This is a genomic window from Arthrobacter sp. SIMBA_036, assembly GCF_046535135.1.
Taxonomy (GTDB): Bacteria; Actinomycetota; Actinomycetes; order Actinomycetales; family Micrococcaceae; genus Arthrobacter.
The window spans coordinates 1-56010 of the sequence record NZ_JAWRXG010000001.1; the positions used below are offsets into that span (position 1 = coordinate 1).

A 56010-nucleotide genomic window follows, 5' to 3' on the forward strand; every position below is an offset into this window, starting at 1 on the left:
GCCAACCAACCCCAACCGGACCTTTTCCGATGAGGCAACGTACCCGGCTCCGCGGACCTTTTCCATGAGTCAACGCGAGGTCTAGCTTTCTTTAGGGAAGTCAGCTAGTTTGTGCTCATGCCTTTGCGATCCGACTGGTCTGCCCGGTCCTGCAGCCTTGCCCGGGGCCTCGACGTCCTGGGAGATCCATGGGGGAGTTTGGTCCTCCGGGAAATCTTCTTCGGTAATGGCCGCTTCGATGCCATCAAGGAACGCCTTGAGGTGGCGGACAATGTGCTGAGCAAGCGTTTGGGCTGGCTGCTCGACGCCGGACTCCTCGCCCAGCGTCCCTACCAGGACGGAGCCCGTACCCGGCAGGAATACGTCCTCACGCCCAAGGGACAGGATGCACTTCCTGTTCTGAACGCCATTATCATCTGGGCCGAGAAACACCTGGATGCTCCCAACGAGGTATCCCACATGAAGGTGATCCACACCGATTGCGGGCGGCCAACAACCTCGGCCGATACCTGTTCCCACTGCGGCACGCACCTGACTGCAGCAAACACGAGCTGGCACAGCTTCAAACGCAGTGACCAGCCCGTTCCCCTCGCCATCGCACCGCCCGAAACCCGCAGGGAAACAGCCCTCGGAACGGAGATCCCCGCATGAGTGCTCCCCTGGAAACAGTCAAACGCTCCCGCCGTCGGCTCCACCCGGCCTGGATGGTGGCTGTGGTTGCCTTCCTCGCCTTGGTGGGCGCCGCCGGCTTCCGTGCAGCGCCCGGTGTGCTCATGGTCCCGCTGCAGCAGGAATTTGGTTGGTCCACCACGGTGTTGTCCCTCGCCGTCAGTATCAACCTTGTCCTCTTTGGGCTGACCGCACCCTTCGCCGCGGCGCTGATGGAACGCTTCGGCATCCGCAAAGTCACCTCCTTGGCCCTCTGCCTGATCGGGCTTGGCTCGGCGCTCACAGTATTCGTCAACCAGTCCTGGCAGATCCTGCTCACGTGGGGCGTGCTGATCGGCCTCGGCACAGGATCCATGGCCTTGGTTTTCGCGGCCACGATCGCCAACACCTGGTTCGCGAAGAGCCGTGGGCTGGTGATCGGGATCCTGACGGCAGGCAGCGCCGCTGGCCAACTGGTGTTCCTGCCCTTCATCGCCGCACTGGCACAGAATCCCGGCTGGCGCGGCGCCTCGCTGCTCATCGCCGCCGGCGCCCTCGCCGTGGTGCCCTTGGTCTTGCGGTGGCTGAGGAACTCACCGGCCGACGTCGGCGTCTTGCCTTACGGTGCGGAAGAACCCACCGCAACGATCCTGCCGGTAGGGGAATCCGCGGGGGCGGAGCCGGCAACCCTCCAAGCCCCGGCTCAACAAGATTCGCCCAACGTGGCTGTCCGTGCCCTTCAGGTCTTGAAAAGGGCCAGCAAAGTCAGGACTTTCTGGGGGCTGGTTGCGGGCTTTGCCATTTGTGGGGCCACCACCAACGGACTCATCGGCACGCACTTCATTCCATCGGCCCATGATCACGGCATGCCCGAAACCACCGCGGCGGGCTTGCTCGCCGTCGTCGGAGTGTTCGACATTGTGGGAACCATCGCATCGGGTTGGCTGACCGATCGCTTCAACCCGAAAATCCTGTTGGCCGTCTACTACCAGTTCCGAGGCATTGGCCTGCTGGTGCTGCCCCTGCTGCTCAGTTCATCGGTGCAGCCAAGCATGATCATCTTCGTGGTGGTCTATGGACTGGACTGGGTGGCTACGGTGCCGCCCACAGCCGCGATTTGCCGATCCGTGTTCGGTGCTGATGGATCCGTGGTGTTTGGCTGGGTCTTCGCAGCCCACCAGCTCGGCGCGGCGGTGGCAGCACTGGCCGCAGGCTACGTCCGCGATGCCACCGGCCAGTACAACTACGCGTGGGTCGGCGCGGCGGCCATGTGCACAGTTGCCGCGGTCATCAGCGCCACCATCCGGAAGGACGCTGTGAAAAGGACCCCGGTTCCCGTCGCATGACTGCCGTTGTGAGGCCCGCTCTGCGTACAAAACCCGCGCGTTTCCCTGCAGAGCGGGCCTCACAACGTTAACGGAACGCGTTGATGCCGGTGAGGTGCTGCCCGAGGATCAGAGTGTGGACCTCGTCGGTGCCTTCGTACGTCCGCACCGATTCGAGGTTGTTTGCATGCCGCAGGGGCGAGTAGTCCAAGGTGACCCCATTGCCCCCGAGGATGGTCCGGGCTTCCCTCGCGATCTTGATGGCTTCGCGCACGTTGTTTAGTTTGCCCAGCGAGATCTGTTGCGGTTCGAGGCGTCCGGAATCCTTGAGCCGTCCCAGGTGAAGGGCCACCATGGTGCCTTTCTGGATCTCCAAGAGCATGTTCACCAGCTTCTCCTGCGTTAGCTGGTACCCGGCCAGTGGCCGGCCGAACTGAAGCCTGGATCCGGCGTACTCGAGTGCTGCCTCGTACGAGTCGCGCGCAGCACCCATGGCTCCCCACGCGATACCGTAACGCGCCTCGTTGAGGCACGAAAATGGCGCCCGAAGTCCCGCCGCATCCGGAAGGATTGCCTCCGGACCCAGCTGCACGGCGTCGAACGTCACATCGCACTGGATGGAAGCGCGCATGGAAAGCTTCGGCTCGATGGGGGTGGCCGTGACGCCGGGGGTCCCGGCCGGAACGAGGAACCCTCGGATGCCCGGGTTATCCCCGGTGGTCCTCGCCCAGACCACCATGACCTCGGCTATCGACGCCAAGCCGATCCAGCGCTTGGCCCCGTCCAAGACCCAGCCGCCGTCGTCGGTTTCACGGGCGCACGTGACCATCGACGACGGATCGGAACCCGCCGTCGGCTCCGTCAACGCAAAGCAGCCGATCAACTCACCGGCAGCCATCCGCGGGAGGTACTGCTGCTTTTGGGCCTCTGAGCCCCACTTGTGGATGGCGGTCATGGCAAGGGAACCCTGCACCGAAACAAACGTGCGGATCCCCGAATCACCGGCCTCCAGTTCCATGGCCGCGAGGCCATATTCGACGGCGGTGCGCCCAGGACAGCCATAGCCCTCCAAGTGCATGCCAAGGACTCCGAGCTCACCCAACTCCGGGGCGATCTCCCGGGGGAAGACTGCGTCCTCGTACCAGCGTGCGATGTTCGGCCGGATCCGCTGGGCGGTGTAGTCCCGGATCTTGTCCCTGAGGGCCAGCTCGTCCGGTGTCAGCAAGGAATCGAGGGCAAGGACGTCGGAGGTGTTCGTCGTTGAATCGCTCATTCCAGCATCCTAGGCGTTGGCCCTGCACTCTTCCCCCGCCGGAATGACGGCGGGAGCAGGAGGAAAGCGGAAGGGCGGTTAGCTGAAGCGCACCGCTTCCCACTCGAGAATTCGCGGAACGGCCAGTCCCTCGGTGACGAACGGATCGCCGGCCAGGAACTTTTCCGCATCCTCCCGGTAACTGAAAATCCCCATCGAGCTCCCGGCAGGGTCGGCAGTAAGGAACGGCCCGAGGGCCAGGAGCCCGCCTCCAAGATGGCGAGCCAAGGAACAAGCGAGTCAAGGAACAGGCGAGCCAAGCAAGAACGACGAACCATGTAAGGATGTAGCCATGGCGGGACCCCAGGTAAACGGCGACGACCTCGACGGCGGATTGTTGCCTCCGCCGGTTCGGGGCATGGGGCGTGCCCGCGTCATTGGAGGCCTTTGCCTGGCGGTGTCCCTGCCGCCCGCCGTCGAGCTGGTGGTTGCGGTGATGTCCTTCCGCAACTTCGCCATGATCATGCTGCTGCAGTTGGCGGTTGCGGTCACGGTCGCTGCCATAGGCGGCCTGTGGCCCGCGGTGGTGGCGGCAGTATTGGGCAGCTTTCTCCTTAATTACTACTCAGCGGACCCCGTGGGTTCGCTCTCCGTTGCGGACCCGACGACGCTTTTCACGTTGGTCGTGTTTCTCGCTTTGGCCTGCGGCGTCGCGCTCGCCGTAGGGTTGGCCGGCCGCCGGGCCCAGGACGCGGCACGTTCCGGGGCGGAAGCGAAAGCCCTGAGCGCGCTGGCCCTGCGTATCCTGAGCTCGGATGGAACCCTGGAATCGTTCCTTGAGAAGATTCGCGGCACGCTGGGGATGGATGCAGTGACGTTGCTAGGAGCGTCAGCGCAGGCATCGGACAGCGGTTCGGGGCCGCCGGCTTGGCAAGTCCTGGCCAGTGCCGGCCCCAATCCGCCGGTGACCCACGCGGCCGCCGATCATACCGCCGTCGTAGATCCCCATTACACCTTGCTGTTGCGCGGCGGACCCCTCTCACCGCAAGGGCAGCGGTTGCTGGCGGCCTTCGGAGCGTTCGTGGTGGCGGTGCGGGAACGGCAGCAGTTGGTCAAGAGCCGGCGGGACAATCTCCGGCTGTCCGAGGGGAACAAGATGCGTACCTCGATCCTGCGTGCCGTCTCGCATGATCTGAGAACTCCACTGGCCGGGATCAAGCTGGCAGTCAGTAGTTTGCGGCAGGAAGACGTGACCTTTCCACCCGATGTTGAGCAGGAACTACTGGAAACGATCGAGGACTATGCGGATCGCTTGGACCATTTGGTGAACAACCTCCTGGACATGTCAAGGATCACCGCCGATGCCGTTAGTCCGTTGCTGGATGGCATCACGTGGGCTGAGATCCTTCCGGAGGCACTTCGGGGCGTCCCGGCTGGAAGGCTGCGCAACGAATTGCCCCCGAACCTCCCCCCTGTGCAGGCGGACGCCGGCATGCTGGAGCGGGTGATAGCCAACATTGTGGAAAACGCCGTGAAGTACGCGCCCGATTCCGATGTTGTCCTCAACGCCCGGGCGGGGGCGGGAATAACGCTCGGTGACCTGCCAGCGAGCGAGCTGCGCGTGACGGACCACGGCAGGGGAGTGGCGCACCAAGAGGTGCTCACGATGTTCCAGCCGTTCCAGCGGCTCGATGATTCCTCGGCCAGCGTGCTGTCCGGCGGCGGAGTTGGTTTGGGGCTTGCGGTGGCGAAGGGATTCACGGAGGCGATGGGCGGCACCCTCGGTGCGGAGCCGACGCCGGGCGGTGGACTGACCATGGTGGTCACCCTGCCGTTGTGGACCGGTCACGGTGGTGAGCTTCCATGACGTTGGTGCTGATCGTCGAAGACGAGGCGCGGATTGCCCGGGCCATGCAGGTTACCCTCCAGGCCCACGGGTATCGCGCGTTGACGGTGGGGACAGGTTTTGACGCCTTGAACCTGGCATCCACGCAGCCGGTGAAGATCGTTGTCCTGGATCTCGGGCTGCCGGACATGGACGGCGTGGACGTCATCCGCCGCCTGCGTGCTTGGAGCAGCATGCCCATTATCGTGTTGTCGGCCCGGCACGCTTCCGAGGACAAAGTTGAAGCGCTCGACGCCGGTGCGGACGACTACGTGACCAAGCCGTTCGGTTTGGATGAGCTGCTTGCCCGGCTCCGGGTCGCCTCCCGGCGCTTGGTCACCGAGCATGAAGAACCAACATTGGCAATGGCTGATTTCAGCGTGGATCTTGCCGGCAAGAGAATCCTCAAGGACGGTTCGGAAGTCCGGTTGACTCCGACCGAGTGGAACATCTTGGAACTGCTGGTCCGCAACAAGGGAAAGCTGGTAAGCCAGCAACAGATCCTGACCCAGGTGTGGGGGCAAGCCTATGCCAAGGAAACCCAGTACCTACGGGTTTATATCGCACAGCTGCGCCGCAAATTGGAGCGCGATCCTGCGGCGCCGCGACACCTGCACACGGAGGCAGGGATGGGCTACAGATTTGATCCTTAGACTGGTCACATGAGCGCTGCATCACTTCTTGCCGTTTGCCGAGTCCACCAGTTGCTTCCTGACCCCGAAGGGAGTGTCGGTGTCACTGCCATCGACAAGCGTCCCATCGAAGGGCCGGTGAAGGTCCACAAACTGGGGGTCCACGGGGATGTGCAAGCCAGCCGGGTCCACCACGGCGGGGAAGACCAGGCGTTGTACGCCTATTCACAGGTTGATGCGGATTATTGGTCCGCTGAACTCGGGCGGGAACTCCTGCCCGGCGCCTTCGGCGAGAACCTCAGGGTGGCCGGAATCGACGCCTCGGGCGCGGTGATCGGCGAGCGCTGGAAGATTGGCTTGGATGTGGAGGTGGAAGTCACCTCGCCAAGGACGCCGTGCGCCACGTTCCAAAGGGTGTTTGGGGAGCCGCAGTGGGTCAAGCGCTTCTCGGAGGCGGGCAGGGTGGGGACATACCTGCGCGTCATCAGGACGGGCACCATCTCGGCAGGGGACCACATTCACCGCACGTTCGTCCCACGCCACGGCATTACGGTGGGCCAGTGGTTTACCGAGCCCACCGTCGAATTGGCCCAAGCCTTGTTGGATGCCGAGGCGGATGGGGAAATCCGGCTCCAAGAGGACTATCACCAGGAGATCGCGAAAGTCATGCGGCGCAGCGGCCTTTAGGCCCTGCCGTGCGAATACCGCGGTGGGGGATACGGCTGTCGGGAATACCGCTGTGGGGAATGTCACCGGGCGCTTCCGGTGGTTAACTCGCGGTCGTGCCCCTGCGTGCCCTACACTTGAAATATCCCCCACTCCGGAAATCCCTTTATCCTGCCCAATTCTTGAGGCAGGACTGGTAAGTGTTGGGGCCCGCTACTGTGTGCGGGCATTTTGCATAGGGAGAGCCGGCTAAAGAAAACGCTGTACAGACTGCTGGGATAGCAGCCAAGAGATGCAGCGGGAAGTCCTGCCATGGGATTGCGATAGCGCCGGACTTCTTGCGAGAGCAGGGCACCTTGCCCCGTTCAAGCGATGAGTACTGCGGCCAAGCCCAACCGGGCCGCGCCGATGCCCTATGGATGAGGAAATTTCCCCCTATGACCGAAAATCTCAACGAAAACTTCGAGGCCACGAACGAAGAATCTGCTGACGTAGCAGATACCGTCACCGAAGCGCCCGAAACTGCAGCTCCCGCCGTCGAATTCACCGAGGCCGCTGCCCCCGTCGAGACTCCTGCAGCCCAAGCTGCAGACACCACCGAAGCTCCCGCCAAGAAGACGGAAGACTCGGAAGAAGAAGGCGTTCTCTTTTCCCAGCTCGGCATTGATGGCCGTGTCCTGGCCGCGTTGCAGGATGTCGGTTACGAGAAGCCGTCGCCCATTCAGGCTGCCACCATTCCGCTGCTCCTTGAGGGCCGCGACGTCGTAGGCCTGGCCCAGACCGGTACCGGTAAGACCGCGGCTTTCGCTGTTCCTGCCCTGTCCCGCCTGGCTGAACTGCACGACCTCAACGGCCCCTCCCGCAAGACCCAGGCATTGGTCCTGGCTCCGACGCGTGAACTGGCCCTCCAGGTTGCCGAGGCTTTCACCTCCTACGCCAAGCACATTGATGACTTCACCGTCCTGCCCGTGTACGGTGGCTCGGCCTACGGCCCGCAGCTCGCCGGCCTTCGCCGTGGCGCACAGGTTGTTGTCGGTACCCCTGGCCGCGTCATCGACCACATCGCCAAGGGCTCCTTGGATCTGTCCGAACTTCAGTACTTGGTGCTGGACGAAGCTGACGAGATGCTGCGCATGGGCTTTGCCGATGACGTTGAGCAGATCTTCCAGCAGACCCCGGAGGATCGCCAGGTTGCACTGTTCTCCGCGACCATGCCAGGCCAGATCCGCCGCATGTCCAAGCAGTACCTGAACAACCCGGCGGAAATCTCGGTCAAGTCCAAGACCACCACCGGTGCGAACACCCGCCAGCGCTACCTGCAGGTCATGGGCCCGCACAAGCTGGACGCACTGACCCGCATCCTCGAGGTTGAAGAATTCGACGGCGTTATCGCCTTCGTGCGCACCAAGATGGCTACCGAGGACCTGGCTGACAAGCTCAAGGCCCGTGGCTTCCAGGCTGCCGCCATCAACGGCGACATCCCGCAGCAGCAGCGTGAACGCACTGTTGACGCGCTCAAGGAAGGCCGCATCGACATCTTGGTTGCGACCGACGTCGCGGCCCGTGGCCTTGACGTTGAGCGCATCAGCCACGTCATCAACTACGACATCCCGCACGACACTGAGTCCTACGTGCACCGTATCGGCCGCACGGGCCGTGCAGGCCGCAGCGGTGACGCCATCCTGTTCATGACCCCGCGTGAGAAGTACTTGCTGCGTTCCATTGAGAAAGCTACGCGCCAGCCGGTAGAGCAGATGCACCTTCCCACCGCTGAGACCGTGAACACGCTGCGTTTGGGCAAGTTCGCAGAACGCATCACCGAGACCTTGGCGTCCGAGGATGTGTCGGCTTTCCGCGATCTCATTGCTTCCTACGAAGAAGAGCACAAGGTTCCGGCTGCCGAGATCGCCGCTGCCTTGGCAGTCATGGCGCAGGGCGGACAGCCCCTTTTGGTCAAGGAATTGCCTGCGGCTCCTGAGTACCAGAAGCGTGAGCGCTCCAAGGACGGCTTCGGTTCACGTGGGCCGACCCGTGCACTTACCGAAGGAAACGCAACCTACCGGATCGCCGTCGGACGCCGTCAGCGCGTCATGCCGGGTTCCATCGTTGGCGCCATTGCCAACGAAGGTGGCATCTCCTCCGCACAAATCGGTGGCATCGACATCCGCTCGGATCACTCCTTGGTGGAACTCCCGGCAGATCTCAGCCCTGAGCAGTTGCGTGCACTGTCCCGCACTCGGATCGGCGGCGAACTGATCAACCTCGAGCTCGATAACGGCCGCCGCCCCGGTGGCGACCGTGGTGGCTATGGTGATCGTGAGAACCGTGGTGGCGGGAACTTCAAGGGCGCCGGTGGCTTCAAGAAGGACTTCCGCAAGTCCGACGGCGAGCGGGGCTCCGCTGACCGTGGCGGACGCTCCTACAGTGACCGCTCAGAGCGCTCTGCAGGCAGCTACGGCGATCGTGATCGTGGCCAGGCCAGTGGATCGCGCTTCGGTGGTCACGGCGACGGTGCTCGCAAGCCCCGCAGTGGCGGCGAAGGCGGCCACCGCGATTTCAACCGCAAGGGCAAGTGGTAAACACTGCAAGTGGTAAACACCGCAAGTGGTAAACACTGCAAGTGGTGAACACCGCTAAGCGGTAAAGACTTAGTGGTTCCCGTCAGGGGGTCGGCTTCCGGGCCGGCCCCCTGACGGCGTTTAAGGTTCCATCCCGCGGGAGCACCGCCGTAGGATCGAAGGAGGCCGGAACGGTGCACGCTGCAATCTAAAGCAGGAGGACTCCATGGGACTACTGGACAACGTGAAGAGGAACCTCGGGCTGACCGGTAAGGGGCACGCAGGCGGGGCGCGGCAGGCTGCCGAAGATACTGCCGCCGTCGAGGTTTCCAAGGAGGACCGGTCCGCAACGGAGGCTGCAGCCGCCGAGGCTGCTTCTCAACAGGAAGCTGCGGACGTCGCGGGGATGCAGGCGGCCCGCCAGACGGAGGCGGACATCGATGGTTCCGAAGAGGCCCAAGAAGCCCAAGAGGTGGAGCAAGCCCACGAGGCATTCCCAAACGGCTCCGGTGCTGCCGAGGACGGCCCGGATGCAAAGCGGGTTACCGAGGTTGTGGTGGAGCCTGGCGATACCATGGGCGGGATCGCAGCCCAGTTCGGAGTGGACCTCACAGCGTTGATCGCAACCAACGCGGACACCGTTCCGAATCCGGACCACATCTACCCGGGCCAAGTGCTGCGGCTGCCCTGATTTCTTCCTTTTAGCCATCGGAAAATCCCGTCCTGTCAAATTGTGTCGGGGGCGATTTTCCCTGCTTTTTAGCCGATTTGTAGCATCCGAAAACGTCCGGTAGAGTATTTACTCGTTGCCCCCCTAGCTCAGTGGTAGAGCGCGTTCTTGGTAAGAACGAGGTCACCGGATCGATTCCGGTGGGGGGCTCTGAATGGGAGCCTGTGTCAGGGCGGTTTTGACCGGCTTGACACAGGTTTTTCTCATTCGTGGCGGTGTAGCTCAGTTGGTTAGAGCGCACGACTCATAATCGTGAGGTCGGGAGATCGAGCCTCCCCACCGCTACAGAGAAAAAACCCCGCAGGAATCCCTGCGGGGTTTTTTGTTTCTTGGGACAGAATGGGTCCATGAGCCGAATTGCAATCATAGGCGGCCACGGCAAAGTGGCCCTGCACCTGTCCCGCATCCTCAGTGACGAAGGTCATGACGTGACCTCTTTCGTGCGAAATCCGGATCATGTGCCGGACGTCACGGAGACCGGTGCGTCTGCCCAGGTGCTCGACGTGGAAAATTCGACGACGGCGGAACTCGCCCAAGGGATGAAGGACCACGACGCCGTGGTCTGGTCGGCCGGGGCCGGTGGGGGCAACCCGGACAGGACGTATGCCGTGGACCGGGACGCCGCGATCCGTTCCATGGATGCAGCAGCTGAGGCAGGTGTGGCCCGCTATGTGATGGTGTCGTACATCGGTTCGGCCAAGGATCATGGAGTTCCTCCGAGCCACCCGTTCTTTGCCTATGCCGAAGCCAAGGCCGCGGCGGACGACTACCTGCGCGGCACGGGGCTCGATTGGACTGTTCTTGGGCCAGGGAGCTTGACGGATGAGCCGGCGACGGGGTTGATCGAACGGAACCCTGACAATTCGGGCGAGGGCACTCATACTTCGCGCGCAAACGTTGCTTTGGTGGTGGCCGCGGTGTTGGAGCTGCGGGAGACCATCCATCAAACCATCACCTTCACGGACGGATCGGACGACGTAGTGGATGCCCTCACCGCGGGGTAACGGGCCGGCTCCTGCGGCACTCTCGGCTCCCTGCGGCACTCATGGGCTGGTGCCGCCGCGATAAGTTGTAGGTAGCTTGCGCTCAGCGCCTCATGCCGGGCGCAGCAACTTTCGGCCGTTCGGGGAAGCAGGACTATGGATCAGTTGGCGCTCATTGTCGGGTTGCTTCTGGCAACAGTGGTGGCAGTCGGTTTGGGAGACAGGCTCCGGCTCCCATACCCGGTGTTGATGCTCCTGCTGGCTGTGGCGCTCACTTTCATCCCCGGCTTCCCCGAGTTCGAAATAGCGCCCGAGCTGATCCTTCCGATCTTCCTTCCACCCTTGCTGTTCGCGACCGCCCAGAAGAGTTCGTGGGCAGTGTTCCGCGTGCGGTGGCGCACGCTTCTCCTTCTAGCCGTGGCCCTGGTGGTCATTTCCACCGCAGTTGTTGCCGGCGCTGCGTGGCTCATGATTCCAGGCATCGGCATCCCCGCAGCAATCGCCCTGGGAGCGATGGTGGCTCCGCCTGATCCCGTTGCGGTCGAGTCGGTGGCTGGTCGGGTGCATATGCCTCGGCGGTTGACCACTGTCCTTCAGAGTGAGGGTCTTTTCAACGACGCTGCGGCCATTGTCATCTTCCAGGCCGCGGTGGCTGCCACAGTCTCGGGCAACAACGTTGGGCCCGGCATCATCTGGCAGTTCGTGGTCGGAGCCGCGGTGGCGGTGCTGATCGGTATCGCCATGGGTTTCCTGACCAAGGTCATCACCAAGCTCGTTACATCAATGGTTGCCCGGAGCGCCGTGACATTGGTGGTTCCCTTCGCTGCGTACATCCTTGCCGAAGAGCTCCACGCCTCCGGCGTCGTGGCAGTGGTAGTGACAGCTTTGGAGCTGCAGCGCCACGCGCGTCCGCAGGATGCCGCCGAACGTCTGACCAGGACTGCTTTCTGGGACGTGGTGGAACTGTTGGTCACAGGACTGGCGTTCGGATTGGTCGGATTGGAAATCCGCCATGTGATCCATGACGAAGGGACGGCCATTTTCGGCATGGTCGGAATGGCCGTCACCACCTGTGTCCTGGTGTTTGTGGTGCGCTATCTGTGGTTGGGTTTGCTTGCGTTGACGGCACGCAGACGCCGGAACCTCCTGCAGCCAACATCGCCCAAGGAAGTGCTCATCCTGACATGGTGTGGCATGCGGGGGCTGGCCACCTTGGCACTGGCCTTGGCCCTTCCACTGACGCTGCCTGACGGCAGCGACTTCCCGGCCCGCCACGAGATCCTCGTCATTGCTTGTGCAGTGCTCCTGGCCACCCTGGTGCTGCCGGGCCTGACATTGCCCTGGCTGATGAGGGTACTCAATGCAAGGGAGGACGGTTCCTACGAACACGACGCTGCCCGGCTCTTGGCCAGGCGTGCCCAGTCCGCGGCAGTGGCCGCGTTGAAGGAGCACGATCTGATGAAGGAACTTCCTGCAGAGAAAGTGGCGTCGGTCAAGGAACGGATGCGTCGCTTGCAGGCGGAGTTGCTGGGCGACGATCTTCAGAACAAGCCTGTGGTGGAGAAGCTCAAAAAGGGACGGGAACTATCGGTGGCCGTGCAGACCATCGCGTTGGATGCGGCACGCCAGGAAGTGGTGGCGGCCAGGGGCGAGCCCGGCACCGACCCGGAAATTGCCGACCGTGTCCTCCGGCAGTTGGACCTGCGCACCATGACGATGCCGGACTAGTCACTAGCTTCGAACCAGTTTCCCTAGCTTCGAACGAGTTTAAGGTCCAGGGAATGCGCCTCCACATAGTCGAGGGCGCATCGCACGGCGCCTACGGTCACGGCGGTGTCGCCGAGGGTGGAGGCCGCGAGCCGCGGGGGAGTGGCTGTGTATGCCGGGATCTTCGCGGCGACGGCGTCGAGCATACCCGCCACTGACTCAGCCACCGCGCCACCCACCACCACAAGGTCGGGGTTATAGATGGTGGCAACCGTGGCAACGATCCGGGACAGGCGTTCGGCCAGGCGCTCGATAAGTCCGACGGCGACCACATCGCCAGCCGCCGCGGCAGCAAACACATCCTCGGCCGTCACCGTGTGCCCGGGGGGCAACGAGCGGAGCGAGGTCGCGGCCCCAAGGCCCAGTTGCTCGGTGGCCCAGATCCTTGCGAGCGCAGCTATACCGTGGGTGTCGCCCACTCCTTCAACGAGGTTCAGGTAGGCCATTTCACCCGCCGCCCCGTGGCTGCCGTGCAGAAGCCGTCCGTTTTCGACCAAGCCCGCGCCCAGGCGCTCGCTGGCCAGCAGCACCACGACGTCGTCCACGCCCACTGCCGAGCCCCGCCACCGTTCTCCGAGCGCGGCCAGGTTGGCGTCATTTTCAAGCAGTACCTCCCACCCGTGGAGGTCGTGCAGTGCGGTGCGGAGTCCGACGTCGAACTGCCGCCAAAACTGTTGGCTCGCCAGGACTTTGCCGGTGCGGTCAACCGGCGCCGCAATCCCGACGCTGGCGGCGAGGACCCGCGACGGGCAGGCCCCGGCGTCGTCCAAAGCCTGCAACGCGGTGCGGTTGATCGTGTCGATGCGTTCTTGGGATGAAATCCGCATGTGGGCGAAGGGTTCGCTGGCGCGGCTGATGGTGTCGCCCCTCAGATCCGCCACAACCACGGTCACTTTGAGCGCGCCGACGTCCACGCCCACCACGAAGCCTGCGGTCTCATCGAGCGCGAACCTGCGCGCCGGCCGGCCCTTTTGGTAGGTGGCGGGCTCCCGCGGCACCATCACTTCCCGTATCCACCCACGTTTCATCAGGTCTTCGCACACGGCCAGTGCCGAGGCGCGGGTGAGGCCGGTGGCTTCCATGAGCTCAGTCACGGTAACGACGCCGGAGCTCCGCACGACGCCGAGCACAGCGGCTGCGTTGACCCTGCGCAGGAGCTGCGGAGTCGCTGCGGAAACTTCTGCCATGGAGTGTTGACCTCTCTCTGCCCGCGCCAGATAATACTTAAGGAGCTTTATTTAGAATCTAAATCAAATCTACGAGAAAACAAAGACACACGAAAAGGAATCACCTTGTCCACCACACCCTTGGCAACACTCACCGACGCACAGCGATCCGCGCGAATGGCCGATCCGAAATGGTGGCGCCAGGCAGCGGTTTACCAGATCTACCCGCGCAGCTTCTATGACGCCAATGGCGACGGTCTCGGTGACCTCAAAGGCATCACTGCGAAGGTCCCGTACCTCCAGGAGCTTGGGATCGACGCCGTCTGGCTCAGCCCGTTCTACCCCTCGGCACTGGCCGACGGCGGTTACGATGTCGATGATTACCGCAACGTGGACCCCAAGCTGGGCACCCTTGAAGATTTCGATGAGATGGCCGCAACGCTGCACGCGGCGGGTATCAAACTCGTGGTGGACATCGTCCCCAACCACTCCTCGGACCGGCACGAATGGTTCAAGGAAGCCCTCGCATCTCCCAAAGGCTCCGCTGCCCGGGACCGCTACATCTTCCGCGATGGCCGCGGCGAGAACGGTGAGCTGCCGCCGTCGGACTGGGACTCCGTATTCGGTGGACCCATCTGGGAGCGCATCACGGAACCGGACGGCACCCCGGGCCAGTGGTACATGCACATCTTTGCCAAGGAACAGCCGGACTTCAATTGGGAAAACCCGGAAATCCGCGAGGACTTCCTGAAGACCCTGCGGTTCTGGTCCGACCGTGGCGTGGACGGATTCCGCATCGACGTCGCCCACGGCATGGCAAAAGACCTCTCGGAGCCAATGCCCATGAAGGCGGACCTCGAAGCAAGGGCCCACGGCACCGATGGCTTCACCGATGGATCGCACCCGTTCTGGGACCGGGACGAGGTCCACGAGGTCTACGCCGAGTGGCGCAAGCTCTTCAACGAGTACAACCCGCCCCGGACCGCCGTGGCCGAAGCATGGGTCCACGAGTCCCGCCGCGCGCGCTATGCCAGCCCTGAGGGCCTCGGGCAGGCTTTCAACTTCGACCTGCTGCAGTCCGACTTCGACGCCTCATCGTTCCGGAAAATCATCACCGACAACCTGGTGGCCGCCAAGGAATCCGGCGCATCGTCCACCTGGGTGTTCTCCAACCACGACGTCGTCCGCCACGCCACACGCTACGGACTGCCGAAGGGCGGTTCCACCGCCCAGGGAACCAACGCAGCGCAGGATGTTACGGGCGGTGAGCCCAAGGGGCAGGACGGCAAGGGGTGGCTACTCGCCGGTGCGCCCGCTGAAGAGCTCGACGTCGAACTTGGCTTGCGTCGGGCCCGCGCTGCCACGCTGTTGCTGCTCGCGCTGCCAGGCTCCGCGTACCTTTACCAAGGCGAGGAGCTCGGCTTGCGTGAAGTGGCGGAAATTCCTGACTCAGAGCGCCAGGACCCGTCCTTCTTCAGGAACAAGGGCGTGGAAATCGGCCGTGACGGGTGCCGTGTTCCGCTGCCTTGGACACCGGATGGTTCGTCCTTCGGATTCGGTGCGGGCTCCGCTCACCTGCCCCAGCCTGCATGGTTCGCCGATTACGCTGTTTCCACGCAGGAAGGCGTGGAGGGCTCCACGCTGGAGCTGTACCGTAAGGCCCTGCGCCTGCGCAGCGAGCTCCAGACGGATGAAGAACTGGAATGGGTGGAAACCGGCAACCATGACGTACTGCACTTCAGCCGTCCAGGAGGCTGGCACACGGTTACGAACTTCGGCTCGGATCCCGTTGACCTCCCGGAAGGCGAGGTAGTTGTCAGCAGCGGTCCGCTCTCGGACGGAAAGCTGCCCGCCGACACCACTGCCTGGATCGTCAGCAAGGCCTAGGGAACGCGGAGAATACTGACGCAATGACAACTGCGAACGGGCGGGGACGCCTCATCTATGGCTGCATGGGGCTCGGCGGACCGTGGGACGGCACATCCTACGGTGTTGCGGAGATCGACCAGGCGGCTGCGGCGATTGAAGCCGCACGGGGCATCGGCATCGAGCTTTTCGACCATGCGGACATTTATCGCAGCGGAAAGTCCGAGGCCGTGTTCGGGGAAGTCCTCTCCCGTTCGCAAGGTTTGCGCCAGGAAATCCAGCTGCAAACCAAGTGTGGGATCAGGTTGGGGGAGCGTGGGCTGGACACCCACTACGACCTCAGCCGGGAAGCCATCCTTGAACGCGTCAACGATAGCCTGACACGGCTTCACACCGACTACGTCGACGTACTGCTCCTGCACCGGCCCGATCCACTGATGGACCCCCATGAGGTGGCGGGCGCCGTCGGGCAATTGATGGCTGAAGGCAAGGTGCGGCAGCTGGGTGTGTCCAACATGTCCGGCGCGCAGATCGCCTTCCTCCAAGACCAGCTCGAGGTACCCATCGTGGTGAACCAGCTGGAGATGAGCCTGCTGCGCAGGGACTGGCTGGAAGGCACTGTGCTGGTCAACCACGTGGAAGGGCAGGAATACAGCTTCCCGCACGGGACCATGGAACACTGCATGGCCCGGGGAATTGAGCTTCAGGCGTACGGTTCCTTGGCGCAGGGGCGTTACACGGGAGCGGGGTCCTCAGGGATGTCACCCGCTGAATCGGCTACGGCTGGGATGCTTGAACGGTTGGCCGAAGAAAAGGGCACCACGCCCGAGTCCGTGCTGCTGGGCTGGCTGATGAAGCACCCGGCCGGGATTTCACCGGTAGTGGGCACCACCAACCCGGATCGGATAAAGGCTTGCGCGGACGCCGCCTCGGTGGCCCGCGCCATGTCACGCGCCGAGTGGTACGGCCTGTGGGTTACAGCTCGCGGCAGCAACATCCCCTAACCACTGACCCGCACCAGACGGGTCAGCGGTCAGGGGATTCGCGCCTAGGGCAACACACTCGTGCTACTTCGGCTCTACAGGGCAGCCGGCGCAGCGACCGAATCCACAGGGGCCACCACCGAGTATGTGCTCGAATCGCCTTGGAGGGCCTGGCTCGGTTTGCCATGGATACTGACCGGGATGTCACCGGCGATGGTCACGCGGTTCAGCTTGCGGGGCTGTCCGTCGTAGTTGTCCGGAGCATAGTGCTGCGTGATGCGGTTATCGAAGAGAACCACTTGGTTCGGCTCCCAGTTCACGCGGACCACATTCTCCGGACGGGTCACGTACGCCTGGAGCAGCCGGATGATGTCCTTCGACTCCGTGTTGGACAAGCCCACGATCCTGAGCCGCTGCGCGAAGCCCCCAATGAACAACCCGCGCTCGCCGGTCAAGGGGTGGACGCGCACCACGGGGTGGGCGGTTTCGAACTTCAGGCGGGTGAACTCCTTGCGCCGCTCCTCGGCATTGGCATGCTCCAGGTTCTTGGGAACCGAGTAGTCGTAGTCGTTGGTATGGATGGCCCACAAAGTGTCCGCGAAATTGCGAAGCTCCTCGGGGAGGTCCCGATAGGCGCCGGCTGATGACGCAATCAGTGTCTCGCCACCATAGGCGGGCAGGTCGATGCTCCGCAGGGTTGAAGCCTGCGGTGGGTTGACCACGAAGGTGACGTCCGTGTGCCAGTTGTTGGCCGAGCCGTTTTCGCTGTCCACGGGCAGGACATTCTCCTCGCCGTCGACTGATGCGACAGTCGGGTGGGCCTTGGTCAACGGGCCGAAATGCGAAGCGAACTTCACCTGTGCCTCATCCGTGAGGATGTTTGCCTCACGGAAAACCAGTGCCTTGTGCTCATTCAACGCGGCCCGGATCTGGCTAACGGTGTCAGCGCTGAGGTCGCCGCTGATGTCCAGCCCACGGATTTCTGCGCCGATTCGCGAGCCAAGCTTCGCGAATTCCAATTTGGTTTCGGTAATGACTGTCATGGTTCTTTCCTTACTTTTGTTGTGATGGTTTAGGAAGCTGTGGCACCGACGGCGGTCCGCCAGCGGGAGAAGTGCCGCTCAAGGGCGACCAGCAGGAAGTTCACACCGAGCCCCAGCAGGGAGACCGTGAGGATGCCCGCATACATGTCAGGGATGAGAAAGCTGCTTTGAGCGTTCACGATCAGATAGCCCAGCCCGGCTTTGGCTCCCACCATTTCCGCAGCAATCAGGACCAGGATGGATGCCGTTCCGGCCATGCGGATCCCCGTGAAGATCGTCGGTACGGCCGAGGGCAGGATGACCTTGCGGAAAAGCTGGAAACTATTGAGCCCCAAAGACCGTGCCGCTCGGATGAGCAGCGGATCCACCGTTTTGACGCCGGCAATAGTGTTGAGGAGAACCGGGAAGAACGCCGCGTACGCCACGATGCTGATCTTCGATTCCTCGCCGATACCGAGTAACAACGTGAACACGGGCAGCAGGGCCAAGGCAGCGGTGTTGCGGAACAGTTCCAGCAGCGGATTCAGGATCGAGTTCAGCCGCCCGTACCAAGCGATCAGCAAGCCCAATGAGACACCTGCCACCAGCGCCGCACCGAAGCCCGCCACTGAACGGGTGAGGCTGGCCGCGATGTGGCCTTGGATGGTGCCGGCTTCGAAGAGCCGACCCCACGCCAAGAGCACCTCATGCAAGGGAGGGAGGAACACCCGGGTGGACGCGCTGGCTAAGTACGTCGGTCCCAGCTCCCACAGAGCTAAGAACGCCAGGATGCCGGCGGCTTTCCACACCACCGAACCCGCCGCCGCGGCCGCCCCCCGCACCGCGGTGAGGCCCGGCGTCGTGCGTTGAGTTGGTTCCGGCAGAACGGAACGTTCGACGTCGGCGTGGGGGCTTGCGGTACTGGCCGCCTTTGGTCCGGCTTGTGTTTGGGTCAGCGTGCTGGTCATCAGGCTGCGCTCCTCTCTGTGGCGGTGACTGCGGGCTCGTCCGGCGCGCTGCCGTCCGGCAGGATTTTGCGGTGGCCCGCATCTTGCGCGCGCCGGACTTCGTCGTGCAGGAGGGTCCAGACCTGGTGGCGGTGCTCCACGAAGGCGGGGTTCGAGCGGATGTCTTCGTCGCCGTCGCGGTCCGGGATATTGATGTCCACGATCTCCTTGAGCCTGCCCGGTCGGGCGCTCAGCACGGCGACGCGCTGGCCGAGGTACACGGCCTCATCAATACCGTGGGTTATGAAGACGATGGTCTTGCCGGTGGCCCGCCAGATCCGCAGCAGTTCGTCCTGCAGTTGCTCGCGGGTCTGGGCGTCCAAGGCTGCAAAAGGCTCGTCCATGAGCAGCACGTCGGGCTCATAGGCGAGGCTTCGGGCAATGGCGACGCGCTGCTTCATGCCGCCGGACAGTTCGTGCGGGTACCGGTCCTCAAACCCCGCCAACCCAACGAGCCCGAGGTATTCACTGGCCTTGCGGGCACGTTGGCGGCGGTTCAATTTCTTGCCGTCCGGGCCCGTTCCTTCGAGTCCGATCGAGACGTTGGCTGACGCCGTCCGCCACGGGAACAACGCGTATTGCTGGAAAACCACGGCCCGGTCCTTCCCCGGCCCCGTCACCGGCCGGCCGTCCACCAATACCTCCCCGGAGGTGGGCGTGGACAGGCCAGCCAGGAGGTCCAACAGCGTGGTCTTGCCTGACCCGCTGGGGCCCACCAAGGTGAGGAACTCGCCGTCGCGGATGTCCAGGCTGAGGGAGTCGACGGCGGTGAGCCGGGTTGCGCTGGTGGTCTTGGTGGCCCGGACCGTGAATTCCTTGCTGACATTTTTGAGGCTGATCTTCACGGACATGGCTATCCCTTCTTCGCGGAACTTTGACCAGCAGTGCCGGCCAGTTCGTTGAACTCGTTGGTGTAGTACTTTGACGGCGTCAGGTTGCCCTTGACGATCCCGGACGTGGTGAGCCAGTTCTCCCAGCGTGTGAAGTCTGCATCCTGGATCACGCCGTTGTCCGGGACTCCCGGGCTCTTCCAGAACTTCAGGTTGGCTGTGCTTTCGTTACGGCCACGTCCCTCGATGATCTTGGTGAACCGTGCAATCACTTCAGCGCGAGGGGTCTCGGTAGCCCACTTGATGGCTTTGGCTACTGCTGTGGTGAAAGTGCGGGTGGTGCCGGGGTTTTGCTGGATGAAGTCGTTGCGGAGCACAATCTGCCCACCGGCGAAGGTGCCGAAGAGCCCGAAGTCACTGAACAAGGAACGCAGGCCACCAGTGGCGAGCGCATGGTCCTGGAGCACCCCTCCGAGCGTTCCCGCGTCAACTTGGCCGCGTCGGATGGCTTCCTCGGTGTCGTTCGGCGCCAGCGGAACCAGTTGAACCTGCTTGATTTCATCCGGGCTCAAGCCGTTCTTAGCCAAGTAGGTGTCAATGACTGCTTCGTGGTGCGCGCCGAGCGTGTTCACGGCGATCTTCTTGCCGATCAGGTCGCGTGCACTCTTGATCGGACTGTCTGACTTCACGTAGTAGCCGCTGAAGTTCTTCTCGTCAGAGCCGTAGTAGTTGATAACGCCCTTCACAGGTGCTCCGGCTTCGACGAGCTTGACCACGGCACCGGTAAAAGCGCCGCCAAAGTCGGTTTGGTTCGTTGCCGCGGACTGTATGTCTTGGGGACCGCTCGTGGTGTTGCCTACCCACTTCAGCTTGACGTCCCCCAGGTATCCGAGGTCCTGGGCGAGTTCGGGGAAGGTGACTTGGTTTGCTGAACCTTGGTAGCGCAGTTCCTTGACTTCGGCGCCGCTTTGATTGCCTTGCCCGGCGTCGGCAGCGCCGCCGCAGCCACTCACCGTCAGCGCTAGTACGACGGCGGCCGCGACGCTTAGCAGGGGCAGATGCAGTTTCATGGGGGGCTACTTTCGATGGGGATGATGATGGTTGGGTGAGCCGGACGTGAGCGACGGCTTGGGAACGATCAAAGCCCATGGTGGTGCCGGGTGGGAAGTGGCTCGGTAACCCCCGGAAACGCTGCGAAACAGCCCGAAACGGGGCGAAATGTTGGGCCATTCCCGGCAATCGAAAGACACAAAGACGCCGGATTGACCGCGATGAAGAAGTACGACGGCCGGGCCCGCAACGAGTGGCGCGGACCGTCGTCGGGCGTTCATACTGCGGGACCCGACAGTCATATGGGGTTTAGTTCGTATTGATCCTCACAACCGGGCGGATTTCTTCGCCGTGTGACCCGCTGGCCGGATACGGTAGATACATGACGTCTAGCATCGCCGCCGAATCCATTCGGCCAACCCGCAACATTCCCGCCGACATTGCCCGTTCGTGGCTCCTTGTGAACGCCATGAAAACGGAGCTCTTTGACGAATCCGCGGGTTCGCGGGCAGACGCCATCATCCTTGACATCGAAGACGCTGTTGACCCTTCCCAGAAGGACGCCGCCCGCGAAAACGTCGTGAACTGGCTGACCGCCGGTGGCCAGGCCTGGGTCCGCATCAATGACGCCACCAGCAAGTTCTGGGCCGACGACCTCGCTGGCCTGCGCGGAACACCGGGTCTGCTCGGCGTCATGCTGGCCAAGACCGAATCCGCTGACCAGGTGACCGAGTCCTTCCACCGCATGGACGGTAAGACCCCCGTGATCCCGTTGGTGGAGTCGGCCCTCGGCATCGAGGAAGCCAACCACATCGCCAAGGCGCAGGGTGCTTTCCGGCTCGCGTTCGGCTCCGGCGACTTCCGCCGCGATACGGGCATGGCGGCCACCCCGGAGGCCATGGCCTACCCACGGGCCAAGCTCGTGGTCGCCAGCCGCGTGGGCAACCTCCCCGGCCCTATTGATGGGCCCACCGTCGGCACCAACCACCCCATTTTGCGTGAGCAGACGGGCATCACCGTGACCATGGGCATGACGGGCAAGCTATGCCTGGCCATCGACCAGACCACTGTGATCAATGAGGTCATCAGCCCCACGCCGTCGGATGTCGCGTGGGCAACTGACTTCATGCACGACTTCGAGGCCAACGGCCGTGTTATCCGTGATGGATCCGACCTCCCGCGCCTGGGCCGGGCAGAGAAGATCATGAAGCTCGCGGTGGCTTTTGGAGTCCAGCCCTCCCTGTAGACCACTCCATCCACGTCCTTTTCGCGAGGGGCGGGTTCTCGGCTGAAAAAGTGCGTCAAAGGCGCGAGAGCTAACCCCTCGCGGGGCGCCGGTAGACTTGGACGGTGTTGAACGAATTCTGGGCCACGGCCCCTGTTGCCTATAAAGTGCTGGTCTTCAGCGCAATGGGGCTCATCGCCGTCGGGCTTGTCCTCTCCATTGTGGGAAACACCTCCGGTAACCAAGGCATGGCATTGGCTTCCCTTCCGGTCATCGGCGTCGGGCTGCTATTGCACGTGGGCGGTTTGGTGGTCCGCGGCCAGCAAATCCGCAAGACCTACAAGAAGTAGGGTTGGTGCATGAGTATCAATCCGGACTTGCAGGGCCGCAGCTACCCTGCCGCAGAGGTATATGACGTCGGCCGCGAAAAGATTCGTGAGTTCGCCCAAGCTGTGAAGGCCACCAACCCGGCCCACTTCGATCTCGAGGCAGCCAAGGCGCTCGGCCACAAGGACCTCGTAGCACCGCCAACATTCGCCATCATTGTTGCCCAGCGTGCCGACGCCCAACTGGTGCAGGACCCTGATGCCGGCATCGACTTTTCCCGCGTGGTCCACGCTGACCAGCGGTTTACCCACCATCGTGCCATCGTGGCCGGCGACCGGCTCGTGGCCGAACTGCACGTCGACGGCGTCCGGGCCATGGGTGGCGGGGCCATGATCACCACGCGCTCCGAGATTTCCACCGTTGAGGGCGAAAAGGTGGCCACCACCACCTCATCCATCCTGGTCCGAGGAGAGGGACAGTAACCATGAGCCCCACATTCGAAGAACTCACAGTCGGCCAGGAAATCGGCAGCCGCAGCATCGACGTTACCCGCCAGGACCTGGTCAAATACGCAGGAGCATCGGGGGACTTCAACCCCATTCACTGGAACGAGGCGTTCGCCACTTCAGTGGAACTGCCGGGCGTCATTGCCCACGGCATGTTCACCATGGGTGCCGCTGTGCAACTGGTGAGCGACTGGGCAGGCGACCCTGCCGCCGTCGTCGATTACCAGACCCGGTTCACCAAGCCTGTCCTCGTTACTGACACCACCGGGACCAGCGAAGCGGGTGCGGTCATCGACGTCACAGCTACGGTGGGGGCGCTCGACGCCGAAGCCCGCACCGCGCGCATCGATCTGACAGTCATGGCTGCGGGCCAGAAAGTACTGATGAAGTCGCAGGCGATCGTGAAGGTTGCGTCAGCCAACTGACGACGTAGCCCGGACGGATGGACTTGGACTTGTGCACGGCGGAGTTCCGTCAGCGCGGCCCCGGACTGCCCGTTAGGCTTAACAGGTGACTCAGACCCTGCTTTCCGAATTGACCACGGCCGCCGTTGGTGGGCCCGCAAGCAAGTTCGTGCTGGCCCGGACCGAGGCCGAGATTATCGACGCCGTGCGGTCTGCAGATGCCGCGGGCGAGAAACTCCTGATCATCGGCGGCGGCTCCAACCTGCTGATCTCGGATGAGGGATACCCGGGCACCGTGGTGCAGATTGCGTCCGAAGGCGTCGAGGTCAATTCGGAGGATAGCTGCGGCGGGGCTTCGGTCGTGGTCCAGGCAGGACACAACTGGGACGCCTTGGTTGAGTACACAGTGCTTCATGCTTGGTCCGGTCTGGAAGCGTTATCCGGGATACCGGGTGCTACCGGGGCCACGCCTGTTCAGAACGTGGGCGCATACGGCGCTGACGTGTCGCAGACCATCGCCGCCGTGCGGACGTGGGATCGGGACAGCAATGCCATCCGGACCTTCACCAATTCCGAACTCAAGTTCGGGTATCGCGATTCCATCCTGAAGCAGACCACCATTGATGGCTCGCCACGATTCGTTGTGCTGACGGTGGAGTTCCAGTTGGCTTTGGGAAGGATGAGCGCGCCCGTCCGTTACGCCGAACTGGCGCGGGTTCTTGGTGTCGAGGTCGGCAAAAGGGCTTATTCCAACGACGTGCGGCGGGCGGTCCTGCGGCTGCGTGCGTCCAAAGGAATGGTCCTGGACCCGGCCGACCGCGACACCTATTCAACGGGTTCGTTCTTCACCAATCCCATCGTGCCGGCCGAACAAGCTGCGCATTTGCCGGAAAACGCGCCCAAGTATCCCGCAGGTTCCGACGGGCTGGTGAAACTCTCCGCTGCGTGGCTGATTGATCAGGCAGGGTTCGGGAAGGGCTTCGGTTTGGAAGAATCCAGCGTCACCGGAGGCAGGGCCTCCCTCTCCACGAAACACACCTTGGCCATCACCAACCGCGGCTCGGCGTCGACGGCGGACATGCTGGCAATCGCGCGCGAAGTGCGGGCCGGCGTCGTGGATCGGTTTGGCATTGAGCTGCACCCCGAGCCGCTGCTGATCGGCGTCGAACTCTAGCGGCCCTCGAACGCCGTTACGCTGGTGCGCTAGCGGGCCCGGCGTTCGGCGATCGGCAACACCTTGTTCAGCAAAAGGAACGTGAGGCCGCAGCTGACGGAGCCCAAGAGGAAGATCTGGCTGAACGCAATGCTTTGTGGTGACGGTCCGCTGGGCATGAAAAGCCCGGCCATCGCGAATCCGACCAAACCCAACAGCATGACCACCGAGCCCAAAAGGAAGCTCCGGACCTGCGCTGCGGCGGCCGGATAGAACCACGGCTCGGGGGAAGCGCTGTCCCGGTCGGCCATGGGCTGGCTGAGGGCCGCGGTGCCAATGAGAAGCGCAGCAGACGCAGTCGCGACGAGGCTGGCGGTCTGGATCGCCTGCATCGAGGCAGACAGGCTGACACCCGTCCCGACCGCAACGATCAGTCCCATGCCAAGCCCGACGACGGTGCAGAGCCAGCCCGCGGCTGCCAGCCACCGGCTGAGAGGCCGCACCTGCGGAGCTAGGTCACCAAAAAGCATTCCCTCATCCTATGAGGCTGTGCTGGAAGGCCGCTGTGAGACGCGGCAAGGTTGGCTGTAGATGCTAGGGCCTTAGGATGGAGCATGCCTCCTGCCTCCAGCAGCTTGACTCCCCGGGTCATGGGCCGTTTGCGGCTCGTGAGCCACGGCCTGTTGGCTGACGGTTCCCGACCCGTTCCGGACGCCGTCCGATGGATGGCATGCATCCAAGCGCAGGACCTTGGTTCCGCCCTGTGGGCCGTGGGCCAGCGCTCTCGCGGCACCACGGCGTCGGACGTTCGTGCGGCCTTGGATAGCGGAGCTGTGGTGCGTTCCTGGCCGATGCGCGGGACACTGCATCTGCTCGCCCCCGAGGACCTCCGCTGGATACTTGCCATCACCAGTGGCCGGCTCATGAAAGTAGTAGCAGGGCGGCACCGGGAGCTGGACATCACGCCCGAGGACATCAGTCACTGCCGGGACATCGCCTTCAAGACCTGCGAAGCCCTCAAGGCCGGCGATGGCACCCCCGGCGCCACCCGCGAGCAGCTTTTCGCCGCCTTTGAGGACGCCGGCCAGATCACCAAGGCCCAGCGCGGCATCCATTTGGTGGCGAGCCTGTGCCAGCGGGCTTGGCTGGTCCAAGGACCCATGGCCGCCAGCGGGAAGCCGGGCAACGGGAAGCCGGGCGCGCAGCAACTGTTCGTGCCTTTCGATGACTGGATTCCCAATTCCAGGAGCCTCGGGCGTGAAGAAGGGATAGCTGAACTCATGTTCCGCTACTTCCGCAGCCACGGCCCCGCGACGGTGCGCGACTTTTCCTGGTGGAGCCAAGTGCCGCTCACGGAGGCCCGCGGGGCGCTCACCGTGATACGGGAGCAACTGGTGGAGTTGCCCTTCGAGGGCACCAGTTATTGGCTTTCTCCGGAAGTCGCGCAATTGCTCGACGACGGCGTCCCCGGCTCACGCACGTTGCTGGCACTTCCTGGGTTCGACGAATTCCTCCTCGGGTACCAGGACCGGAGCTTGGTCCTGGTACCCGAATATGCAGGCCTGGTGGTGCCGGGGAACAACGGCATCTTCAGGCGCATGATCGTCTCCGGAGGAGAAGTGGTGGGGACATGGTCCAGGACGGTCACCGGCAAAACGGTCAGCGCAACTCCAGAGCCTTTCACCGGGAAACTCAGTCCGGCTGCACAACGTTCCTTCGAGGCCCAGGGCCGCGCTTATGTGAGGTTCATGGCCGGCTGAGACCCCGATGGCCCGCTGCCGGGTACTAGTCCTTGGTGTTGAAGGCGGCGTCGAAGCTGGTTTGTGAGGCGGGGAAGTCGAATTTTTTGAGGGCGGCGAGGGCTTCGGGTGCTCCGTGGAGGCGGTCCATGCCGGCGTCTTCCCATTCGATGCTGATGGGCCCGTTGTAGCCGATCGCGGTGAGGGCGCGGAAGGAGGATTCCCAGGGGACGTCGCCGCGTCCGGCGGAGACGAAGTCCCAGCCGCGGCGGGGGTCGCCCCAGGGCAGGTGGGAGCCCAGGACGGTGTTGCGGCCGGTGGGGCGGAGCTTGGTGTCTTTGCAGTCCACGTGGTAGATCCGGTCTTTGAAGTCCCAGATGAAGGAGACGGGGTCGATGCCTTGCCACATCATGTGGGAGGGGTCCCAGTTCAGGCCGAACGCTTCCCGGTGGCCGATCGCTTCGAGGGTCCGGACGGTGGTCCAGTAGTCGTAGGCGATCTCGCTGGGGTGGACTTCGTGGGCGAAGCGGACCCCGTTTTCGTCGAAGACGTCCAGGATGGGGTTCCAGCGGTCCGCGAAGTCCTGGTAGCCGGCGTCGATGACTTTTTCGGGGACGGGCGGGAACATGGCGACGTACTGCCAGATCGCGGAACCGGTGAACCCGACCACGGTATCCACGCCCAGGGCGCGGGCGAGCCGGGCGGTGTGTTTCATTTCTTCGGCGGCGCGTTGGCGGACGCCTTCTGGTTCCCCGTCGCCCCACACGCGGGAGCCGACGATCGCTTCGTGGCGGAAGTCGATCGGGTCATCGCAGACGGCTTGGCCTTTGAGGTGGTTGGAGATGGCCCAGACCTTCAGGTTGTACTTTTCCAGGATCGCGAGTTTGGATTCGACGTAGCCGGGTTCATCCCAGCGCCAGGCGTCCAGGTGGTCCCCGGAGACGGCGATCTCCAAGCCGTCATAACCCCAGCCCGAGGCCAGGCGTGCGACTTCCTCGAAAGGCAGATCGGCCCACTGACCGGTAAACAAGGTATACGGGCGGCTTTGTTGGTTTGTCATGGTCTCTCTTCCGATGGGTGCAGCCTACGCTGCAGCGTAAGCGATGACGTTCTCTCTGGTTGCCTCAGCTTTGTCCAGTTCCGCCACGACCCTGCCCGCCCTCATGACCATTACCCGGTCGGAGAGTTCGAGGAGTTCCGGGAGTTCGCTCGAGATGACGAGCACCGCGACCCCCTTGCGTGCCAGCTGCTCAATGAGGCGGTGGATCTCGGCTTTCGCACCGATATCAATGCCTTTGGTTGGCTCATCCAGGATCAGTACTTTTGGATTGCTGGCCAGGCAGCGGGCGATGATGACCTTCTGCTGGTTTCCGCCGGACAGGGACTGGATCGGCGTTTCTGTCGAAGGGGTCCGCACATCGAGTTCCGCGACGTACTTTCCGACCATCTTCTTTTCGTGGCGGAGCTTCAGTACGCCCCATCGACTGACCTGCTTCAGGAGCGTGAGCGTGGTGTTTTCCCGGATGGACAGCATCGGGATGATCGCCTGCAACTTGCGCTCCTCGGGAACCAGTGCGATTCCCGCCGCGATCCCCGCCGTGGCACTGTGAAGCCGAAGCTTCCGGCCATCCATCTCCACGATTCCGGCGTCGGCCTTGTCGGCGCCATAGATGCAGCGCGCCACCTCAGTCCGGCCGGCGCCCACGAGTCCGGCCAAGCCGACGATCTCGCCGGCGTGGAGCCGCAGGTCCACATCCGCGAAAGCTCCTGCCCGGCTCAGTCCACGCGCTTCGAGGACAAGATCGCCGCGTTCGCGGGGAATATGCTCGTACAGATCGACGTCCTTGCCGACCATGAGCTGCACCACTGAGCGGGCGTCCAGCTGGTCCGCCGGGACGGAGGATGCGACGGTCTTGCCCTCACGGATCACGGTGATCTTGTCGGCGAGCGTGAACACTTCCTCCAGCTTGTGGGACACGTACAGGATGGCCAACCCGTTGGAACGGAGCTCGTTGACCAGCTTGTAGAGTTTCTCGACGTCGTGCTCGGTGAGGGCGGTGGTGGGTTCGTCCATGATGATCACCCTGGCATCCTGGGCAATGGCACGGGCGATTTCCACCATCTGGCCATCGACCGTGGACAGGGCCAGCGCCGGGGTGTCGAGCTTCAGGTGCGGGGCGACTTGGTCGAGTGCTTTCCGGGCGCGTTTGTGGATCTCGCGCCGGGAGAGGAATCCTTTGTGGCCGCCCCAATTGCCGAGAAGGATGTTCTCGGCCACGGAGAGGTCCGGCACGAGGTTGTGCTCTTGGTAGATGGTGGCGATGCCAGCGGCCTTGGAAGCCACAGTGCTGGCCTGCATGAGTTGGCCGTCGACGTACACCCCGCCTTCATCAGGGGTGTAAAAGCCGCTCAGTGTCTTGATCAGCGTCGATTTTCCGGCGCCGTTTTCGCCGACAACGCAGTGCACCTCTCCGGCATGAAGCTCAAAGTTCATGCCGGAGAGGGCTACGACGCCTGGAAACATTTTGACAAGGTTGCGTGCTTCGACGATGGCCGGAGCACCTTCGGGCGTCTTGGTCACGGCAGTTCCCTCCTCAGGAACGTGAGTCCGTCACGGGCCAGTGCGTCCATGGACGGCGCTACGGGGCGCCACAGGGATACAGCTTTGGCGATTTCCTCGACGGTGGGTAGGAAGGACTCCACGACGATGGAGCCCTGGTAATCGATCGACTTCAGCGCATCAAAGGTCTCTGACCACGGAACGTGGCCACTCCCGGGCGTTCCGCGGTCGTTCTCGGAAACCTGGAAATGGAAAACCTTGTCACCTGCCGCCATGATGGCTTCACCGATGTGCTTCTCTTCGATGTTCATGTGGAAGGTGTCCAGCATCAGTCCGACGTTGTCCCGGCCGATAAGTTCGCATAGCTGCAGCCCTTGTTCGACGGTGTTGACCAGGTCGGTTTCGAAGCGGTTGAGCGGTTCGATGGCGAGGCTGACGCCGCGTTCGGCCGCGTAGTCCGCGACTTCCCGGAGGCTTTCAGCTGCCCATTGGCGCTGCTGGCCGCGTTCCTCCGGCGGAAGAAGCCGGGCCTTGCCTGTGGCGGAGTACATCGGACCAGCCACGTGTGGGGATCCGACCGCCTGGGCGATGTCCACGCACTGCTTCAGGTAGTCGATGCCCAGCTGCCGCTTCCCGGGCTCCTCGTGGGAGACGTCCCGATCCGGTCCGAACGCCCCGCAGATGGACACGGGCAGTCCCGTGCGCTCGGAGGCTTCCTTGAGGGCGGCGGCGCTGACCACGGCGGGATCTTCAATGCAGACCTCGATCAGGTCGTAGCCCATCTCCTTGGCGACGTCGAACTGGTCGACGTCCTGGTCGGTGAAGGGCGACACCAGAATGAAAGTGCTGATGCCGAATTCGTACTTACTCATTGGGCCACAGCTCCTGTTCCAGTTTCTTCATTTCATTGATGGCCTTTTCGGTGTACGGATCCAGGAACTCGAGGTGGCCGCCGCGTGCCATCATCGCGAAGGGGTTGGAGGCGGCGGGAAGGAGCTCAAAGGTCAGGTAGCCATCGAATTCGATGTCCTTCAACGCTTGCAGTGTCGGACGGAAATCGATGTGTCCTACGCCTGGGGCGGCCCGGTTTGAGTCGGCCAGGTGGACGTGGTTGACCTTGCTGCCGGCGCGGGTGAAGGCGCCGTGGATGCTGTCTTCCTCGATGTTCATGTGGAACAGGTCGCCGTGGACACCGGCGTTCGTGAGGCCGGTCGCGTCCAAGAGCTCCGTCGCGCGGTCGAGGCGGTTAAGGAAGTGCGTCTCGTAGCGGTTCCACGGTTCGAGGGTGATGTTGATGCCCACGCTTGCGGCGTATTCGCCCAGAGCGCGGACGTTCTCCACTGCCCATTCCCATTCCTGTTCGTCGCTGGCCAAAGCCTCCGTCTTGCCGACGGGGGACGGTCCGACGATGATGGTCGGAGCGCCGACTCCAGCGGCGAAGTCCGCGACGGACTTGCCGTAGTCCAGGGCCTTCTGCCGGTTCGCGGCACTGGGGTTGATCAGGTCGCGTTCCTCGCCGAACCAGATGCTGCAGATGGAGCTGACATCGATGCCGGCATCCTTGGTCAGTTTGTTGATTTCTTCGACGTCGTGGGTTGCCGGTTCTCCGACGAGTTCGATGGCGTCGTAGCCGTAGCGGGCCACGCGGTCGATTCCCTTGGCGATTTCTTCCTGGTAGTAAACGATCGCGTTATAGGAATACTTGAAGCGGGACACTTATTTCTCCTTGGTGTGAGGTACGTGCTGGTACTGCTTCGGGCTGGACAATGGTGCCTGGCCCTGCTTTCGATGAGGCGGAAGGGCCTAGTTCTTGAAGATGTTTCCCCAGAGCTTGGGGTCATCAACGTTTGCTTTGGTGATGAGCTGGGTGTCGGTCAGCTGGGTCTTGGGAACCTGCTTTCCGTCCAGGATGTCGACCTCGGCCTGGAGGGCGAGGGCTCCCATGGTGAAGGGGTTCTGGTCCATGGTGGCGTCCTGAACGCCCTTACGGATCCGGTCCAAGGCCAAAGGCGTGCCGTCTACGCCCACGAGCGGGATGTGGCCGGCCGATCCTACAGGGGCCGCCTTGTTGATCTGCGAAAGGCCGGAAACGACGCCACGGACCATTTCATCGTTGTGGCTAAACAGGCCCGTGATGTTCGGGTCCGAGGTGAAGTTGTCCACCGTCAGGGACAGGGCGTTGTCAGCTGTCCACTGAGCGTCGCGGGAGATCACCTTGATGTCGGGGGATTCCTTGATGCCCTCGGTGAAGCCCTGACCGCGAAGGATTGCGTGGTACGCGCCCTTGGCTCCCTGGTATTCGAGTACCGTTCCTTTGTTCCCCATCAGCTTGGCCAGTTCCTCCGCGCCAAGCTTCCCGGCTTTCTTGTTATCGAAAGCGACGGCGGCATCGGCCACATCACCGGGAATTACCGAGTCCACCGTGGTGACGGTCTTTCCGGCGTCGTGAATCATCTGAACCCCGGGAGCGAGCTCTGAGGAGTTGTTGGGGCTAAGGACGATGCCGTCGACGCCCTTGGCCAGCTGATCCTGGATCTGGCTGATCTGGGTGCTGGAATCACCCTTGGCATCCAGGAGTGTCACGTCTACATTGAGTTCTTTGGCTTTGTCCTTGATGCCCTGTCCCAGGGCGACCATGAATTCAAAGCTCTGGCTGTAGAGCAGCACCGCGATCTTCTTCGGCTTGGCTCCGCCGCTGGCGCCCTGCGGAGCTGAGGCGGCGGACGCGCCGCAACCGCTGAGGGCGATCGTGGCGGCGGAGACTGCCGCGAGGACGGCCAATTTGGGTGAGGTCTTCATTGACTTGCTCTTTCTGTTGGTTTTACTTCGAGGGATACACCGGAGGTATGACTTCGGCGTCGTACGGAGGAGGCTAGGCAGGCGTCCCGGCGGTCTGGCCTTGCCCGGGCTCAGTGACCGTGGGGCTCAGGGTTTTTTGCCCAGCGTCGGTTGGTGGTCCGATTTTGCGTTTCCTCGAGAGGTTCCGCTTGACGTACTTGTAGCGGTAGACGTCCAGTGCGGCGGCAGCGAAGATGACAACGCCTTGGACGATCTTGTCGTAGGAGGACGGGATGCCCAGGAGGTTCACGGCGTTGGAGACCATGGCAATCAGCAAGACTCCCAGGAGCGTGCCCTTGATGTTGCCCTGGCCGCCAAAGAGGCTCGTACCACCGATGACGACGGCCGCAATAATGGTCAGTTCGATGCCGTCCCCGGCGCGGGGGCTGCCCGAGGCCAGGCGGCCGGTGAGCAGGAGGCCCGCCATTCCGGCAGAGAGACCGGCAATGACATAGGCGTTCATGGTCACCCGGTCCACCCGTATACCGGCCAGGAGCGCGGCTTCTTTATTGCCGCCGACGGCGTAAATGGACCGCCCGTAGGTGGTGCGGGTCAGCGCCAGGTGTGCCAGGTAGGCAAGCAACAGGACTGCGGGGATGAGCAAAGGGACACCGGCGATTTTTGCGCTCACCATGTTGGTCAGGAGTTTCGGAACCGGGGTGATGTTGCCGCCGTCGGTGTAGGCGAAGGCGATGCCGGATCCGGCTGAGAGGGTGGCGAGCGTGGCAATCAGCGGCGAGATGCCCAGTTTGGTGACCATCAGGCCGTTGAGGGCGCCCACTACTCCTCCGACAACCAAACCGGTAAGGAGGCCGACTTCGGCGGGCATGTTCATCTTCACGACGACACCCATGGACAACACGGAGGCCAAGGCCGCCGTGGAGCCTACCGAGACGTCGATGCCGCCGGTCAGGATCACGAACGTCATGCCGATGGCGAAGACGCCCAGGATGGTGCACTGGTAGAGCAGGTTGACCAGGTTCACCGGGGTTAGGAACACCGGGCTCAGGAAGGTCAGCAGTACACCGAAAAGCACGACGACGACGAGCAGGCCCTGCGCGCCGATGAAGCTGCCAACACCGGAAAGCTTGGATTGTGGCTGCATGGTTGTTTCTCCAGTCATTTCGACACTTCCTCGGGTCGGAAAGTGCTAGTTGCTGCCGAAGAGTTCGGCGTTGGTCTTCAGGGGGACCGGTGCCCCGTCCTGGCGGGCGGAGTCGGCAGTGGCCATGACCAGCTGCAGGCTCTGGATGTTGTCTGTGACGTCCGTTTCGGCGTTTTGGCCGGTTTCGATGGCGTCGCGGAACGCGGCAAGCGTTCCCAGACGCTCCTCGACGGGCAGCGGATCCAGGTCGACGTGCATGACGCCGGAGCGTTCCACCGCACCGGCGAGGAAGACAGTGTCGAACAGCGAGGCGAAGTTGATGGTGACCTCATTGTTCTTCCAGGTGATGGTGCCCTTGCTGCCCTGAATTTCCCAGTCCCCGTCCCAGCTGGTCTGCGGGCCGTAAGAGCTCCAGGAGCCGGTGTAGACGACCCTCGCACCGTTGTCACAGTCGAACTGCACGACGGCGGAGGCGTTGCCCTTGAACCGGGAGGTGGAAGTGTTCCATGAGCGTGCACGCACGGAGGTGGGTTCCAGGCCGACGATGCCGCGAAGCTGGTCCAGGTGATGGATCATCGCATCGACGATCAGGGGCTCGTCCATCTCAAGCCGGAACCCCTCGAAAGGCGGGTTCTTCTTGTAGTCGATGAACACCTGTTCCAGATCGCCGATCACGCCGTCGCTGATGAGGCGCTGCACGGTCCGTGCCGCGCGCTTGAAGCGGTAGTTCTGGGAAACCATCGCCTGCTTGCCGGACTTTTCGGCTGCGGCGATGATACGGATGCCGTCCTCGAGGTTGTGTGCGAGGGGCTTCTCGATCAGCGTGTGCACGCCGGCTTCGAGGGCCGGGATGGCCACTGCCGCGTGGTATTCGGGCGGAACGATGACCAGGACGGCGTCGAAGGATTCCTTGTGCTCGAGGGCTTCCTGGATATTCGCGTAAGCGGGAATTCCGTATTGTTCCCCGGCTGCGCGGGCGGCGTCCGGATTGACGTCGACGACGCCGGCGAGTTCCCAGCTTTCGCTGTGGTGGATGACGTTCAGCCATGAGGCGCCCCATGCGCCGAGGCCTACTTGGATGATTTTCATTGCTGGACTCCTTCTAGTTGGTGCACACTGGGGACTTCGATCCACTGGCCGCTGGCGCTGGAATCGAGAATCCCCTCGGTGAGGACGGCTGCCCTGAGGCCGTCCCGGAATGTAGGCAGGCCGGCAGGGGTGCGGCCGGCGATGGCGCTGTAGGTATCTGCGACGAACGCGTTGAACGCATCCTGGTAACCTTGCGGATGCCCTGCCGGCAGGACACTGAACCGTGCAGCTTCCGGGCTGAGCGCGTCCGGGTCGCGGACAAGCAACTGGGATCCTGACCTTTTGCCAAGCCACAGTGTTTCGGGTGCTTCCTGGTCGAACTGGACGGTGCTCTCGGAACCGGAAATCTCGATCATCAGACGGTTCTTCCGTCCGGGAGCGACCTGGCTCACCAGCAGATTTCCCACCGTGCCGTTCTCGGTCGCGAAGACAGCGGCAACGAGGTCCTCGGTCTGGACGTCCTTGTGGTTCGCCCGGCCTGAGAAGAGGGTGCGACTAAGTGCACCGACCCGCGTTATCCGTTCCCCGCTCACGAATTCGAGGAGGTCGCACAGGTGCGACCCGATATCGGCGAACGCCCGCGACGGGCCACCGATCCCGGCGTCGACCCGCCAGTTATCGTCATCGCGGGACAGTAGCCAGTCCTGGAGATAAGACCCCTGGATGGAAGAAATCCGTCCGGTCTGGCCACGTGCAATGCGTTCGCGGGCTTCGCGGACCATTGGGTGGAACCGGTAGACGAAGGGAACAGTGGCAACCGTTCCGGCCTGAGCGGCAAGCTCCACCAAACGGGAGGCATCCTGGACATTGGTGGCCAGGGGCTTTTCGCAGACAACGTGCTTGCCTGCCTTGAGCGCCGCTTCAGCCACGGCCACGTGCGTTGCGTTCGGGGTGCAGACATGGACGACGTCGATCGTGTCGTCGTCCAGCATGTCCTGGACGGAAGCGTATGCCTGCTCCACGCCGAGTCGATCCTTGGCACGGGCTGCACTTGCAGGGCTCGAGGACGAGATACCGGCGATGTAGGCACCTGCGGCACGGGCGGCTCGGCTATGGACTTCAGCCATGAACCCGCCGCCGACGAACCCGGCCCGTAACCGGGAAGGGGCTTTGAGAGTTCTGTCGTTTTCCATGCCGAAACAGTGACATGCACGACATGGCTTTGGTTCGTGAGCAGCAAAAGTCTTCACTTTCTGATGCTCTCGGCGGTGGATTGCACACCGATCTTGCACTATTTGATGCTGCGGCCTTCGGTGAGTGGACGGGGACGCTCGGGCGCCTTGACACTGGTGAAGACGAGGACTCCTCCCGGGGCCCGTGGGCGTGATGCGTTGAGACCTCACGGTCACCCTTCACTTCTTAAGAACCCCGAAACGGAGAAACATGGACAACGGCGGTGCGGGCGAACTTTTGCGCATCCTGCGGGACGGGCGCCCGCGGACCAGGGCTGACCTGGCCGCGATATCGGGCTTGGGGCGGGCAGCCATCAGCGCCCGCATCGAGGTGCTCCTGGAGGTTGGGCTGATTGTCCCGGTGTCGGATGCGGCGTCCACGGGCGGCCGCCCCTCGGCGCGACTCGCATTCAACCCCGGCGCAGGACTGGCCGCTGCCGCCGACTTGGGCGCCACGCATGCGACCGTGGCGCTTACGGACCTGTCAGGAAGGATCCTCCTGGAAACCACCGAAGGACTCGAGATTTCGCGTGGACCGGAGGATGTCCTGGATTGGCTGGTGATGACGTTGCAGGATCAGCTGGAAACGATGGGTCGGCCGGGGTCGGACGTTGTCGCCGTTGGCATCGGACTGCCCGGGCCTGTTGAACACTCCACCGGAAAGCCGAACAGCCCCCCGATCATGCCCGGATGGGACGGATTCGATGTCCCCGGTTACGTTCAGCAGACCTTTGACATGCCCGTTCTCGTGGATAACGATGTCAACATCATGGCCCTCGGCGAGCGGGCGACACACTGGCCCGATGAGGACAACATGATCTTCCTCAAGGTCGCCACCGGCATCGGCTCGGGCGTTATTAGCGGAGGAGTGCTTCAGCGGGGCGCCGCAGGAGTCGCTGGGGACGTCGGACATATTGCCGTTTCGAATGCCGCGGGAATTCCGTGCCGTTGCGGCCAAACTGCCTGTCTGGAGGCCATCGCAGGCGCGCCGGCGGTGGCCGCCGGACTCCGCGAGGGTGGAGTCGAAGCAATAACGGCAAGCGACATCGTCTCGCTCGTCCGTTCCGGGGATTTGACTGCTATCAAAGGCGTCCGGCAGGCTGGCCGCGACATCGGGGAAATGCTGAACATGTGCGTGAGCCTCATCAATCCTTCCCTGATTGTGATCGGCGGATCGCTTGCACAATCCGGGGAACACCTGATCGCCGGAATCCGCGAGATGGTCTACGCGCGCTCAACGCCGTTGGCTACCCAGCACCTGAATATCATCCAATCCAAGATCGGCCCGGATGCTGGCATCGTAGGGGCCAGCATCCTGGCCATCGAGCACGCCCTCGCTCCTCAACGGGTCAACGAATTGACGGTTGCGCTGCAGCCCGGCGGACACCGCAACACGTTCTTGCCGGACATGGACCACATCACCCGGGCGTCTTAGCGGCTCCACTCGTTGGCCGCATCGAGGCACGAATCAAAACGTTCACAGCTAATCACAGCTAAAATAGACCCAACAGCTGGAGCCCTTCCCGGCCGGTTTTATGAGCCACCTCGTCCTCTTCCCAGACGTCTTGGCCGCTTCCGGGACCGCCAGGAAAGCTCAGCTGGTAAAGGAGGATGGCATGCCTCAATCTGCTTCCGAGGGCAACGGTCGTCTGCGACGATACACAGTGCCGGAAGGGCTTAGCCCCGAGGAGCGGTTCGAACACTGGCGAACGTGGTACGGCAATGCCGTCGAAACTCCGATGCGGTTGGAGAAGTCGGCGAACGCTGCTCCAGTGCTGTTCAGTCCGTCAGCCATCAGCTTCACCGGGCCAGGATTCAGCCTCATAGAAATGGTGAACGCCCCGGCGTTAGGCTCGTGGAAGTCGGATCCTGATACCAGGGACCTGCGCCTGGCCTACTTCAGGAAAGCCCCCGCACTGACCCTCGACCGCGACGGCGCACCGGAGCCGGTCTCCACGGGCGCGGTCAAGTTCGTCGACACCACGCTTGGCGGTAGTTTCGATGCGCCGGAGGGTTTTCATGCCTTGCAGATCAACATAGATCGCAGCGGTTTGGATCTCAGCGACGCCGCACTGGGCTCCCTGCTCCGCCTGCCTGACCTGGCGAAGCACCCGATCGTAGGTACTTTCGTGGTTCCTGCGCTGTTGAGTTGGAAGCGACCGGGCATTGACCGGGAGGCGCCCGGAACCGCGGAAATCCTCAGATCCATGATGGCGACGTTGGTGAGCTCGCTGCTCGAAACCCCGGTGGACCTGGAGGCACAGCAACCGGCCTTGAGGCGGGCGGTGAAGAAGTACCTGGACGCCAGCTTCAACAACCCGGAGCTGGATGTGGCCACGGTTGCCGAGAGGTTCAATCTCTCCCGTCGCTCGCTGTTCTACTTTTTCGAGAAGGAAGAATTCCACCTCGGTGAGCGCATACGCGCCTTGAGGACTCGCAAAGCGTTGGAGCTCCTCCTTCAAGCCGACACCCAAAAACTCACCTACTCAGACATTGCGGCCTCGTCCGGATTCACGAATGTGCAAAGCATGCGCCGTGCCGTGAAGGAATTTACCGGGATGAATGTGAGGGAAATCCACCGCTCCGAGACCGGGGTCCGGGTGGCGCTGCAACAGTTGCGTGAGTCGCTGATTCCCTGAGTCGCGGGGACCTTCAGCAACGGGTGAACTGATCAGTGTGTCGACTGAGTACTGTGTCGACTGAGTACTGTGTCTGCGAACGTCGAAAGCCCGCCGCTCAATTGCTGGACAGCAACAGAACAGCGGGCTGACGACGATGAAGCGGAAACCGCGGTTAGAGCTTGCCTGTCGCAATGTTGAGCATGCGGCGGAGCGGCTCGGCGGCACCCCAGAGGAGTTGATCGCCCACTGTGAAGGCGCTGATGTATTCAGGCCCCATCTCGAGCTTCCGGATCCGGCCCACCGGGATGTCCAAGGTGCCGGAAGCGGCGACAGGAGTCAGCTCGGCCATGGAGGCTTCCTTGGTGTTGGGAACCACCTTGGCCCACTCGTTGTCCTTGGCGAGGAGGTTCTCGATCTCCGTCACGGACAGGTCTTCACGGAGTTTGAGGGTGAGGGCCTGGGAGTGGGAGCGCATGGCTCCGATGCGGACACACAGGCCGTCCATGGCGATGTGTTCCTTGCCCGCGGTGCCTTTGCCGGTGCCAAGGATCTTGTTGGTCTCGACGCCCGCTTTCCACTCTTCCTTGGACTGGCCGTTGCCCAAGTCAGCGTCGATCCAAGGAATGAGGGAACCGGCCAGAGGAACGCCGAACTGCGTGGCGTCCACGCCGTTGCGCTGCGCGGCGAGTACTTTGCGGTCGATTTCAAGAATCGCGGACGCGGGATCATCCAGTTCGCTGCTGACCTCGTTGTTGAGCGTGCCGAACTGGTTCAGGAGCTCACGCATGTGGCGGGCACCGCCGCCGGAAGCAGCCTGGTAGGTCATGGAGGTGCCCCACTCCACCAGGTTGTTCTTGAACAGGCCGCCGAGGCCCATCAACATGCACGAAACCGTACAGTTGCCGCCGATGAAGTCCTTGACGCCGCCGGAAAGGCCGGCGTCGATGACGTCGCGGTTGATGGGGTCCAGCACGATGATGGAATCATCGCTCATGCGAAGCGTTGAGGCAGCATCGATCCAGAGGCCGTCCCAACCCCGGCTGCGCAGCTCGCCGTGGACCTGTTTGGTGTAGTCACCACCCTGGGCGGTAACAATAATCGGCAGCTTGGCAAGCGTCTCAATGTCAAACGCGTCCTGGAGGGTGCCGGCGTCGCCCTCGGTGGAGTTCAGGAACGAAGGGGAGGCACCTCCCGCGTTCGAGGTGGAGAAAAATACCGGGTTGATGTTGGCGAAGTCGTTCTCTTCCTGCATGCGTTGCGTCAGGACGGAACCGACCATGCCACGCCAACCGACCAGTCCAACGGACGGATTAGCTGCTGTAGTCATGCACCCAGTCTAAACTTTCGGAACCAGCCGCCGCTGTCCGTTACGTCACGTGCGCTGGCTGGCTACTGACCGGCGTCGCGCTCTTGGAGCATGGCGGCCTTGCGCTGGCGCAACGCAAAGAAGGAACCGAACGTAAATACCTGGGTCACTACCACGAGCACAATAATCCCCGCGATCCTATTCCCACCCAGGATCATGGTCAGGCCTACGATAGCGGAGAGGAGTGCCAGCAGCGGCAGAAGCATGTAGCCCAGGACGAAAAGGGTCTCGGGTTTTTTCAACATTCCGGGTTTCCTAGCTGTCCGTCCGGCGCAACGCGGTGAACCGGTAGTTTGTGCCATTTGCGGCGGTCAGCCAGCCCTCGCTGGGCGCCGCACTTTCAAGGGACCAGTCCGCGCCGAGCTGAGGCGCGAAAGTATCGCCGTCAAAATCGCCGTCGATGACGGTGATCACCGCAACGTTGGCGATGCCCATGGACTGTTCGAAGATTTCAGCGCCGCCAATAATCCACACCTGCTCGCAACCAGGTGCGAATTGCGACTCGAGCAGCGCGGCGTCCAAAGATGACACCACGACGACGCCCTCCGCCTCATGCGCGGACGCCCACTCGGAGTTCCGGGTCACCACGATGTTGGTGCGTCCCGGAAGAGGCCGGTATTTTTCGGGGAACGACTCCCACGTTTTGCGGCCCATGATGACCGGGTGGCCGGACGTGAGCTGGCTGAAGTGTTTGAGGTCCTCGGGTACGTACCACGGCATGGTGCCGTTCTTGCCGATCACGCCCGCGGCTGTCTGGGCCCACACCATGCCGATCCCGTTCATGCGCGCAGAGATTTCCTGCGTGAAAGTGACGCCGGAAAGCGGAGAAGGAGAGTCAGAAGAGGAAGCGTTACTCATACGGCAATCGGCGCCTTGATAGTGGGGTGGTGGCGGTAGTCAACAACCTCGAAGTCGTCCAGTTTGTAATTGAAAATGGAGTCCGGCTTACGGAGGATCTTCAACTGCGGATAGTCGTAAGGCTCGCGGCTCAGCTGCTCCGTGACCTGGTCTACGTGGTTGTCATAGACATGGACATCGCCGCCGGTCCACACGAATTCACCGGGCTCCAAGTCCAACTGCTGGGCCACCATCAGGGTCAAGAGGGCGTAGGAGGCGATGTTGAACGGGACGCCGAGGAAAGTGTCGGCGGAGCGTTGGTACAACTGGCAGGAAAGCTTGCCATCGGCAACATAGAACTGGAAGAAGGCATGGCAGGGGGGTAAAGCCATGTCAGCGAGCTCGGAGACGTTCCATGCAGACACGATGTGTCGCCGTGAGTCCGGATTCGAGGCCAAGTTGGCCATGAGATCAGCGATCTGGTCGATGTGGCCCCCGTCAGGGGTGGGCCAACTGCGCCACTGCACCCCATAAACGGGTCCAAGTTCACCATCGGCGTCCGCCCATTCATCCCAAATGGACACACCCTGTTCCTGCATCCACCTCACGTTCGACTCGCCGCGAAGGAACCATAGCAGTTCCACCGCCACGGATTTGAAGTGAACCCGCTTGGTGGTGATCAGCGGGAAGCTCCGGGCGAGATCGAACCTCAGTTGACGTCCAAAGACGCTGCGGGTTCCGGTTCCGGTGCGGTCCGACTTGTGGGTGCCGTTGGCCATAACGTCGCGGAGGAGGTCTTCATAGGGAGTGGGGATGCTCACGGGTCCAGCTTACTAGTCAACAACCGGGGTCTACGCGCTGACCCGGGTCAACCGGAGCACTAGTCGTCGAACGGCCTGATCTGCTCCACGGAGACAATCTTCCGCTCGGCCCCGCGGGCCACTTGGCACACGATCACCTCTCCGGGCGACAGGAACGGGTCCGACGTCGGAAGCAAGGCCCGCAGCTCGGGCAACATGTGCCGGCCAAGTTGTTTGAGTGCCGTGGGCAGGGCCGGGCGATGGGTGCAAACAGCTATCGGAACTTGCTTGTCGAACAGTGCTTCAACGGCCGCAGCGGTCTTCTTCGGGGAACGCTGATGATGGTGCTCGGTGAGGGCCTCGGACAGCTTGACCTTGGCTCCGCTGGCTTTGGCGTAAGGGGCGATCGTTGCAACGCAACGGAGCCACGGGCTGGTTACCACACGTTGCGGCCACCAAGCCTCCAAAAGCCGACGCACAGCCGCTGCCTGGCGCTGCCCCGTGGCCGCCAACGGGCGGTCGCCCTCCGCTTTGGTCCATGAGGAACGAGGCTTCGCCTTGGCGTGGCGAATGAGCACCAGCGGCCATGTATCGAGTTCGCCTCGCACATAGGCCTTCTCCAAGTACTCAAGCGGCTCGATGTCGGAGGGATTGCTGAGGTACTTGGCAGCCCTGTCCGGTGTGCACCACATGACGCTGTCCACTTCTTTGCCATCTGGTCGAAGAGGGGCGCCGTTGACTTTGACCGCCCAGTAGTGGACTACTTTGAGGCCGGCGTTCACGTGATAGTGGATCGGTGGCAGCGGGATGCCCAAACCTGCTTGGAGGCCGATCTCCTCGCGGACCTCACGCACTGCGCACTCCGGGACTGTTTCGCCGGCGTCGAGCTTGCCTTTGGGCCACGAGAAATCGTCGTATCGCGGCCGGTGGATCAGAAGGACTTCCAAGTGGCCATTGACGATTCGCCAAGGAATCGCCCCGGCGGCTACTACCGCAATGGGCTCGCCGGGATGGTCCGTCTGATCCGCCACGGGCGTATCGCTGTTCAACTGGGTCCTTTACAGCCGGGCGGCGGCGCGCTGCCGGGATCGGGAAGCCAAGAGCCAAGATTGCATGTCCAGCAACGGCTTGCCGTCCGCGTCCAAATGGTGCCTGGTCCAATTGCCTTGGTTGTCCAGATGCCAGCTCGCCGTCCCGTCGTCCACGTAGCGGCGCATCAGGTCCATTACCGTGGCGGTATCTTCCTTGCTGGCCAGCTGCACCAGGGCTTCGACGCGGCGGTCGAGATTGCGGTGCATCATGTCCGCGGAACCGATGTACACCACCGGTTCGCCGCCGTTGGCGAAAGCGAAGACGCGGGAGTGCTCCAAGAAACGGCCAAGGATGGAACGCACAGTGATGTTCTCGCTGAGCCCCGGGACGCCAGGGCGCAGCGAGCAAATGCCGCGGACCACGACGTCGACGCGGACGCCGGCCTGCGATGCCCGGTACAGGGCGTCGATAATTGCCTCATCCACCATGGAGTTGACCTTGATCTGGACCCTGCCGGGGATGCCGGCACGGGCGTTGCGGATTTCGGTTTCGATCCGTTCGATCAGGCCGGCCCGCACAGATCGCGGGGCAACGAGCAATCGCTTGAACGTGGACTTCGGTGCATAGCCGGAGAGCTGGTTGAAGAGCTTGGACAGGTCCTCGCCCACTTGCTCGTTCGCTGTGAGCAATCCGAGGTCTTCGTAATACCGGGCAGTGCGGGGGTGGTAGTTGCCGGTGCCAATGTGGCAGTAGCGGCGGAGCCCGTCCACTTCCTGGCGCACCACCAAGGAGAGTTTGCAGTGTGTCTTGAGGCCCACGATGCCATAGACGACGTGGACGCCGGCCTGCTCGAGCTTCCGTGCCCAGGAGATGTTGGCTTGCTCGTCGAAACGTGCCTTGATCTCCACCAGGGCGAGCACTTGTTTTCCGGCCTCGGCGGCGTCAATCAAGGCATCGACGATGGGGGAGTCCCCGGACGTCCGGTACAGCGTCTGCTTGATGGCCTGGACTTTGGGATCTGCTGCCGCTTGCTCCAGGAACGCCTGCACGGAGGTGGAGAACGAATCGTAGGGGTGGTGCAGCAGGATGTCGCGGCGTCGCATGGCGGCGAAGACGTTGGCCGCCTTGGACGTCTCTGACTCGTTCAGGTACCGCGAGGTGTGCGGCACGTGTTTGGGGTAGTGCAGATCCGCGCGGTCGATCGCGGCGATGGCGGACAAGCCGCGAAGGTCCAAGGGTGCCGGAACGGAGTAGACCTCAGACTCTTCGACCCCCAGCTCGCGGACCAGCAAGGCTTTGATGTTGGGATTGATATCCGTGGTGACTTCCAAGCGCACGGGAGGGCCGAAACGCCGGCGCAGGAGTTCCTTCTCCAGCGCCTGCAGGAGGTTTTCGGCGTCGTCCTCTTCGACTTCCAAGTCCTCGTTGCGGGTGACGCGGAACGTGTGGTGCTCCAAAACCTCCATGCCGGGGAAGAGCTTGTCCAAGTGGACGGCGATGACTTCCTCCAGGGCGATGAAACGGGCAACGCGGCCAGGAATCGCACCGGCTCGCGGCCCATCCACCGAAATGAGGCGGGGAAGTTGGTCCGGGACCTTTACGCGGGCGAAGAGTTCCTTGTCGCTGATGGGATTGCTGACAATCACGGCGAGATTCAGGGACAAGCCGGAAATGTAGGGGAACGGATGCGCAGGGTCCACGGCCAGGGGGGTCAGGATGGGGAAGACCTTCTCCTGGAACATGATGCTGATGCGCTGGCGTGCGTCCTCATCGAGTTCGTTCCAGTGCATGATGTGGATGTGCTCATACGCCAGGGCCGGACGGATCTGCTCGGCGAAAACGCGTGCATGGCGTTCGGTGAGTCTGTGCGCTTCCTCCCCGATCTTTTCCAGAACCTCGATGGGGCTCAACCCTGCGGGAGAGGGGACTGCCAAGCCGGTGGCGATGCGTCGTTTCAGGCCGGCCACCCGCACCATGAAAAACTCGTCCAAGTTGGAGGCAAAGATCGACAGGAAGCTGACGCGCTCCAGCAGGAACAGATCCGGGTCCTCCGCCAATTCGAGGACGCGTGAGTTGAAAGCGAGCCAACTCAGCTCCCGGTCCAGGAAACGATCCGGTGAGATGTCGCCTTCCGGTTCGGGGCTGGGCGCGAATTCAGGGATGTCGATACGGTCCTGGGTGGCCCGGGAGGCTGGCACTTCCGAGGATCCGAAGCGTGCGGGTAGCGTAGCTCCCGTCGATATCGATCCTGCGGCGCCTACGGTGTCCGGCTGCATGGGTCTCTCCTAAGCTCAGGACTGGGTTTCCCTCCCACATTACAAGCAATTGTCCTGCGGGAATCCATGACGCCGGCTGCTTTAAAGTCCAACAGTCGGCCCACGCTAACTTTGGGCTAAGGGTCCGTACATGACGTCGGTGTCCCAACGTACAAAGCCAAGTTTCTGGTAGAGCGCCACGGCTGCGTGATTATCGGCATCAACGTACAGCATCACTGCGTGAAGACCTTGGGCTTGCAGGTACTTGATGCCTGCCACAGTCAGGGCTTTCCCCAAGCCCAAACCCTGCGCATCGGGCGTGACGCCGACGACGTAGACCTCGCCCATGGCAGGGTGCGGACCAAGCTGGGCGTGGACTTTGGTCCAGTGGAATCCCAGTAATTCATCCTCGGCATTTACGGCCAACAAGAAGCCTTCAGGATCGAACCAGCTCTCTGCCTCGCGGGCCATCAGGTCCGCCATGGTCATCGATCCTTGTTCAGGGTGGTGCGCGAAGGCCGCACGGTTGGCAGCCAGCCATGCTTGCTCATCGCGGCCCGGCACGAACGCGCGCAGCGTGATCCCTTCCGGAAGGCCGGCGTCGGGCAGGTCCGCGGCAGAAGACATCAGCCGCATCTTCCACAATTCACGCAACGGGGCATACCCGAAGCGTTCGGCAAGTTCGGCGGCGGCTTCGTGGTTGCCATGGGACCAGGCGTTCAGCCCGTCAAGGCCGCGGTTGTCCTGCAGGGCGGACAGCAGCCTGCCCGCCACACCCAGATTGCGGTAGCTCGGGTGGACAGCCAGTTCCAGCACGCCGCTGCTTCCCGCTTGAACCACGACGGCGATCCCAGCCAGGTCTTCTCCGGTCATCGGATCGGAATCTTCGTCCGGGGCGTACAGGGCGAACGATGCGACTGTGCTGTCGCCGTCGTCGACGCCGCGCAGCATCACCAGGGTCTGCTCGGAAAAGGGCGGGTTCCCGTCGTCTTCTTCGGCTGCGGCCGCCAGCGCCCGCACATCCGCCAGGAGCTCAGCGTCCAAAGCGCCGTTGGTCATCAGGACGGGCCAGTTTTCCGGGTGCACTTGACTCATGAAGCAAGGCTATACGCACGGGGCAAGCACGCGATTTGGAGCTCCCGGTCAAACCGCGATAGTGTCGTAATCTCGTTCGGCTGTGAGGCTGGATGCCGGGGGGATCCACCAGTGGGGTGGCCTCGATACGTTCGACCCGTATGTCCTCCACAAGCAGGCGAGGGGCCCGAATCTGACCAGTTCAGATTCGGGCCCCTCTTCTTATTTGCCTGCAGGTGCTGGCCCTGTTTTCAGGTGCTGGCGTCGGCGCGTTACGCCTCAGAGAGTTGATCGTCCGGGAGCCGAACGAGGGTGAGCCGGTAACCGACGTTGCGGACCGTGCTGATGAGGTTCTCGTGGTCCACGCCCAGCTTTGCCCGGAGCCGACGGATATGCACATCCACGGTGCGGGTACCGCCGTAGTAGTCGTAGCCCCAGACTTCGGTGAGCAGTTGTTGGCGTGTGAATACCCGGCCGGGATGCTGGGCCAGGTATTTCAGGAGTTCGAACTCCTTGAAGGTCAGGTTCAGGGGTTGCCCGCTCACCCGTGCGGTGTAGCTCGCTTCGTCAATGACGACGCCGGCGGCCCGGATCTCCGTCTGCGTTTCCTCTTCGCCCGGTACAGCGCGCGCCATGGCCAATCGGATCCTGGCTTCCACCTCGGCCGGACCGGCGGAGTCCAGCACGATGTCATCAACTGCCCAGGCTGAGGACACGGCAGCCATGCCGCCTTCGGTAAGTATCAGCATCAGGGGAGCGCTGAGGCCGGTCGCCTTCAAGAGCTGCGTCAGGGAGCGTGCCCCCACGAGGTCTTTCCTGGCATCCAGAAAAACAATGTCCGTGGGGTCGGTTTCAAGGAGCGCTGTCGGCTCTGCCGGGAGGATGTGCACGCGGTGGTTCAGGAGCTCCAAGGCAGGCAGGATGTCCACCGATGAGCCGGTGCTGTTCGTCAGGAGCAGGATGTGCGACATAGTTCCTCCAATGGGCGGTCCGCGCATCATCGGGCGTCGAAACCGGAGTTTCACCGGCCTGTCACGGTGCACAGTTTTCCTCTTCCCGTTGTAACGGGAACCAAGGCCAAGCCTGTGCGCTGTTGAAGTCTGAGTATACCCGCAGGGGTGCTGTGTCACAGGGATTCGTGACGGGTTGATGCCGGAATTACGACATATTGGGCTGGCTTAAGGCAGGATTGTCGAGAGGTCGTAAGGCGCATCGGATTGAGGTCGGGCACACAGTGAAGTCTTGGAGCATCGGGGTATTTGGGCTCGTGGCGCTCGCAGCCATCGTGGCCAGCACCTTCGTTTCCCGGGAAGCCATGGTGGGCGTCGGCGTTGCGGCCTCTGCCGCGGTTGGCATCGGCTGGCCCCATTTCCTGGGCGTCCCGGCCAAGAAAACACTGGCAGCGGTCATTGGCCTTGCCGGTGCAGGGTCCGCCGTAACCGCCGCTTATATGCCGCCGCCCGGATTCCTGGATGGCACCCCGGCCTTCATTGCCTTGGGTGTCATGGCAGTTTTCACTATTCAATTGATTCGGGGCACAGGCCAAGCCCAGCGGCTCGAATCGACGCTTGGCTGCTGCGCAGGCGTCTTGTTGAACTGCCTGGGCGCGGGGTGGATCGCCGGAGCACGCTTCAACGGGGTGCAGGAGATGGCGCTGGTGGCCGGCTTCAGCGCCGCCGTCGCACTGCTTGTGGGCATCATCCGTTGGCCGGACCGGATCGTCGCCCCCTTGGGCGTGGTGATGGCCGGACTCATGGCTCCCTTGGCCGGTTTGGTTTTCTCGGACATCGCTGTGCTGCCGGCGGCCCTGGTGGGCGTGGTGGTGGCAGCGGTCCTGGTGTGCTTCCGGCGGATGACCACCCTCAGGCGTGGACGGCTTAACATCCAGGCAGCAGTGGGGATGGGAATCGCGCCTGTGTGGGCAGTGGGCGCCATCGCCTACTTCATTGACAAACTACTCATCTACTAACGGTTAGGATGGCATCATGTCTGTACTCGCATTTGAAATCTTCTTCCTCGTCCTCCTTGGCCTGGCCAGTGTGTCCATGGCTTGGTTCGCGGGTTATGTCGTTTACCGCCTTTTCCTGGGCCAGAAGTAAGCAGTCCGTCCCTCAGGTCAAGGGAGGTAGTTGTTTATGCCTATAGAGATTCCAACAGATCTAACACCTGAACTTGTCCCGCTTTCCTGGCTCATTGGTGAGTGGGAGGGCCGCGGCCGTTTGGGTAGTGGTGACGAGGACTCGGAGCATTTCGTCCAGCACGTCTCTTTCACCCATAACGGCCTCCCGTATTTGCAGTACCGGGCGGAGACATGGCTGAGTGACGACGCCGGCGCGAAGCTGCGTCCGTTGACCGTTGAAACAGGCTTCTGGGCTTTGGAGCGGAAACTCGAAGAGGGCGACGGCGGTCCCGGGCTTGTTCCCGCCGACATCGTCCCGGTGCTTAAGACGGCCGATGAGGTCGAAGAGCGCCGGAATGCCGACGGTGGCTTTGATATATCCGTCTCGATCGCCCATCCGGGGGGCATCACTGAGCTGTACTACGGCCAGATCAAGGGGCCGCAGATCCAGCTCAGCACCGACATGGTGATGCGCGGAAGTCACTCCAAGGAGTACACAGCAGCTACCCGCATTTTCGGTTTGGTGGATGGCAACCTGCTCTGGCGTTGGGATGTTGCCGCCAGTGGCAAAGCGCTGGAAGCACATGCCTCGGCTTTCCTCCACAGGGTGCCCTGAAGGTTCCCTGACGAGAGGTCTCACTGTACGTTCCGCACAGCCAACCAGCAGAAGGAGCAGATAGTGACAACCCACCTCAAGCCGGGAGGCTATGAGGGCCTCAAGGCCGTCTTTTTCAATGGCACCCTTAAGCCCTCACCCCAGGTCAGCAACACCGATGGCTTGATCAAGATCAGCCGCGGGATCATGGAGAAACAAGGAGTTTCCACCCGTCTCATCCGGACGGTTGACCACGATATTGCCAGCGGCGTCTACCCCGATATGCGCGAGCACGGATGGCAGAGTGATGCGTGGCCTGAGCTTTATCCAGCCGTGCAGGAAGCCGATATCGTCGTCGTCGCCGGCCCTATCTGGCTGGGGGATAACTCTTCGCAGACCAAGAAGCTGATCGAGCGTCTCTACGCCCATTCCGGGGAGCTGACAGCAAACGGCCAGTGGGCTTTCTACCCCAAGGTCGGAGGATGCCTGATCACAGGCAATGAGGACGGCATCAAACACTGCTCCATGAATGTCCTCTACAGCCTTCAGCACATCGGCTTCACCATCCCACCCCAAGCCGACGCCGGCTGGATCGGTCCGGTGGGCCCGGGCCCCAGCTATCTTGACGAGGGAAGCGGTGGCCCCGAAAGCGACTTCACCAACCGAAACACCACGTTCATGACGTGGAACCTGCTCCACATGGCCAAGCTACTCCGTGATGCCGGAGGTATCCCGGCCTACGGCAATTTGCCCGAAGAATGGAAAACGGGCACCCGATTTGATTTCGAAAACCCGGAATACCGCTGATCCCGGAATACCGCCGAGCTGGAAGTTCTTCTACTACATATGACTTACAAGAGCCCTCTGTTGTCGCGCCCCGGCGCCGTCGAGGACACCGGCCTGGACGCCGGCGTCGCAGCCCACTACGGCGAACCCCTTCGCGAGCAACGCGCCCTGGCCGCAGGTGCCGCCGTCGTCGATCTCTCCCATAGGGGAGTAGTCACGGTAGCCGGGCCGGATCGGCTCAGCTGGCTCAATACTCTTTCCTCGCAACAGCTCACCAACCTCGCGCCCGGCGTCTCCAGCGAGTTGTTGCTGCTGAGCGTTCAGGGCCGGATCGACTTTGATGCCCGCGTTATCGACGACGGCGGCACCACCTGGCTGATCGTCGAGGCCGCAGAAGCTGCTCCCTTGGCCGAGTGGCTGAACAAGATGAAGTTCATGCTCCGGGTGGAGATCGAGGACGTTACCGAGCAGTGGGCAGTGGTGGGTGCCACCAAACCCGTGGAGCAGTTGTCCGCCCGCCTCCTGTGGGAAGACCCGTGGCCGCACGTCGGCCCGGGAGGGTACGCGTACAGCATCGTGCCCGAGGATTCCCATCCCGGCCTCGAACGGCCGTGGTTCGAGTACTTGGTTCCGATGGCCGGGCTTGAAGACGCGGTGGACGGCTTGCCATTGGCCGGCGCCATGGCTGCAGATGCATTGCGTGTTGCCGCATGGCGCCCTCGCCTCGGTGCGGAGACGGACGAGAAAACAATTCCCCACGAATTGGACCTCCTCAGGACCTCCGTGCACCTGAACAAGGGATGCTACAAAGGCCAGGAGACCATCGCCCGCGTCCACAACCTGGGACACCCTCCGCGCCGGCTGGTGTTCCTGCAACTGGATGGCTCGCAGCACACCCTGCCTGCCGTGGGCAGCGTTGTCTTTGCCGGAGATCGCAAGGTGGGTACCCTGACATCGGTGGCGCAACATTTCGAGATGGGACCGGTGGCTTTGGCAGTGATAAAGCGATCCGTTTCGGCTGAGGAAAACCTCACGGTGATGGACGGCGAAGAGCCCTACGTCGCAGCCCAGGAAGTGATCGTCGCCCCCGATGCCGGCCAAGTGGTCGGGCGCCAGACCGGATTCTTGAAGGGACCCCACCGATGAGCCAGGCAACGTACCCCTCCGGCGATGCAACGAACGCTGACGATGAAACGTTGGCCCTCGCGCACGCGTTGTTCGACGCCGCAAGGGAGGGCAACACTGGATTGCTGCGCGGTTACCTGGGCGCCGGTGCTCCTGCCAACTTGACCAACGCCTCCGGCGATTCACTGTTGATGCTCGCGGCCTATCACGGACACGAAGAAGCCGTTCAGCTGATTCTTCACCACGGCGCCGATGCCAACGCTGCCAACGACCGTGGCCAGACTCCGCTGGCGGGCGCGGTCTTCAAGGGCTACACCGGCGTCGCCCGCGTACTGCTGGATGCCGGAGCCGACCCCGACGCCGGCACCCCCACCGCGCGGGAGGCCGCGGCAATGTTTGCACGCTCGGACATTCTCGCGCTTCTGGGCTGAGGTAACTCCCGGCTGGGGGATCAGGACTGAGGGAACAGGGACTTCGCTGCGAGAACAGGGGCCGCGAAAGCGTCGCCTTGCGCTCGACTATTCCACGTGGAATAGTTGTAGTGGAATATACGCACGAAGGGGGGAGGGGTTATGCCCAAAGCCGCTGAACTGACTCCTCTGGGAGTTGCCTCATTGGCGCTCCTGGCGGAAGAACCCATGCACCCCTATGAGATGTACCAAGTCCTCATGGCGCGGCACGAGGACCGGCTGGTCAAGGTCCGGCCCGGGACGCTGTACCACGCAGTTGGTCGGCTCGAGGAGCATGGACTCGTTGAAGCCACGGGCACGGAGCGGGAGGGCAACCGGCCCGAGCGCACAACGTACCGGATCACGGACGATGGACACCGTGCCCTCGATGCCCGGCTCCAAGTAATGCTGTCCACGCCGCTGAACGAATATCCTGTCTTTCCGCACGCCATCGCCGAAGCGCACCACCTTCCCTCGGAAGTGGTCGTTGACCTGATGGAACAACGCCTCGTGGCGCTCGCCGCGGACTTGGACTTCCTGGTCAATGCCGAAGCCACCGTGACGGCCAAGGGCGTCGACCGCAAGTATTGGATCGATATCACCTACCAACAGGCCATGCGCCGAACCGAAATTGCGTGGATCCGCGATTTCCTTCAGGAGCTGGGGACCGGGCAACTGCCCTGGGATGAACCCCAAACCGCTCCGCCAGCACTCTCACACCACCCAAAGGAATCCCTTGGAAAACGTAGCTAAACCGTGGCCCGCACTGTGGTCACTCGTCGTTGGCTTCTTCATGATCCTGATCGACACCACTATTGTGTCGGTCGCCAACCCCCGGATCATGGCGGGCCTCAACACGGACATCAATGCCGTCATCTGGGTGACCAGCGCCTACCTTCTGTCTTATGCAGTTCCACTGCTCATCACCGGCCGGCTCGGTGACAGGTTCGGCCCCAAGAACCTGTACCTCATCGGTTTGGTGGTCTTCACCTTGGCGTCCCTATGGTGCGGCCTCTCCGGCGACATCACCATGCTGATCGCAGCCCGTGCCGTGCAAGGCCTGGGTGCTGCCATGATGACCCCTCAAACGATGGCGGTCATCACGCGCATCTTCCCGCCGGATCGCCGTGGCGCAGCCATGGGACTCTGGGGCGCAACCGCCGGCATGGCCGTCTTGGTTGGACCGATCCTCGGCGGCGTCCTGGTGGACAGCTTGGGATGGGAATGGATCTTCTTCGTTAACGTTCCTATCGGGATCGTAGCGTTCGTCCTGGTCACCCGGTTTGTGCCGAAGCTGACTACCCACAGCCACACCTTCGACGTCCTCGGTGTGGTGCTGTCCGCCGTCGGCATGTTCCTCCTGGTCTTCGGCATCCAAGAGGGCCAGACATATAAGTGGGGAACCGTTACCGGCGTGATCTCGGTCTGGGGCCTGATTATCAGCGGGCTGGTGGTGCTGGTTCTCTTTGTCGCGTGGCAGTGGATGCTTGAGCGCCGCGGCGGTGAACCGTTGTTGCCGCTGGGCCTGTTCAAAGAACGCAATTTCTCGTTGGGCAACGCCACCATCATGGCAGTGGGCTTTTCGGTAACGGCATTCCCGCTACCCACCATCTTCTACTACCAAGTGGTTCGAGGCCTCACACCAACACAGTCGGCACTGCTGATGATCCCCATGGCCGTCATATCCGGTGCCCTTGCCCCGGTGGTGGGCAGATTGATCGACAAAACCAACCCACGCTGGTTTGCAACCTTCGGACTCGTTTGCCTCGCCGGTGCACTCTTCTGGACGGCAAACCTGCTGGGTCCGGACACGCCCATCTGGATGTTCCTCCTGCCGAGCGCTGTGCAGGGCGTAGCCAACGCTTGCATCTGGGGCCCCGTTTCGAATGCAACTACCCGTAACCTGGAGCCGCGGCAGGCGGGCGCCGGTTCCGGTGTCTTCAACACCACGCGGCAGATCGGCGCCGTCCTGGGTTCAGCGGCTATCGCTGCACTGATCCAAGCCCGCTTGGCTGCGGAGTTGCCTGCAGCCCCCGCCGGAGCGCCGGTGGGAGAAGCTTCCATGTCCGGAACCTTGCCGCAGGCACTTCACGCGGGATTCTCGACGGCGATGAGCCAGGCGATCGTGCTGCCAGCCTGTGCGATTCTGCTGGGTGCGGTCGTTGCCGCGTTCTACGGCAAACCCAAGTCGGTCAGCGGCTGGGGCAACAAGCCAGCCGCTGCCGGAACTCCGGCAGTTCAGGAAGCCTCCTCCCAGGACGCCGCCCGCAAGTAGGCATGCCCACAGCCGGGACTGGCTGTTGATTGATCAGCCAAGCAGGACGCTCGCGTGAAGCCCGCCCGTGGCAAAGCCAAGGCTGCGGGCCATCGCGAGCGCTCCTGTGTTGCTGACATCAGCCTTCCACTGGAGCGTCAACCCTGCGGCTAGTGCTTCATGCGCAGCGATCGACGCCGCGAGGTTACCGAGGCCGCGGCGGCGCCACGGAGGTGCCACCAAGACCCCCATGTTCCCCAGGATGCCTTCCCATTCCGAGTAGGCCCCGCAAGCCACCGGAGTAGCCTGCTCTTCATCCGAGTGCATGATGGTGAAGCGGTGTTCGAGTCCTTGGAGGCCTACTTCGTTGACATCATCCGGAGGGCAAAGGCCCTCCAACCCCGTCGCCTCGGGATTTCCCCGGGAGACAGTGAGTTCCGCGGCCGGTTGCCGAAGTGGCAGGTCGTCTGCGAAGAACAAGGCTGAGGACCCCAGCCCGTGCCCACCATGTGACCGGGTCAAGGTCAAGAGCGTCACATGCTGGGCAAGTTCGGTATCGGGCACGTCGGCCGCGGCATCCAGTGCCCATTGCGGTCCTACCAGTGCCGAAGCACCGAACAATCGCAGAAAGACCAGGGCGCGTGCCGAGTCGTCTATCCGCGTGATGCGTCCTGAAGGATCGCTCGGGTCGGAGTTCCGTCCCGTGAGTCCGCCGGCGAAAGCGTCGTCGTCGAGCCCTAAATGGCGAGCCCACGCCAACTGGATAATGGCAGCGGACGTGGACTCCAGGGTCATGAATTCAGCCTATCGGACATAAATTCAGCCTATCCGACATGCATCCCGACTATCCGAACAGGACGGACGCTTCGTCGTAGCGGTGTTGGGGGACTGTTTTGAGTTTGCCGAGGGCTTCTTCGAAGCCGACGTGGGAGATGTCGGTGCCTTTGAGGGCGACCATGGTTCCCCAGCGGCCGTCGACGACGGAGTCGGTGGCGGCCATGCCGAGTCGGGTGGCGAGGACGCGGTCGAAGGCGGTGGGGACGCCGCCGCGTTGGATGTGGCCGAGGATGGTGGCGCGGGTTTCGATGCCTGTGCGGGCTTCGATTTCGGGGGCTAGTTGGTCGGCGATGCCGCCGAGGCGGGGGCGGCCGAAGGTGTCCAGGCCGCGTTCGGAGTGGGGGGATTCCATGTGGTCCGGGACGAAGCCTTCGGCGACGACGACCAGGGGTGCGCGGCCGCGGTCGTGGGCTTCTTGGACCCATTCGGTGATTTGGTCGATGCTGACTTTTTGTTCGGGGATCAGGATGGCGTGGGCGCCGGAGGCCATGCCTGAGTGGAGGGCGATCCAGCCGACGTGTCGGCCCATGACTTCGGCGATCATGCAGCGGTGGTGTGATTCGCCGGTGGTGCGGAGCCGGTCGATGGCTTCGGTGGCGATTTGGACGGCGGTGTCGAAGCCGAAGGTGTAGTCGGTGGCGTCGAGGTCGTTGTCCACGGTTTTGGGGACGCCGACGATTTTGAGGCCGGCGTCGGTGAGTCGTTTGGCGGCGGCGAGGGTGCCTTCGCCGCCGATGGCGATGATCGCGTCGATGCCGAGGCGGTCCATGTGGGCTTTGATGGTTTCTGGTCCGCCGCCGTTTTCGAAGGGGTTGGTGCGTGAGGTGCCCAGGATGGTGCCGCCTTGTTTGGCGATTCCGCGGACCATGGTGCGGGGGATGTCGATGATGTCGCCTTCGACCACGCCGCGCCAGCCGTCACGGAAACCGACGAATTCCTGTCCGTGGATGGCGATGCCTTTGAGGACTGCTCCGCGGATGACTGCGTTGAGGCCGGGGCAGTCGCCGCCGCTGGTCAGAATGCCAATTTTCATGTTTGCTCACTCATGGCTTGGAGGAATACGTGCAGAGCGCCACGCTGAGCTCCCCATGATTGTAGACGGGCATGTGGGGTGCGACACAAATGATGACTTGTTAACACTGCTGTGCTGTCACTGAAACTTTCATGAAACGAGGGAGGTGCTCCACCTGCGGGTGGAGCACCTCCCTTTCCAGCCCGCGTCTGGCCGGCAATGGTTGGCCCAGTGGTTGGCCGGCAGCAGTTAGCGCAAGCGCTGGCTGACGAACGATTCGAGGACGATTTTGTTTCGCTGGTCCGGCAGAATGAGCCAGCCCAGGACGTAGACCGCGATCGCCGGCCCTGGCAGCAGGCAGAAGAGCAGGAAAGCAACCCTCACGTAAGCGACATCCACGTTGAGCTTGGCGGCGATTCCTCCGCAGACACCGGCCAGCCAGCGCTTGGGTCCACGTTTCAGGCCAAAGCCCCTGACGATGCTGAAGAACTTGTCCATAGTTACAGCCTTCCCTGTTGTGGTTGCTTTGTCACCTGTTGTTAGTGGCTTTGCGCGAGCTTCTCCGTGCCGAAAGGAGCCCTCCGAGCACCAATGCGATGCCTGCGCCGATCATCAGGCCGATCAGGACGTACGTTCCGTTCAGGACCACCCAGCCAAGTGCTGTCAGGAAGATCAGGGCGGCGAGAACCACCACGATCAAGCCCCAGACAACGGTGCCGATCCTCGGTTCGCGGGCCTCGTCGCCGTCCTCGGGATGTTCTGGAGGGGTGAACTCCGGGTTGTTGGTGCTCATTTCATTTGCCTTCCTTGATGGTCACGTTGCTGAACGTGCCGTCCACCGCCACAACGAGTGCGGGGCCTGACTTGTCGGTGTTGTACGCGGTTCGGTCATTGTGGAGCTGGCCGCCACGATCACCGCCGTTTTCGCTGAGGTTGCCGAACGTCATGTCCGCTGTTACCTGAACCGGAACATTGGCGGGAATGATCACGGTGACGTCGCTTGCCGTGGCGTTCACAGGAACGGCTACTTCGGAGGGTAATTGTGAGCCCGGAACCAGCCCGCTCAGGTCCACCACACCCTGGGCTCCAGTGATATCGACTCCCATGCGGGCCTCGTCCACGCTCGACGGCGTCCAATGGACATCATGGAAGGTGAACCGGTCCACTCCGCGCGGTGCCATGGTAAATGCGCTGCCCGCAACCAAGGCCACCACAGCAAGTAGGCCCAACAAACCGGAGCTCCGTCCGCGAAGCCCCGCCGCGACGATGCCCAGTCCCAACACCGCCGCCCCGGCAGCCCAGGCCACAGCATTGACCGAGGCGCCCAGTTGCAGGAGGTGTCCGGCGTCGAGCGCCTCCAAAGTACCGCCGACCACAAGGGCGGCGCCGGCCGATATGGCGACTATGCCCGAACCCGGGCCCCTCCGCTTGCCGCGTCCGGGCTTTGGCGGAGTACCCACCGGGGGAACACCCACTGGGGGAACGGCACCGTAGGCCGCGGCGCCGGCCGGGTCCGTGGGCTGACCGTAACCCGTCCCGGCCATCGGCGCAGCAGCGTTCCAAGCGTTGCCCTGCTGGGCTGCATTGCGTTGACCTTGGAACCTGTTGCCTTGAACGAACCTGTTGCGCTGAACAGACCTGTTGCGTTGAACAAGGAAGTAGATCAGGTATGCGATCGCGCCCATCCACAGAAGCGTCCAGAACAGACCGGCCAGGCCGTTCCCGCCCCATCCCCAAAAGCCGCGGCCCAGGCTGGGCAAACCAATGATCGATGTGACCAGGGCTCCTGTCATACCTGTTGTCCAGTGCCCGTTCCCGGCTTCCTGGACGTGGATTCGGCCATCGGGCTCGGGCAGGAGCGCCCACGCCAAGCCGTAGAGGAGAACCCCGACACCGGCGAAGAGCGCCAGGACGATGAAGATGCCCCGCACGATCATGGGATCGATGCCGAGTCGATGTGCAATTCCACTCGAGACGCCGCCCACCCAGCGATCCGGTCCGCGTCGGATCCCTTGGCCGCGAATCCAGTCGAAGAAGTTCTGTTGTGAGGCGGTTCCGGGCGCGTCCTTGGGCGCCCCGTTCGCGGGTACTTCCGTGCTTCCGGGCGTCCCTGCGCCCTCTGGATCGGTGCTGTTCGCGTTCATAACTCCATCCTGCCGTTCGGCACGCGCGCGCCTCTATGAGGGGATACCCTGAACGATCCCTGAAAGGCCCCCCGGTCAACCCCGAACAGCCAACCGGGGCACCCTGATCCGTGCTTGGATTGGTTCATGAGAACCGTTGTCCAACGCCCACCGATGGTCCGCAGCAGTGACCGGATCATCGCTGGCGTGTGCGGCGGTCTCGCCGACCATTTGGGC

Annotated in this window: 56 protein-coding genes and 2 tRNA genes (1 of these 58 only partly in view); 29 read left to right on the top strand and 29 right to left on the bottom strand. The window is 62.8% G+C overall.

Going from position 1 to position 56010, the window contains the following annotated elements:
• The first annotated feature begins 117 nt into the window (after positions 1–117).
• Together SB659_RS00005 and SB659_RS00010 are read left to right on the top strand one after the other, a co-directional pair.
• Positions 118–651, top strand: a complete 534-nt coding sequence (locus tag SB659_RS00005; RefSeq protein ID WP_410549136.1) for a winged helix-turn-helix transcriptional regulator — start codon at positions 118–120, stop codon at positions 649–651.
• Positions 648–1994, top strand: a complete 1347-nt coding sequence (locus SB659_RS00010; protein WP_284980266.1) for an MFS transporter — start codon at positions 648–650, stop codon at positions 1992–1994. The genes SB659_RS00005 and SB659_RS00010 overlap by 4 nt, the downstream gene beginning before the upstream one ends.
• A gap of 67 nt (positions 1995–2061) precedes the next feature.
• Here the strand turns inward: SB659_RS00010 and SB659_RS00015 are convergent, their stop codons facing one another.
• Positions 2062–3246 carry an acyl-CoA dehydrogenase family protein gene (locus SB659_RS00015; RefSeq protein ID WP_410549137.1) on the bottom strand — a complete coding sequence of 395 codons (1185 nt, stop codon included), beginning with the start codon at positions 3244–3246 and terminating at the stop codon, positions 2062–2064.
• Between the two features lie 78 nt (positions 3247–3324).
• Positions 3325–3513 carry a hypothetical protein gene (locus SB659_RS00020; protein ID WP_284980268.1) on the bottom strand — a complete coding sequence of 63 codons (189 nt, stop codon included), beginning with the start codon at positions 3511–3513 and terminating at the stop codon, positions 3325–3327.
• Between the two features lie 64 nt (positions 3514–3577).
• Between SB659_RS00020 and SB659_RS00025 the strand changes: the two genes are divergently transcribed.
• From SB659_RS00025 to SB659_RS00065, 9 genes are all read left to right on the top strand, one after another.
• Positions 3578–5092, top strand: coding sequence for an ATP-binding protein (locus tag SB659_RS00025; protein WP_410549138.1), 1515 nt, complete (start codon positions 3578–3580; stop codon positions 5090–5092).
• Positions 5089–5763 (top strand): response regulator, encoded by a 675-nt coding sequence (locus SB659_RS00030; protein ID WP_284980270.1) that lies wholly within the window; start codon positions 5089–5091, stop codon positions 5761–5763. Before SB659_RS00025 ends, SB659_RS00030 begins: the two co-directional genes overlap by 4 nt.
• 9 nt (positions 5764–5772) lie before the next feature.
• The gene (locus tag SB659_RS00035) at positions 5773–6429 is read left to right on the top strand and encodes an MOSC domain-containing protein (protein ID WP_410549139.1); all 657 of its coding nucleotides are present in this window, start codon (positions 5773–5775) and stop codon (positions 6427–6429) included.
• A 416-nt stretch (positions 6430–6845) separates the two neighbouring features.
• A complete protein-coding gene (locus SB659_RS00040; RefSeq protein ID WP_284980272.1) occupies positions 6846–8987 on the top strand; it encodes a DEAD/DEAH box helicase in 2142 nt (713 codons plus the stop codon).
• Positions 8988–9192: 205 nt separating this feature from the next.
• Positions 9193–9657 carry a LysM peptidoglycan-binding domain-containing protein gene (locus SB659_RS00045; protein ID WP_410549140.1) on the top strand — a complete coding sequence of 155 codons (465 nt, stop codon included), beginning with the start codon at positions 9193–9195 and terminating at the stop codon, positions 9655–9657.
• A 117-nt stretch (positions 9658–9774) separates the two neighbouring features.
• A tRNA-Thr gene (locus SB659_RS00050) sits at positions 9775–9846 on the top strand.
• 61 nt (positions 9847–9907) lie between these two features.
• Positions 9908–9981 (top strand) — tRNA-Met (locus SB659_RS00055).
• Positions 9982–10043: 62 nt separating this feature from the next.
• On the top strand, positions 10044–10700 hold the full coding sequence (locus SB659_RS00060; protein ID WP_284980274.1) for an NAD(P)-binding oxidoreductase: 657 nt from the start codon (positions 10044–10046) through the stop codon (positions 10698–10700).
• A gap of 135 nt (positions 10701–10835) precedes the next feature.
• On the top strand, positions 10836–12407 hold the full coding sequence (locus SB659_RS00065) for a Na+/H+ antiporter (protein WP_284980275.1): 1572 nt from the start codon (positions 10836–10838) through the stop codon (positions 12405–12407).
• A 23-nt stretch (positions 12408–12430) separates the two neighbouring features.
• Here SB659_RS00065 and SB659_RS00070 read toward each other — a convergent pair whose 3' ends face one another.
• Positions 12431–13633, bottom strand: coding sequence for an ROK family transcriptional regulator (locus tag SB659_RS00070; protein WP_284980276.1), 1203 nt, complete (start codon positions 13631–13633; stop codon positions 12431–12433).
• A gap of 105 nt (positions 13634–13738) precedes the next feature.
• Here SB659_RS00070 and SB659_RS00075 point away from each other — a divergent pair, with 105 nt between their 5' ends.
• Positions 13739–15499 (top strand): glycoside hydrolase family 13 protein, encoded by a 1761-nt coding sequence (locus tag SB659_RS00075; protein WP_410549141.1) that lies wholly within the window; start codon positions 13739–13741, stop codon positions 15497–15499.
• A gap of 23 nt (positions 15500–15522) precedes the next feature.
• Positions 15523–16482, top strand: coding sequence for an aldo/keto reductase family oxidoreductase (locus tag SB659_RS00080; RefSeq protein ID WP_410549142.1), 960 nt, complete (start codon positions 15523–15525; stop codon positions 16480–16482).
• A 74-nt stretch (positions 16483–16556) separates the two neighbouring features.
• Here SB659_RS00080 and SB659_RS00085 read toward each other — a convergent pair whose 3' ends face one another.
• The 4 genes from SB659_RS00085 to SB659_RS00100 are packed head-to-tail and all read right to left on the bottom strand — an operon-like array spanning position 16557 to position 20390.
• Positions 16557–17504: a TauD/TfdA dioxygenase family protein gene (locus SB659_RS00085; protein WP_410549143.1), complete on the bottom strand. Its 948-nt coding sequence runs from the start codon at positions 17502–17504 to the stop codon at positions 16557–16559.
• A gap of 29 nt (positions 17505–17533) precedes the next feature.
• Positions 17534–18451, bottom strand: a complete 918-nt coding sequence (locus SB659_RS00090) for an ABC transporter permease (RefSeq protein WP_410549144.1) — start codon at positions 18449–18451, stop codon at positions 17534–17536.
• Positions 18451–19341, bottom strand: coding sequence for an ABC transporter ATP-binding protein (locus SB659_RS00095; protein WP_284980281.1), 891 nt, complete (start codon positions 19339–19341; stop codon positions 18451–18453). Before SB659_RS00095 ends, SB659_RS00090 begins: the two co-directional genes overlap by 1 nt.
• A 2-nt stretch (positions 19342–19343) precedes the next feature.
• Entirely contained in the window at positions 19344–20390 is a 1047-nt protein-coding gene (locus tag SB659_RS00100) for an ABC transporter substrate-binding protein (RefSeq protein WP_284980282.1), read from the bottom strand.
• A gap of 362 nt (positions 20391–20752) precedes the next feature.
• Between SB659_RS00100 and SB659_RS00105 the strand changes: the two genes are divergently transcribed.
• The 5 genes from SB659_RS00105 to SB659_RS00125 all read left to right on the top strand — a co-directional run bounded on the left by SB659_RS00105 (position 20753) and on the right by SB659_RS00125 (position 24006).
• Complete coding sequence (locus tag SB659_RS00105) at positions 20753–21616, top strand: HpcH/HpaI aldolase/citrate lyase family protein (RefSeq protein ID WP_284976324.1); 864 nt, start codon at positions 20753–20755, stop codon at positions 21614–21616.
• A 104-nt stretch (positions 21617–21720) separates the two neighbouring features.
• On the top strand, positions 21721–21945 hold the full coding sequence (locus tag SB659_RS00110; protein WP_410549145.1) for a DUF3188 domain-containing protein: 225 nt from the start codon (positions 21721–21723) through the stop codon (positions 21943–21945).
• A gap of 9 nt (positions 21946–21954) precedes the next feature.
• Entirely contained in the window at positions 21955–22404 is a 450-nt protein-coding gene (locus tag SB659_RS00115; RefSeq protein WP_410549146.1) for a MaoC family dehydratase N-terminal domain-containing protein, read from the top strand.
• A gap of 2 nt (positions 22405–22406) precedes the next feature.
• A complete protein-coding gene (locus SB659_RS00120; RefSeq protein ID WP_410549147.1) occupies positions 22407–22853 on the top strand; it encodes a MaoC family dehydratase in 447 nt (148 codons plus the stop codon).
• Positions 22854–22938: 85 nt separating this feature from the next.
• Positions 22939–24006: a UDP-N-acetylmuramate dehydrogenase gene (locus SB659_RS00125; RefSeq protein ID WP_284980285.1), complete on the top strand. Its 1068-nt coding sequence runs from the start codon at positions 22939–22941 to the stop codon at positions 24004–24006.
• A gap of 29 nt (positions 24007–24035) precedes the next feature.
• Here the strand turns inward: SB659_RS00125 and SB659_RS00130 are convergent, their stop codons facing one another.
• The gene (locus SB659_RS00130) at positions 24036–24515 is read right to left on the bottom strand and encodes a hypothetical protein (RefSeq protein ID WP_284980286.1); all 480 of its coding nucleotides are present in this window, start codon (positions 24513–24515) and stop codon (positions 24036–24038) included.
• A gap of 84 nt (positions 24516–24599) precedes the next feature.
• Between SB659_RS00130 and SB659_RS00135 the strand changes: the two genes are divergently transcribed.
• A complete protein-coding gene (locus SB659_RS00135; protein WP_410549148.1) occupies positions 24600–25745 on the top strand; it encodes a winged helix DNA-binding domain-containing protein in 1146 nt (381 codons plus the stop codon).
• A gap of 25 nt (positions 25746–25770) precedes the next feature.
• Here the strand turns inward: SB659_RS00135 and SB659_RS00140 are convergent, their stop codons facing one another.
• From SB659_RS00140 to SB659_RS00175, 8 genes are all read right to left on the bottom strand, one after another.
• Positions 25771–26784 (bottom strand): sugar phosphate isomerase/epimerase family protein, encoded by a 1014-nt coding sequence (locus tag SB659_RS00140; protein WP_410549149.1) that lies wholly within the window; start codon positions 26782–26784, stop codon positions 25771–25773.
• 24 nt (positions 26785–26808) lie between these two features.
• Positions 26809–28305, bottom strand: coding sequence for a sugar ABC transporter ATP-binding protein (locus tag SB659_RS00145; RefSeq protein WP_410549150.1), 1497 nt, complete (start codon positions 28303–28305; stop codon positions 26809–26811).
• The gene (locus SB659_RS00150; RefSeq protein WP_410549151.1) at positions 28302–29156 is read right to left on the bottom strand and encodes a sugar phosphate isomerase/epimerase family protein; all 855 of its coding nucleotides are present in this window, start codon (positions 29154–29156) and stop codon (positions 28302–28304) included. Before SB659_RS00150 ends, SB659_RS00145 begins: the two co-directional genes overlap by 4 nt.
• The gene (locus SB659_RS00155) at positions 29149–30000 is read right to left on the bottom strand and encodes a TIM barrel protein (RefSeq protein ID WP_410549152.1); all 852 of its coding nucleotides are present in this window, start codon (positions 29998–30000) and stop codon (positions 29149–29151) included. Before SB659_RS00155 ends, SB659_RS00150 begins: the two co-directional genes overlap by 8 nt.
• An 87-nt stretch (positions 30001–30087) precedes the next feature.
• Positions 30088–31083 (bottom strand): sugar ABC transporter substrate-binding protein, encoded by a 996-nt coding sequence (locus SB659_RS00160; protein WP_410549153.1) that lies wholly within the window; start codon positions 31081–31083, stop codon positions 30088–30090.
• 73 nt (positions 31084–31156) lie between these two features.
• On the bottom strand, positions 31157–32245 hold the full coding sequence (locus SB659_RS00165) for an ABC transporter permease (protein WP_410549154.1): 1089 nt from the start codon (positions 32243–32245) through the stop codon (positions 31157–31159).
• A gap of 27 nt (positions 32246–32272) precedes the next feature.
• Positions 32273–33316, bottom strand: a complete 1044-nt coding sequence (locus tag SB659_RS00170; RefSeq protein ID WP_410549155.1) for a Gfo/Idh/MocA family protein — start codon at positions 33314–33316, stop codon at positions 32273–32275.
• Entirely contained in the window at positions 33313–34449 is a 1137-nt protein-coding gene (locus SB659_RS00175) for a Gfo/Idh/MocA family protein (RefSeq protein ID WP_410549156.1), read from the bottom strand. Before SB659_RS00175 ends, SB659_RS00170 begins: the two co-directional genes overlap by 4 nt.
• A gap of 250 nt (positions 34450–34699) precedes the next feature.
• Between SB659_RS00175 and SB659_RS00180 the strand changes: the two genes are divergently transcribed.
• Together SB659_RS00180 and SB659_RS00185 are read left to right on the top strand one after the other, a co-directional pair.
• Complete coding sequence (locus tag SB659_RS00180; protein ID WP_410549157.1) at positions 34700–35923, top strand: ROK family protein; 1224 nt, start codon at positions 34700–34702, stop codon at positions 35921–35923.
• 181 nt (positions 35924–36104) lie between these two features.
• Positions 36105–37127 carry a helix-turn-helix domain-containing protein gene (locus SB659_RS00185; protein WP_410549158.1) on the top strand — a complete coding sequence of 341 codons (1023 nt, stop codon included), beginning with the start codon at positions 36105–36107 and terminating at the stop codon, positions 37125–37127.
• 154 nt (positions 37128–37281) lie between these two features.
• On the opposite strand, the gene asd is transcribed toward SB659_RS00185, so the two are convergent.
• The 8 genes from asd to SB659_RS00225 form a co-directional block, all read right to left on the bottom strand.
• Positions 37282–38436, bottom strand: coding sequence for an aspartate-semialdehyde dehydrogenase (gene asd, locus SB659_RS00190; RefSeq protein ID WP_284980288.1), 1155 nt, complete (start codon positions 38434–38436; stop codon positions 37282–37284).
• Positions 38437–38498: 62 nt separating this feature from the next.
• On the bottom strand, positions 38499–38720 hold the full coding sequence (locus tag SB659_RS00195; protein ID WP_284976332.1) for an NF038396 family protein: 222 nt from the start codon (positions 38718–38720) through the stop codon (positions 38499–38501).
• A gap of 10 nt (positions 38721–38730) precedes the next feature.
• Complete coding sequence (locus SB659_RS00200) at positions 38731–39333, bottom strand: dihydrofolate reductase (RefSeq protein WP_284980289.1); 603 nt, start codon at positions 39331–39333, stop codon at positions 38731–38733.
• Positions 39330–40133, bottom strand: coding sequence for a thymidylate synthase (locus SB659_RS00205; protein WP_284980290.1), 804 nt, complete (start codon positions 40131–40133; stop codon positions 39330–39332). The genes SB659_RS00200 and SB659_RS00205 overlap by 4 nt, the downstream gene beginning before the upstream one ends.
• 59 nt (positions 40134–40192) lie before the next feature.
• The gene (locus tag SB659_RS00210; RefSeq protein ID WP_410549159.1) at positions 40193–41161 is read right to left on the bottom strand and encodes an NUDIX hydrolase; all 969 of its coding nucleotides are present in this window, start codon (positions 41159–41161) and stop codon (positions 40193–40195) included.
• A 9-nt stretch (positions 41162–41170) separates the two neighbouring features.
• Complete coding sequence (locus SB659_RS00215; RefSeq protein ID WP_410549160.1) at positions 41171–43420, bottom strand: RNA degradosome polyphosphate kinase; 2250 nt, start codon at positions 43418–43420, stop codon at positions 41171–41173.
• Between the two features lie 105 nt (positions 43421–43525).
• On the bottom strand, positions 43526–44494 hold the full coding sequence (gene mshD, locus SB659_RS00220) for a mycothiol synthase (protein WP_410549161.1): 969 nt from the start codon (positions 44492–44494) through the stop codon (positions 43526–43528).
• 251 nt (positions 44495–44745) lie between these two features.
• Entirely contained in the window at positions 44746–45444 is a 699-nt protein-coding gene (locus tag SB659_RS00225; RefSeq protein ID WP_159706924.1) for a winged-helix domain-containing protein, read from the bottom strand.
• A 263-nt stretch (positions 45445–45707) separates the two neighbouring features.
• Here SB659_RS00225 and SB659_RS00230 point away from each other — a divergent pair, with 263 nt between their 5' ends.
• From SB659_RS00230 to SB659_RS00260, 7 genes are all read left to right on the top strand, one after another.
• The gene (locus SB659_RS00230; RefSeq protein ID WP_410549162.1) at positions 45708–46442 is read left to right on the top strand and encodes a permease; all 735 of its coding nucleotides are present in this window, start codon (positions 45708–45710) and stop codon (positions 46440–46442) included.
• 166 nt (positions 46443–46608) lie between these two features.
• Positions 46609–47208: an FABP family protein gene (locus SB659_RS00235; RefSeq protein WP_284976339.1), complete on the top strand. Its 600-nt coding sequence runs from the start codon at positions 46609–46611 to the stop codon at positions 47206–47208.
• 63 nt (positions 47209–47271) lie between these two features.
• Entirely contained in the window at positions 47272–47994 is a 723-nt protein-coding gene (locus tag SB659_RS00240; protein WP_284980293.1) for a flavodoxin family protein, read from the top strand.
• 39 nt (positions 47995–48033) lie between these two features.
• Positions 48034–49119 (top strand): YgfZ/GcvT domain-containing protein, encoded by a 1086-nt coding sequence (locus SB659_RS00245; RefSeq protein ID WP_284980294.1) that lies wholly within the window; start codon positions 48034–48036, stop codon positions 49117–49119.
• Entirely contained in the window at positions 49116–49529 is a 414-nt protein-coding gene (locus SB659_RS00250) for an ankyrin repeat domain-containing protein (protein WP_410549163.1), read from the top strand. The genes SB659_RS00245 and SB659_RS00250 overlap by 4 nt, the downstream gene beginning before the upstream one ends.
• A gap of 141 nt (positions 49530–49670) precedes the next feature.
• Complete coding sequence (locus SB659_RS00255; protein WP_284980296.1) at positions 49671–50300, top strand: PadR family transcriptional regulator; 630 nt, start codon at positions 49671–49673, stop codon at positions 50298–50300.
• The gene (locus tag SB659_RS00260; RefSeq protein WP_410549164.1) at positions 50284–51822 is read left to right on the top strand and encodes a DHA2 family efflux MFS transporter permease subunit; all 1539 of its coding nucleotides are present in this window, start codon (positions 50284–50286) and stop codon (positions 51820–51822) included. The genes SB659_RS00255 and SB659_RS00260 overlap by 17 nt, the downstream gene beginning before the upstream one ends.
• A gap of 33 nt (positions 51823–51855) precedes the next feature.
• On the opposite strand, the gene SB659_RS00265 is transcribed toward SB659_RS00260, so the two are convergent.
• The 5 genes from SB659_RS00265 to SB659_RS00285 form a co-directional block, all read right to left on the bottom strand.
• Positions 51856–52596: a GNAT family N-acetyltransferase gene (locus SB659_RS00265; RefSeq protein WP_410549165.1), complete on the bottom strand. Its 741-nt coding sequence runs from the start codon at positions 52594–52596 to the stop codon at positions 51856–51858.
• A gap of 49 nt (positions 52597–52645) precedes the next feature.
• Positions 52646–53671 (bottom strand): 6-phosphofructokinase, encoded by a 1026-nt coding sequence (locus tag SB659_RS00270; protein ID WP_410549166.1) that lies wholly within the window; start codon positions 53669–53671, stop codon positions 52646–52648.
• A 228-nt stretch (positions 53672–53899) separates the two neighbouring features.
• Positions 53900–54148: a PspC domain-containing protein gene (locus SB659_RS00275; protein WP_284979039.1), complete on the bottom strand. Its 249-nt coding sequence runs from the start codon at positions 54146–54148 to the stop codon at positions 53900–53902.
• Positions 54149–54179: 31 nt separating this feature from the next.
• Positions 54180–54443: a hypothetical protein gene (locus SB659_RS00280; protein WP_284976348.1), complete on the bottom strand. Its 264-nt coding sequence runs from the start codon at positions 54441–54443 to the stop codon at positions 54180–54182.
• A gap of 1 nt (position 54444) precedes the next feature.
• On the bottom strand, positions 54445–55794 hold the full coding sequence (locus SB659_RS00285; RefSeq protein ID WP_410549167.1) for a PspC domain-containing protein: 1350 nt from the start codon (positions 55792–55794) through the stop codon (positions 54445–54447).
• 126 nt (positions 55795–55920) lie between these two features.
• Between SB659_RS00285 and SB659_RS00290 the strand changes: the two genes are divergently transcribed.
• A protein-coding gene (locus SB659_RS00290) for a PspC domain-containing protein (RefSeq protein ID WP_410549168.1) crosses the window boundary here: on the top strand, positions 55921–56010 show its start. 1308 nt of this gene lie beyond the right edge of the window; the window shows 90 of its 1398 coding nt (coding positions 1–90); it begins with the start codon at positions 55921–55923; its stop codon lies off the right edge, out of view.

Bases quoted from the DNA above. Each gene is read 5' to 3' on its own strand.
- SB659_RS00005 (WP_410549136.1), top strand. From the start codon at position 118: ATGCCTTTGCGATCCGACTGGTCTGCCCGGTCCTGCAGCCTTGCCCGG.
- SB659_RS00010 (WP_284980266.1), top strand. From the start codon at position 648: ATGAGTGCTCCCCTGGAAACAGTCAAACGCTCCCGCCGTCGGCTCCAC.
- SB659_RS00015 (WP_410549137.1), bottom strand. From the start codon at position 3,246: ATGAGCGATTCAACGACGAACACCTCCGACGTCCTTGCCCTCGATTCC.
- SB659_RS00025 (WP_410549138.1), top strand. From the start codon at position 3,578: ATGGCGGGACCCCAGGTAAACGGCGACGACCTCGACGGCGGATTGTTG.
- SB659_RS00030 (WP_284980270.1), top strand. From the start codon at position 5,089: ATGACGTTGGTGCTGATCGTCGAAGACGAGGCGCGGATTGCCCGGGCC.
- SB659_RS00035 (WP_410549139.1), top strand. From the start codon at position 5,773: ATGAGCGCTGCATCACTTCTTGCCGTTTGCCGAGTCCACCAGTTGCTT.
- SB659_RS00040 (WP_284980272.1), top strand. From the start codon at position 6,846: ATGACCGAAAATCTCAACGAAAACTTCGAGGCCACGAACGAAGAATCT.
- SB659_RS00045 (WP_410549140.1), top strand. From the start codon at position 9,193: ATGGGACTACTGGACAACGTGAAGAGGAACCTCGGGCTGACCGGTAAG.
- SB659_RS00060 (WP_284980274.1), top strand. From the start codon at position 10,044: ATGAGCCGAATTGCAATCATAGGCGGCCACGGCAAAGTGGCCCTGCAC.
- SB659_RS00065 (WP_284980275.1), top strand. From the start codon at position 10,836: ATGGATCAGTTGGCGCTCATTGTCGGGTTGCTTCTGGCAACAGTGGTG.
- SB659_RS00070 (WP_284980276.1), bottom strand. From the start codon at position 13,633: ATGGCAGAAGTTTCCGCAGCGACTCCGCAGCTCCTGCGCAGGGTCAAC.
- SB659_RS00080 (WP_410549142.1), top strand. From the start codon at position 15,523: ATGACAACTGCGAACGGGCGGGGACGCCTCATCTATGGCTGCATGGGG.
- SB659_RS00085 (WP_410549143.1), bottom strand. From the start codon at position 17,504: ATGACAGTCATTACCGAAACCAAATTGGAATTCGCGAAGCTTGGCTCG.
- SB659_RS00090 (WP_410549144.1), bottom strand. From the start codon at position 18,451: ATGACCAGCACGCTGACCCAAACACAAGCCGGACCAAAGGCGGCCAGT.
- SB659_RS00095 (WP_284980281.1), bottom strand. From the start codon at position 19,341: ATGTCCGTGAAGATCAGCCTCAAAAATGTCAGCAAGGAATTCACGGTC.
- SB659_RS00100 (WP_284980282.1), bottom strand. From the start codon at position 20,390: ATGAAACTGCATCTGCCCCTGCTAAGCGTCGCGGCCGCCGTCGTACTA.
- SB659_RS00105 (WP_284976324.1), top strand. From the start codon at position 20,753: ATGACGTCTAGCATCGCCGCCGAATCCATTCGGCCAACCCGCAACATT.
- SB659_RS00115 (WP_410549146.1), top strand. From the start codon at position 21,955: ATGAGTATCAATCCGGACTTGCAGGGCCGCAGCTACCCTGCCGCAGAG.
- SB659_RS00120 (WP_410549147.1), top strand. From the start codon at position 22,407: ATGAGCCCCACATTCGAAGAACTCACAGTCGGCCAGGAAATCGGCAGC.
- SB659_RS00130 (WP_284980286.1), bottom strand. From the start codon at position 24,515: ATGCTTTTTGGTGACCTAGCTCCGCAGGTGCGGCCTCTCAGCCGGTGG.
- SB659_RS00135 (WP_410549148.1), top strand. From the start codon at position 24,600: ATGCCTCCTGCCTCCAGCAGCTTGACTCCCCGGGTCATGGGCCGTTTG.
- SB659_RS00140 (WP_410549149.1), bottom strand. From the start codon at position 26,784: ATGACAAACCAACAAAGCCGCCCGTATACCTTGTTTACCGGTCAGTGG.
- SB659_RS00150 (WP_410549151.1), bottom strand. From the start codon at position 29,156: ATGAGTAAGTACGAATTCGGCATCAGCACTTTCATTCTGGTGTCGCCC.
- SB659_RS00160 (WP_410549153.1), bottom strand. From the start codon at position 31,083: ATGAAGACCTCACCCAAATTGGCCGTCCTCGCGGCAGTCTCCGCCGCC.
- SB659_RS00165 (WP_410549154.1), bottom strand. From the start codon at position 32,245: ATGACTGGAGAAACAACCATGCAGCCACAATCCAAGCTTTCCGGTGTT.
- SB659_RS00170 (WP_410549155.1), bottom strand. From the start codon at position 33,316: ATGAAAATCATCCAAGTAGGCCTCGGCGCATGGGGCGCCTCATGGCTG.
- SB659_RS00175 (WP_410549156.1), bottom strand. From the start codon at position 34,449: ATGGAAAACGACAGAACTCTCAAAGCCCCTTCCCGGTTACGGGCCGGG.
- SB659_RS00180 (WP_410549157.1), top strand. From the start codon at position 34,700: ATGGACAACGGCGGTGCGGGCGAACTTTTGCGCATCCTGCGGGACGGG.
- SB659_RS00185 (WP_410549158.1), top strand. From the start codon at position 36,105: ATGCCTCAATCTGCTTCCGAGGGCAACGGTCGTCTGCGACGATACACA.
- asd (WP_284980288.1), bottom strand. From the start codon at position 38,436: ATGACTACAGCAGCTAATCCGTCCGTTGGACTGGTCGGTTGGCGTGGC.
- SB659_RS00195 (WP_284976332.1), bottom strand. From the start codon at position 38,720: ATGTTGAAAAAACCCGAGACCCTTTTCGTCCTGGGCTACATGCTTCTG.
- SB659_RS00200 (WP_284980289.1), bottom strand. From the start codon at position 39,333: ATGAGTAACGCTTCCTCTTCTGACTCTCCTTCTCCGCTTTCCGGCGTC.
- SB659_RS00215 (WP_410549160.1), bottom strand. From the start codon at position 43,420: ATGCAGCCGGACACCGTAGGCGCCGCAGGATCGATATCGACGGGAGCT.
- mshD (WP_410549161.1), bottom strand. From the start codon at position 44,494: ATGAGTCAAGTGCACCCGGAAAACTGGCCCGTCCTGATGACCAACGGC.
- SB659_RS00225 (WP_159706924.1), bottom strand. From the start codon at position 45,444: ATGTCGCACATCCTGCTCCTGACGAACAGCACCGGCTCATCGGTGGAC.
- SB659_RS00235 (WP_284976339.1), top strand. From the start codon at position 46,609: ATGCCTATAGAGATTCCAACAGATCTAACACCTGAACTTGTCCCGCTT.
- SB659_RS00245 (WP_284980294.1), top strand. From the start codon at position 48,034: ATGACTTACAAGAGCCCTCTGTTGTCGCGCCCCGGCGCCGTCGAGGAC.
- SB659_RS00250 (WP_410549163.1), top strand. From the start codon at position 49,116: ATGAGCCAGGCAACGTACCCCTCCGGCGATGCAACGAACGCTGACGAT.
- SB659_RS00255 (WP_284980296.1), top strand. From the start codon at position 49,671: ATGCCCAAAGCCGCTGAACTGACTCCTCTGGGAGTTGCCTCATTGGCG.
- SB659_RS00265 (WP_410549165.1), bottom strand. From the start codon at position 52,596: ATGACCCTGGAGTCCACGTCCGCTGCCATTATCCAGTTGGCGTGGGCT.
- SB659_RS00270 (WP_410549166.1), bottom strand. From the start codon at position 53,671: ATGAAAATTGGCATTCTGACCAGCGGCGGCGACTGCCCCGGCCTCAAC.
- SB659_RS00275 (WP_284979039.1), bottom strand. From the start codon at position 54,148: ATGGACAAGTTCTTCAGCATCGTCAGGGGCTTTGGCCTGAAACGTGGA.
- SB659_RS00280 (WP_284976348.1), bottom strand. From the start codon at position 54,443: ATGAGCACCAACAACCCGGAGTTCACCCCTCCAGAACATCCCGAGGAC.
- SB659_RS00285 (WP_410549167.1), bottom strand. From the start codon at position 55,794: ATGAACGCGAACAGCACCGATCCAGAGGGCGCAGGGACGCCCGGAAGC.